Source organism: Variovorax sp. 05T418 (genome assembly GCF_056396385.1).
In genome coordinates, this window is the sequence record NZ_JBFTLJ010000010.1 from 218488 (window position 1) to 274221 (window position 55734).

General features: G+C 64.6%; 59 protein-coding genes and 1 tRNA gene (2 of these 60 cut by a window edge). 18 read left to right on the top strand and 42 right to left on the bottom strand.

The genetic code is table 11. The features are described 5' to 3' along the window. The 6 genes from AC1DMS_RS20985 to AC1DMS_RS21010 all read left to right on the top strand — a co-directional run. On the top strand, positions 1-758 hold the 3' portion of the coding sequence (locus AC1DMS_RS20985; RefSeq protein WP_015867237.1) for an AAA family ATPase. 97 nt of this gene lie to the left of the window's left edge; 758 of the gene's 855 nt are visible here — the last part of the coding sequence; its start codon lies off the left edge, out of view; it ends in the stop codon at positions 756-758. 19 nt (positions 759-777) lie between these two features. Continuing rightward, a complete protein-coding gene (locus tag AC1DMS_RS20990; protein ID WP_027730514.1) occupies positions 778-1374 on the top strand; it encodes a GNAT family N-acetyltransferase in 597 nt (198 codons plus the stop codon). 25 nt (positions 1375-1399) lie between these two features. After that, positions 1400-2587, top strand: coding sequence for a vWA domain-containing protein (locus tag AC1DMS_RS20995; protein ID WP_015867239.1), 1188 nt, complete (start codon positions 1400-1402; stop codon positions 2585-2587). A 71-nt stretch (positions 2588-2658) separates the two neighbouring features. Continuing rightward, positions 2659-4590: an autotransporter assembly complex protein TamA gene (locus AC1DMS_RS21000; RefSeq protein WP_478181729.1), complete on the top strand. Its 1932-nt coding sequence runs from the start codon at positions 2659-2661 to the stop codon at positions 4588-4590. Between the two features lie 14 nt (positions 4591-4604). After that, positions 4605-8690, top strand: coding sequence for a translocation/assembly module TamB domain-containing protein (locus AC1DMS_RS21005; protein ID WP_478181730.1), 4086 nt, complete (start codon positions 4605-4607; stop codon positions 8688-8690). A 109-nt stretch (positions 8691-8799) separates the two neighbouring features. Next, complete coding sequence (locus AC1DMS_RS21010) at positions 8800-9069, top strand: hypothetical protein (RefSeq protein ID WP_244883698.1); 270 nt, start codon at positions 8800-8802, stop codon at positions 9067-9069. On the opposite strand, the gene AC1DMS_RS21015 is transcribed toward AC1DMS_RS21010, so the two are convergent. Next, a complete protein-coding gene (locus AC1DMS_RS21015) occupies positions 9066-9932 on the bottom strand; it encodes a LysR family transcriptional regulator (protein WP_015867243.1) in 867 nt (288 codons plus the stop codon). The two genes, AC1DMS_RS21010 and AC1DMS_RS21015, sit on opposite strands and share 4 nt — an antisense overlap. 114 nt (positions 9933-10046) lie before the next feature. Here AC1DMS_RS21015 and AC1DMS_RS21020 point away from each other — a divergent pair, with 114 nt between their 5' ends. After that, complete coding sequence (locus tag AC1DMS_RS21020; RefSeq protein WP_027730511.1) at positions 10047-10283, top strand: hypothetical protein; 237 nt, start codon at positions 10047-10049, stop codon at positions 10281-10283. Between the two features lie 48 nt (positions 10284-10331). On the opposite strand, the gene oxlT is transcribed toward AC1DMS_RS21020, so the two are convergent. After that, complete coding sequence (gene oxlT / locus AC1DMS_RS21025; protein WP_370880718.1) at positions 10332-11615, bottom strand: oxalate/formate MFS antiporter; 1284 nt, start codon at positions 11613-11615, stop codon at positions 10332-10334. Positions 11616-12130: 515 nt separating this feature from the next. Between oxlT and AC1DMS_RS21030 the strand changes: the two genes are divergently transcribed. After that, entirely contained in the window at positions 12131-12295 is a 165-nt protein-coding gene (locus tag AC1DMS_RS21030; RefSeq protein ID WP_307595826.1) for a hypothetical protein, read from the top strand. A 42-nt stretch (positions 12296-12337) separates the two neighbouring features. Here the strand turns inward: AC1DMS_RS21030 and AC1DMS_RS21035 are convergent, their stop codons facing one another. The 11 genes from AC1DMS_RS21035 to oxc all read right to left on the bottom strand — a co-directional run bounded on the left by AC1DMS_RS21035 (position 12338) and on the right by oxc (position 24565). Next, complete coding sequence (locus AC1DMS_RS21035; protein ID WP_027730510.1) at positions 12338-13285, bottom strand: LysR family transcriptional regulator; 948 nt, start codon at positions 13283-13285, stop codon at positions 12338-12340. A 68-nt stretch (positions 13286-13353) separates the two neighbouring features. Then, complete coding sequence (gene pyk, locus AC1DMS_RS21040) at positions 13354-14769, bottom strand: pyruvate kinase (protein ID WP_478181771.1); 1416 nt, start codon at positions 14767-14769, stop codon at positions 13354-13356. A 79-nt stretch (positions 14770-14848) separates the two neighbouring features. Then, positions 14849-15862: a 2-dehydropantoate 2-reductase gene (locus AC1DMS_RS21045; RefSeq protein WP_478181731.1), complete on the bottom strand. Its 1014-nt coding sequence runs from the start codon at positions 15860-15862 to the stop codon at positions 14849-14851. 42 nt (positions 15863-15904) lie between these two features. Beyond that, positions 15905-16690, bottom strand: coding sequence for a fumarylacetoacetate hydrolase family protein (locus AC1DMS_RS21050; RefSeq protein WP_478181732.1), 786 nt, complete (start codon positions 16688-16690; stop codon positions 15905-15907). 40 nt (positions 16691-16730) lie between these two features. After that, the gene (gene sucD, locus AC1DMS_RS21055; protein WP_478181733.1) at positions 16731-17630 is read right to left on the bottom strand and encodes a succinate--CoA ligase subunit alpha; all 900 of its coding nucleotides are present in this window, start codon (positions 17628-17630) and stop codon (positions 16731-16733) included. Between the two features lie 326 nt (positions 17631-17956). Beyond that, entirely contained in the window at positions 17957-19126 is a 1170-nt protein-coding gene (gene sucC / locus AC1DMS_RS21060; RefSeq protein WP_478181734.1) for an ADP-forming succinate--CoA ligase subunit beta, read from the bottom strand. A gap of 8 nt (positions 19127-19134) precedes the next feature. Then, positions 19135-19521: an HAD family hydrolase gene (locus AC1DMS_RS21065; protein ID WP_478181735.1), complete on the bottom strand. Its 387-nt coding sequence runs from the start codon at positions 19519-19521 to the stop codon at positions 19135-19137. 153 nt (positions 19522-19674) lie between these two features. Beyond that, the gene (gene frc, locus AC1DMS_RS21070; protein WP_015867254.1) at positions 19675-20925 is read right to left on the bottom strand and encodes a formyl-CoA transferase; all 1251 of its coding nucleotides are present in this window, start codon (positions 20923-20925) and stop codon (positions 19675-19677) included. After that, positions 20925-21362: a PAS domain-containing protein gene (locus AC1DMS_RS21075; protein ID WP_478181736.1), complete on the bottom strand. Its 438-nt coding sequence runs from the start codon at positions 21360-21362 to the stop codon at positions 20925-20927. The genes frc (AC1DMS_RS21070) and AC1DMS_RS21075 overlap by 1 nt, the downstream gene beginning before the upstream one ends. Before the next feature lie 75 nt (positions 21363-21437). Beyond that, positions 21438-22709, bottom strand: coding sequence for a formyl-CoA transferase (frc, locus tag AC1DMS_RS21080; RefSeq protein ID WP_478181737.1), 1272 nt, complete (start codon positions 22707-22709; stop codon positions 21438-21440). Positions 22710-22735: 26 nt separating this feature from the next. Then, the gene (gene oxc / locus AC1DMS_RS21085) at positions 22736-24565 is read right to left on the bottom strand and encodes an oxalyl-CoA decarboxylase (protein WP_478181738.1); all 1830 of its coding nucleotides are present in this window, start codon (positions 24563-24565) and stop codon (positions 22736-22738) included. Between the two features lie 156 nt (positions 24566-24721). Here oxc and AC1DMS_RS21090 point away from each other — a divergent pair, with 156 nt between their 5' ends. Next, on the top strand, positions 24722-25330 hold the full coding sequence (locus AC1DMS_RS21090) for a Crp/Fnr family transcriptional regulator (protein WP_015867259.1): 609 nt from the start codon (positions 24722-24724) through the stop codon (positions 25328-25330). Positions 25331-25345: 15 nt separating this feature from the next. On the opposite strand, the gene AC1DMS_RS21095 is transcribed toward AC1DMS_RS21090, so the two are convergent. The 4 genes from AC1DMS_RS21095 to AC1DMS_RS21110 form a co-directional block, all read right to left on the bottom strand. Beyond that, positions 25346-26182, bottom strand: coding sequence for a cytidylate kinase family protein (locus tag AC1DMS_RS21095; protein ID WP_478181739.1), 837 nt, complete (start codon positions 26180-26182; stop codon positions 25346-25348). A 15-nt stretch (positions 26183-26197) separates the two neighbouring features. Continuing rightward, a complete protein-coding gene (locus tag AC1DMS_RS21100) occupies positions 26198-27727 on the bottom strand; it encodes a tripartite tricarboxylate transporter permease (protein ID WP_436300822.1) in 1530 nt (509 codons plus the stop codon). A gap of 21 nt (positions 27728-27748) precedes the next feature. After that, positions 27749-28273, bottom strand: a complete 525-nt coding sequence (locus tag AC1DMS_RS21105; RefSeq protein ID WP_027729803.1) for a tripartite tricarboxylate transporter TctB family protein — start codon at positions 28271-28273, stop codon at positions 27749-27751. A 115-nt stretch (positions 28274-28388) separates the two neighbouring features. Continuing rightward, a complete protein-coding gene (locus tag AC1DMS_RS21110; protein WP_478181740.1) occupies positions 28389-29414 on the bottom strand; it encodes a Bug family tripartite tricarboxylate transporter substrate binding protein in 1026 nt (341 codons plus the stop codon). Positions 29415-29744: 330 nt separating this feature from the next. Between AC1DMS_RS21110 and AC1DMS_RS21115 the strand changes: the two genes are divergently transcribed. From AC1DMS_RS21115 to AC1DMS_RS21135, 5 genes are all read left to right on the top strand, one after another. Then, positions 29745-29981, top strand: coding sequence for a hypothetical protein (locus AC1DMS_RS21115; protein ID WP_018906867.1), 237 nt, complete (start codon positions 29745-29747; stop codon positions 29979-29981). 55 nt (positions 29982-30036) lie between these two features. Then, positions 30037-30111, top strand: a tRNA-Arg gene (locus tag AC1DMS_RS21120). A 175-nt stretch (positions 30112-30286) separates the two neighbouring features. Next, entirely contained in the window at positions 30287-31516 is a 1230-nt protein-coding gene (locus AC1DMS_RS21125) for a tyrosine-type recombinase/integrase (protein ID WP_478181741.1), read from the top strand. Between the two features lie 259 nt (positions 31517-31775). Beyond that, the gene (locus tag AC1DMS_RS21130) at positions 31776-32057 is read left to right on the top strand and encodes a YlcI/YnfO family protein (RefSeq protein ID WP_436044666.1); all 282 of its coding nucleotides are present in this window, start codon (positions 31776-31778) and stop codon (positions 32055-32057) included. Continuing rightward, positions 32054-32380: a type II toxin-antitoxin system RelE/ParE family toxin gene (locus AC1DMS_RS21135; RefSeq protein WP_436287980.1), complete on the top strand. Its 327-nt coding sequence runs from the start codon at positions 32054-32056 to the stop codon at positions 32378-32380. Before AC1DMS_RS21130 ends, AC1DMS_RS21135 begins: the two co-directional genes overlap by 4 nt. A gap of 504 nt (positions 32381-32884) precedes the next feature. Here AC1DMS_RS21135 and AC1DMS_RS21140 read toward each other — a convergent pair. The 12 genes from AC1DMS_RS21140 to AC1DMS_RS21195 all read right to left on the bottom strand — a co-directional run bounded on the left by AC1DMS_RS21140 (position 32885) and on the right by AC1DMS_RS21195 (position 40723). Then, positions 32885-33304, bottom strand: coding sequence for a hypothetical protein (locus AC1DMS_RS21140; RefSeq protein ID WP_478181742.1), 420 nt, complete (start codon positions 33302-33304; stop codon positions 32885-32887). A 67-nt stretch (positions 33305-33371) separates the two neighbouring features. Next, positions 33372-33764, bottom strand: coding sequence for a VOC family protein (locus AC1DMS_RS21145; RefSeq protein WP_319428592.1), 393 nt, complete (start codon positions 33762-33764; stop codon positions 33372-33374). A 64-nt stretch (positions 33765-33828) separates the two neighbouring features. Continuing rightward, positions 33829-34623, bottom strand: a complete 795-nt coding sequence (locus AC1DMS_RS21150; RefSeq protein ID WP_319428590.1) for an ornithine carbamoyltransferase — start codon at positions 34621-34623, stop codon at positions 33829-33831. 128 nt (positions 34624-34751) lie between these two features. Next, on the bottom strand, positions 34752-35237 hold the full coding sequence (locus AC1DMS_RS21155) for an SMI1/KNR4 family protein (RefSeq protein ID WP_478181743.1): 486 nt from the start codon (positions 35235-35237) through the stop codon (positions 34752-34754). A 241-nt stretch (positions 35238-35478) separates the two neighbouring features. Then, positions 35479-35958 carry a hypothetical protein gene (locus AC1DMS_RS21160; protein WP_478181744.1) on the bottom strand — a complete coding sequence of 160 codons (480 nt, stop codon included), beginning with the start codon at positions 35956-35958 and terminating at the stop codon, positions 35479-35481. Positions 35959-36140: 182 nt separating this feature from the next. Continuing rightward, the gene (locus tag AC1DMS_RS21165) at positions 36141-36656 is read right to left on the bottom strand and encodes a low molecular weight protein tyrosine phosphatase family protein (RefSeq protein WP_478181745.1); all 516 of its coding nucleotides are present in this window, start codon (positions 36654-36656) and stop codon (positions 36141-36143) included. A 104-nt stretch (positions 36657-36760) separates the two neighbouring features. Beyond that, complete coding sequence (locus AC1DMS_RS21170; protein ID WP_478181746.1) at positions 36761-37084, bottom strand: hypothetical protein; 324 nt, start codon at positions 37082-37084, stop codon at positions 36761-36763. Between the two features lie 113 nt (positions 37085-37197). Next, positions 37198-37590: a GNAT family N-acetyltransferase gene (locus tag AC1DMS_RS21175; RefSeq protein ID WP_478181747.1), complete on the bottom strand. Its 393-nt coding sequence runs from the start codon at positions 37588-37590 to the stop codon at positions 37198-37200. Positions 37591-38705: 1115 nt separating this feature from the next. Continuing rightward, positions 38706-39104: a hypothetical protein gene (locus tag AC1DMS_RS21180; RefSeq protein WP_478181748.1), complete on the bottom strand. Its 399-nt coding sequence runs from the start codon at positions 39102-39104 to the stop codon at positions 38706-38708. Between the two features lie 101 nt (positions 39105-39205). Continuing rightward, the gene (locus AC1DMS_RS21185; RefSeq protein WP_478181749.1) at positions 39206-39643 is read right to left on the bottom strand and encodes a hypothetical protein; all 438 of its coding nucleotides are present in this window, start codon (positions 39641-39643) and stop codon (positions 39206-39208) included. Positions 39644-39801: 158 nt separating this feature from the next. Further along, a complete protein-coding gene (locus tag AC1DMS_RS21190; protein WP_478181750.1) occupies positions 39802-40395 on the bottom strand; it encodes a hypothetical protein in 594 nt (197 codons plus the stop codon). Between the two features lie 25 nt (positions 40396-40420). Beyond that, entirely contained in the window at positions 40421-40723 is a 303-nt protein-coding gene (locus tag AC1DMS_RS21195; protein WP_478181751.1) for a DUF6429 family protein, read from the bottom strand. A 190-nt stretch (positions 40724-40913) separates the two neighbouring features. Here AC1DMS_RS21195 and AC1DMS_RS21200 point away from each other — a divergent pair, with 190 nt between their 5' ends. Further along, on the top strand, positions 40914-41465 hold the full coding sequence (locus AC1DMS_RS21200; RefSeq protein WP_478181752.1) for a hypothetical protein: 552 nt from the start codon (positions 40914-40916) through the stop codon (positions 41463-41465). A 38-nt stretch (positions 41466-41503) separates the two neighbouring features. On the opposite strand, the gene AC1DMS_RS21205 is transcribed toward AC1DMS_RS21200, so the two are convergent. The 8 genes from AC1DMS_RS21205 to AC1DMS_RS21240 all read right to left on the bottom strand — a co-directional run bounded on the left by AC1DMS_RS21205 (position 41504) and on the right by AC1DMS_RS21240 (position 47723). Next, positions 41504-41953 (bottom strand): hypothetical protein, encoded by a 450-nt coding sequence (locus tag AC1DMS_RS21205; RefSeq protein WP_436298537.1) that lies wholly within the window; start codon positions 41951-41953, stop codon positions 41504-41506. Between the two features lie 107 nt (positions 41954-42060). Then, entirely contained in the window at positions 42061-42396 is a 336-nt protein-coding gene (locus tag AC1DMS_RS21210) for a hypothetical protein (RefSeq protein ID WP_478181753.1), read from the bottom strand. Positions 42397-42490: 94 nt separating this feature from the next. After that, the gene (locus AC1DMS_RS21215; protein ID WP_478181754.1) at positions 42491-42982 is read right to left on the bottom strand and encodes an N-acetyltransferase family protein; all 492 of its coding nucleotides are present in this window, start codon (positions 42980-42982) and stop codon (positions 42491-42493) included. A 145-nt stretch (positions 42983-43127) separates the two neighbouring features. Continuing rightward, positions 43128-43478, bottom strand: a complete 351-nt coding sequence (locus AC1DMS_RS21220; protein WP_478181755.1) for a nuclear transport factor 2 family protein — start codon at positions 43476-43478, stop codon at positions 43128-43130. A 407-nt stretch (positions 43479-43885) separates the two neighbouring features. Continuing rightward, positions 43886-44137 (bottom strand): helix-turn-helix transcriptional regulator, encoded by a 252-nt coding sequence (locus tag AC1DMS_RS21225; protein WP_478181756.1) that lies wholly within the window; start codon positions 44135-44137, stop codon positions 43886-43888. Between the two features lie 377 nt (positions 44138-44514). Next, positions 44515-45606 carry a relaxase/mobilization nuclease domain-containing protein gene (locus AC1DMS_RS21230; RefSeq protein WP_478181772.1) on the bottom strand — a complete coding sequence of 364 codons (1092 nt, stop codon included), beginning with the start codon at positions 45604-45606 and terminating at the stop codon, positions 44515-44517. Positions 45607-45613: 7 nt separating this feature from the next. Beyond that, positions 45614-46165, bottom strand: coding sequence for a hypothetical protein (locus AC1DMS_RS21235; protein WP_478181757.1), 552 nt, complete (start codon positions 46163-46165; stop codon positions 45614-45616). A gap of 985 nt (positions 46166-47150) precedes the next feature. After that, positions 47151-47723: a helix-turn-helix domain-containing protein gene (locus AC1DMS_RS21240; RefSeq protein WP_418148857.1), complete on the bottom strand. Its 573-nt coding sequence runs from the start codon at positions 47721-47723 to the stop codon at positions 47151-47153. A 277-nt stretch (positions 47724-48000) separates the two neighbouring features. Here AC1DMS_RS21240 and AC1DMS_RS21245 point away from each other — a divergent pair, with 277 nt between their 5' ends. Then, positions 48001-48363 carry a helix-turn-helix domain-containing protein gene (locus AC1DMS_RS21245; RefSeq protein WP_026284333.1) on the top strand — a complete coding sequence of 121 codons (363 nt, stop codon included), beginning with the start codon at positions 48001-48003 and terminating at the stop codon, positions 48361-48363. Between the two features lie 97 nt (positions 48364-48460). Here the strand turns inward: AC1DMS_RS21245 and AC1DMS_RS21250 are convergent, their stop codons facing one another. Then, the gene (locus AC1DMS_RS21250) at positions 48461-48979 is read right to left on the bottom strand and encodes a hypothetical protein (RefSeq protein WP_478181758.1); all 519 of its coding nucleotides are present in this window, start codon (positions 48977-48979) and stop codon (positions 48461-48463) included. A 178-nt stretch (positions 48980-49157) separates the two neighbouring features. Then, positions 49158-50027: a restriction endonuclease gene (locus tag AC1DMS_RS21255; protein ID WP_478181759.1), complete on the bottom strand. Its 870-nt coding sequence runs from the start codon at positions 50025-50027 to the stop codon at positions 49158-49160. 331 nt (positions 50028-50358) lie between these two features. On the opposite strand from AC1DMS_RS21255, the gene AC1DMS_RS21260 reads away from it, so the two are divergent. Beyond that, positions 50359-51330 carry a putative phage abortive infection protein gene (locus AC1DMS_RS21260; RefSeq protein ID WP_478181760.1) on the top strand — a complete coding sequence of 324 codons (972 nt, stop codon included), beginning with the start codon at positions 50359-50361 and terminating at the stop codon, positions 51328-51330. A gap of 477 nt (positions 51331-51807) precedes the next feature. On the opposite strand, the gene AC1DMS_RS21265 is transcribed toward AC1DMS_RS21260, so the two are convergent. Continuing rightward, positions 51808-52380: a helix-turn-helix domain-containing protein gene (locus tag AC1DMS_RS21265; protein ID WP_028256447.1), complete on the bottom strand. Its 573-nt coding sequence runs from the start codon at positions 52378-52380 to the stop codon at positions 51808-51810. A gap of 239 nt (positions 52381-52619) precedes the next feature. On the opposite strand from AC1DMS_RS21265, the gene AC1DMS_RS21270 reads away from it, so the two are divergent. Next, complete coding sequence (locus AC1DMS_RS21270) at positions 52620-52811, top strand: helix-turn-helix domain-containing protein (protein ID WP_150106816.1); 192 nt, start codon at positions 52620-52622, stop codon at positions 52809-52811. A 124-nt stretch (positions 52812-52935) separates the two neighbouring features. Here AC1DMS_RS21270 and AC1DMS_RS21275 read toward each other — a convergent pair whose 3' ends face one another. Further along, entirely contained in the window at positions 52936-53274 is a 339-nt protein-coding gene (locus AC1DMS_RS21275; RefSeq protein ID WP_028256448.1) for a thiamine pyrophosphate-binding protein, read from the bottom strand. Between the two features lie 167 nt (positions 53275-53441). Beyond that, positions 53442-55734, bottom strand: partial view of an error-prone DNA polymerase gene (locus tag AC1DMS_RS21280; protein ID WP_478181761.1) — the 3' portion only. The gene runs 830 nt beyond the window's last position; 2293 of the gene's 3123 nt are visible here — the last part of the coding sequence; the start codon falls outside the window, past its right edge; the stop codon is at positions 53442-53444.

The following is a 55734-nucleotide window of genomic DNA, read 5'->3' on the forward strand; positions in this document are numbered from 1 at the left end:
GCGAGCCCGGCACCGGCAAGACCATGCTGGCCGAGGAAGTGGCGCAATCGCTCGGGCTGCCGCTTTTGCAGTGGCACATCAAGTCGACCACCAAGGCGCAGCAGGGCCTCTATGAATACGACGCCGTGAGCCGCCTGCGCGACTCGCAGCTGGCGGACGTGGACGGCGGCGAGCGCGTCAAGGACATCCAGAACTACATCGTCAAGGGCGTGCTCTGGCAGGCCTTCACGGCCGACCAGCCGGTGGCGCTGCTCATCGACGAGATCGACAAGGCCGACATCGAATTCCCGAACGACCTGCTGCGCGAGATCGACCGCATGGAGTTCTACTGCTACGAGACGCGCGAGCTCATCCGCGCCAAGCACCGGCCGGTGGTGTTCATCACCTCCAACAACGAGAAGGAGCTGCCCGACGCCTTCCTGCGCCGCTGCTTCTTCCACTACATCAAGTTCCCCGACGCGGAAACGATGAAGAGCATCGTGGCGGTGCACTTCCCCGGCCTCAAGCAGGAGCTGCTCACCTCCGCGATGAAGACCTTCTACGACGTGCGCAACCTGCCCGGCCTCAAGAAGAAGCCCTCCACCTCCGAGCTGCTCGACTGGCTCAAGCTGCTGGTGGCCGAGGACATTCCGCTCGAGGCCCTGCAGAGCAAGGACGACAAGGTCGCCGTGCCGCCGCTGGTGGGCGCGCTGCTCAAGAACGAGCAGGACGTGACCCTGTTCGAGAAGCTCGTCTTCATGCAGCGCAATAACCGGTAACTGCTCCGGGGCCCGCGAAATGGCGTTCGTCGAACCTGTCACGCTGAAGGCCCGCGACCTCGCGCTGGTGCCGCTCTCGCTCGATCATGAAGAGGGCTTGCGCGCCGCCGCGGCCGATGGCGAGCTCTGGAAGCTGCGCGTCACCTCGGTGCCCGAGCCGCACGAAACCCGCGCCTACATCGAAACCGCGCTGCAGGGGCGCGAAGCCGGCCACCGCTTCGCATTTGCCGTCACCGAGGCCGAAACCGGCACCGTGCTCGGCAGCACCAGCTTCCATGACATCCTGCCGGCCGTGAAGCGCGTGGAGATCGGCTACACCTGGTACGCCAGGCGCTGCCAGCGCACCCACGTCAACACCACCTGCAAGCTGCTCATGCTCACGCATGCCTTCGATACCCTCGGCTGCAACGTGGTGGGCTGGCGCACCGACAATTTCAACTTTGCTTCGCAGCGCGCCATCGAGCGGCTCGGCGCCAAGAAGGACGGCGTGATCCGCGGCCACGCGATGCGCCGCGACGGCACCATCCGCGACACCGTGATGTACAGCCTTGCCGCGGGCGAGTGGCCCGAGGTGAAGGCCCAGCTGCTCTACCTGCTCGACAAGCCGCGAAGCTGAAGAGAAGCCCAAGGAAAGCCCGACCATGCTGATCGATTTCTTCTACACGCTGCGCTCGGCCAAGCTGCCGGTCTCGGTCAAGGAATACCTCACGCTGCTCGAGGCGCTGCAGGCCGACGTGGTGGGCCCCAACTCCGACGGCGCCTTCGGCCTGGACGACTTCTACTATCTCTCGCGCACCGCGCTGGTCAAGGACGAGAAGCACTACGACAAGTTCGACCGCGCCTTTGCCGCCTACTTCAAGGGCGTGGAGATGCTGGCCGACTTCACCAAGGAAGTGCCGCTCGACTGGCTGCGCAAGACGCTGGAGCGCGAGTTCACGGCCGAGGAAAAGGCCAAGATCGAGAAGATGGGCTGGGACGAGCTCATGGAAACGCTCAAGAAGCGCTTCGAGGAGCAGAAGGAGCGCCACGAGGGCGGCAACAAGTGGATCGGCACCGGCGGCACCTCGCCCTTCGGCCACGGCGGCTACAACCCGCAGGGCGTGCGCATCGGCGGCGCGGGCAAGAACAAGAGCGCCGTGAAGGTGTGGGACCAGCGCGCCTATAAAGACTACGACGACAGCCAGGAGCTCGGCACGCGCAACATCAAGGTGGCGCTGCGGCGGCTGCGCAAGTTCGCGCGCGAGGGCCACGAGGAAGAGCTGGACCTGGACGACACCATCCACTCGACCGCGGCCAATGCGGGCTACCTCGACATCAAGATGCGGCCCGAGCGCCACAACAACGTCAAGGTGCTGCTGCTGATGGACGTGGGCGGCACCATGGACGAGCACATCCAGCGCGTGGAAGAGCTGTTCTCGGCCGTGAAGACCGAATTCAAGCACCTGGAGTTCTTCTACTTCCACAACTGCGTCTACGACTTCATGTGGAAGAACAACAAGCGCCGCTTCTCCGAGAAATTCGCGACCTGGGACATCCTGCGCAAGTACAACAAGGACTACAAGCTCATCTTCGTCGGCGACGCGACCATGAGCCCCTACGAGATCCTGCAGCCCGGCGGCAGCGTCGAATACAACAACGAGGAAGCCGGCGCCGAATGGATCCAGCGCCTCACGCACACCTTCCCCAAGTTCGCCTGGATCAACCCCGAGCCGCAGGGCGTGTGGCAGTACCGCCAGAGCATCGCGGTGATGCAGCAGCTCATGTCCAACCGCATGTACCCGCTCACGCTGCGCGGCCTCGAAGAAGCAATGCGAATGCTTTCTAAGTAAGGCCGGTGCGAAGCCCGGAACTGTTTCCGGATGCTTACGGAACCGGCCCGCCTTGCTGTCAAAATCCGCCCATGCTCAGGGTGGTTCCAGTCATTGCGCCGGCGTGGTTGCCGGCCTTGCTTTTTTGCGGCGTCCTGCTCTTGCAGGGATGCAGCCTGCTGCCGAAGAAGGACAGCGCGCAGGACACGGCCACCCCCGCGCTGGTGCGCAGCGACGGCGCGGCCGCCGATGCGGACCGCAAGGACGGCGAGCGAAGCGGGCCGCGGCGCGACGCTTTCACCGTCGAGGTGCGCGGGCCCGACACGGTGCGCGAGTACCTCACGCTGCACCTGGACATCCAGCGCTACCGCACGCTCGACGACCTGGGCGCCACCGAGATCTCGCGGCTCATGGTGGCGGCCGAAGGCAATGCGCGCGAGCTGCTCGGCACGCTGGGCTATTTCACGCCCACGCTGACGCTGGAGCTCAACGAGACGCCGGCCAGCGACAAGGCGCCGCGCGAGATCGTCATCACGGTGGAGCCGGGCGAACTCACGCGCGTGAGCAACGTGCAGATCAGCTACGGCGGCGCCATTGCAAACGACCCCACGGCCGAGGCCCAGCGCGATTCGATCCGCACCGGCTGGACGCTGCGCCCGGGCCAGCCCTTCACGCAGCAGGGCTGGGACAACGCCAAGACCATTGCATTGCGCAGCCTCACGGCCAGGCGCTTTCCCACCGGCAGCGTCGAAGTGAGCCGCGCCGAGGTCGATGCCGACCGGCACGAGGCCCGCCTCAGCGTCACCTACCAGTCGGGCCCGGCCTACCGCTTCGGCCCGCTCGTGCTGCGCGGCACCGAGCGCTACGACGCCGACGGCGCGCGCCGCATCGCGCAGCTTCCCACCGGCACCGACTACGACCAGCAGAAGCTGCTCGACGCGCAGCAGCGCCTGGCCAGCAGCGGTTACTACGACTCGGTGTTCCTCACGCTCGACACCGAAAGCGGCACGCCGCTGGCCGCCCCCGTGATTGCGCAGCTGCGCGAAGCGCCGATGCAGAAGGTGGTGCTGGGCGCCGGCTTCACCACCGACAACGGCCCGCGGCTGTCGGTGGACCACATCCACAACCGGCTGCCGCTGCTCGGCTGGCGTGCCGTGTCGCGGCTGTCGGTGGACCGCGACATCAAGTCGCTGGGCACCGAGTGGAACGCCATTCCCGATGACCGCGGATGGCGCTGGTTCGCGGGCGCCGGGCTCAAGAGCGAAACCTCCGGCAGCTACGTGGTCGACAGCGGCCGGCTGCGCAGCGGGCGCAGCAAGTCCAGCGGCCACATCGACCGCAGCTACTTCCTGCAGTACGACTATGCGCAGAACCGCGGCACCAACGCCCCGCCCTCGGCCTCGGCCGTGACCGCCAACTGGGGCTGGACCGGCCGCTATTTCGACGACAACGCCGCGCCCACGCGCGGCTTCGGCCTGGCGCTCGAGCTGGGCGCCGGCTACACGCTGACCGGCGAGCGCCTGCCCTTCACGCGCACCTATGCGCGCTGGCTCGGCGTGCTGCCGCTGGGCTTCGCCGAAGACCGCGACGCCGCCACGCTGGCGCGCCGCAGCCGGCTGCAGCTGCGCGCCGAGGCCGGTGCGGTGTCCGCCAAGGACAGCGCGCAGATTCCCTCCACGCTGATGTTCCTCACCGGCGGCGACACCACCGTGCGCGGCTACAGCTACCGCCAGATCGGCACCGTGCGCAGCGACGGCCAGATCGTGGCAGGCCGCTACCTGGGCGTGGTGAGCGTCGAATGGCAGCGGCCCTTCGTCTACAAGGACAAGCTCACCGAATGGGAGAGCGTGGTGTTCGCCGACGCCGGCGCCGTGGCCGACAAGCCCGGCGAGCTCAAGCCGAAGGTCGGCGTGGGCGTGGGCGCGCGCTGGCGCAGCCCGGTCGGGCCGGTACAGGCCGACCTTGCCTACGGCGTGGACACGCGCAAGTTCCGCCTGCACTTTCGCCTGGGCTTCACTTTCTGAACGCGCACGCATCGATGCAGACCGACGCCGAACCCCAGTCCACGCTACCGGCACGCGCACGGCGCTCGCGCACGCGGCGCGCGCTGCGTGCGCTGGGCTGGATGTTCGCGGGCCTGCTTGCGCTGGTGCTCGTGGTCGGCGCGGCCGCGTGGTGGTGGATCGGCTCCAACCAGTCGCTGGCCTTCGCGCTCGCCAAGGCCGCGCGCTATTTGCCCGCCGGCCAGACGCTCGAAAGCCGCGAGGTCACGGGCTCGCTGCGCACCGGCGGGCGCATCGGCTGGCTGCGCTGGCAAAGCGACAAGCTGGCAGTCGAGGTGCAGGAGGCAAGCGTCGGCTGGCAGCTCGCGCCGCTGTTCCAGCGCAAGCTGCAGCTCGGCGAAGTGCATGCGGCGCGCCTGCTCATCGAACGCCGCGGTCCGCCGAGCGACACGCCCACCGAGCCGCTCGAACAGCTCGCGCTGCCGATCGAGGTCGAGCTGCCGTTCCGCATCGACGAGCTGCGCTGGACCGGCCCGCCCGCGCTCCAGGCCAATGGGCTCGCGGGCAGCTACCGCTACACCGGCGCGGAGCATCGGCTGGAGGTCAAGGGCGTCGACATTGCCGACGGCCACTACAGCGCGCGCGTCAAGCTGCAAGGGCCCGCGCCGATGGCGCTCGACGCCACGCTGGACGGCCGCGTGAAGGCACCGCTGGCCGAAGACCGCAGCATCGAGGTGCTGGCCCAAGCCGCCATCAAGGGCACGCTCGCCGGCACCGGCGCGCGGCTGCAGGTGGGTGCCGAACTGAAGCCGGCAGAGCCCGATGCCGAAGCCCCCATGGAAGCGAAGCTGCAAGCAAACGTCGCGCCCTGGCTGCCGCAGCCCGTCATCGATGCCAAGGCCGACCTGCGCAACGTCGATGCGGCCAGCCTCTGGCCCGGCGCACCGCGCACCCGCCTGACCGGCACGGTCGAACTGCGGCCCGACGCGGCCACCGGCCCCGCTGCCTGGCAGGCCTCGGCCAGCATCCGCAATGCGCTGCCCGGGCCCTGGGACAAGGGCGCGCTGCCGCTCGAACAGGTCGAGGCGCGCGTGGGCTTCGACGGCACCAGCTGGACGATTCCCGAAGCCACGCTGCGCGCCGGCGGCGGCCGCATCGACGCCGAAGGCCGCTGGAGCCCCGCGCCCGCGCCGTGGCAGGCGCGCGCCACCGTGCGCGGCGTGCGGCCCAGCCTGCTGCACAGCGAGCTGTCGGGCGCGCCGATCAACGGCACGGCCACGGCGCAGCAGCGCGAGGACACCATCGGCTTCGACCTTGCGCTGCGGGCCCAGGGCGGTGCCGGCAGCGCGGCCATGCCGGGCTTGGGCCTCGACCGCGTGCTCGCCCAAGGGCAGTGGAAGAACCAGGTGCTGGACCTGCGCACGCTGCGCGTCGAAGCCGAGCGCGCCAGCATCGGAGGCCGGTTGCAGGTGCGCGTGGCCGAGCAGGCCGCGAGCGGCAAGCTCGACCTCACGCTGCCGGGCGGTGGCGCGCAGCTCGAAGGCCGCATCGCGCCGGCGCAGGGGGCCGGCGAGATCAAGGCGCGCATCGACGACGCCGAGGCCGTGCAGCGCTGGATCGAAGGCCTGCCCCAGATGTCGAAGCTGTTCGCGGGCAAGTCCGCCAAGGGCTCCGCGCAGCTCGACGCCAGCTGGCAGGGCGGCTGGCAGACGATCCAGCGCCGGCTCGAGAACCCCAATGCGCCGGCCCAGCGCGGCATTGCGGAGCCCAGCCTCAAGGCCGTGCTCGGCGTGCCGCGCCTGGAGCTGCGCATGCCGGCTGCCGAGGGCAATGGCAACGCAGCGGCCTCCACCGTCCAGCTCAAGGGCCTGCAAGCGGAGCTTGCCGGCAGCCTGGCGCAGGCCACGCTCGCGCTGCAGAGCGAAGCCAGCACCGGCACGCAGAAGCTCACGCTCGATGCGCGCGCGAGCGGCGGCCTTGCAGGGCCCAACCAATGGCGCGCAGCGCTCGCCAGCCTGCGCCTGCAGGCCCAGGACAGCGCGAAGCCCGCCACCGCCAGCGCGCCCTGGACGCTGGAGCTCGGCCGCGAGCTCACCGCCACCCTCAAGACCAGCGGAAGCGGCAGCAGCAGCCGGCTCGATCTCGAAGCCTCGGCCGCTGCCGCCACCTTGCGCGGCCCCGCACCCGGCACCGTGCGCATCGAGTGGCAGCCGCTGCGCTTCACCCGGAGCGGCGCGGCGCCCGACCAGGCCTTCCGCCTGCAGTCCAAGGGCAAGCTGCAGGGCCTTCCGATGGCCTGGGCCGAGGCCTTCGGCGCCAGCGCCACCTTCAACGAGATCGGCGTGAGCGGCGACCTCGTGTTCGACGGCGACTGGGACATCGATGCCGGCGACACCCTGCGCGCCCATGCGCGGATCGCACGCCAGAGCGGCGACATCCGCGTGCAGGCGGGCGAGGCCGCGCTGGTCACGCGCATCACGAGCCGCGGCACCGGCACGGCCAGCGAGCGCACGATGAATTCCGCCACCGCGCAGGGCACCGCGCCCAGCACGCCGGCCGGCCTGCGCCAGGCCGAACTGCGGCTCGATGCGCAGGGCGAGGCCGTGCGCGCCACGCTGGCCTGGGACAGCGAACGCGCGGGCAAGATCGGTGCAGAGCTCAACACGCGCATGCAGCAGCGCGCGGGCGGCTGGCAATGGGCGCCCGATGCGCCGCTGGCCGGCAACATCAAGGCCACGCTGCCCAACCTTGGCGTGTGGTCGATGCTCGCGCCGCCCGGCTGGCGCGTGGCGGGCACGCTGGACGCCGATGCCGCGCTCTCGGGCAACCGCGCAGCGCCGCGCTGGAACGGCACGCTGGGCGCCGACAAGCTCGCGCTGCGCGCGCCGGTCGAAGGGCTCGACCTGCGCGACGGCCGGCTGCGCGCCACGCTCACCGGAGAGCGCATCGAGATCACCGAATTCACGCTCAAGGGCGGCGCCGGCAGCACGGTGCGCATCAGCGGCCAGAGCGGCAACCGCAGCACCGCGGCCAGCCAGGCCACGAGCGACGGCGGCTCGCTCTCGGCGCGCGGCGACATGGCCTGGGGCGCGGCCGGCGCCTCGGGCACGGGTATCCGCATGGCGCTGCAGGCCGACCTGCGCGCGCTGCGCGTGCTGGTGCGCACCGACCGGCAGCTCACGCTCTCGGGCAACCTGCAGGCACGGCTCGACAGCGGCCAGTTCAGCGTGCGCGGCAAGCTCAGGACCGACCGCGCGGTGATCATCCTGCCCGACGAGACCGCGCCGAGCCTGGGCACCGACGTGGTGGTGCGCTCCGCCGCCAAGGACCGCGAGCTGGCCGAGCAGGCCCAGCGCGACGCCGCGCGCAACGAGGCGCAGGCCGCCAGGCCGCAGACCGCGAAGCCGCCCGACATCGTGGTGAACTTCGACCTGGGCGACGACTTCGCGGTGCAGGGACGCGGCATCACCACGCGGCTCGAGGGCGACCTGGAGATCCGCAGCACCCGCCTCGATGCGCCGCCGCGCATCACCGGCGAGGTGAAGACCGTGAAGGGCCAGTACCGCGCCTACGGCCAGCAGCTCGACGTGGAAACCGGCGTGGCCCGCTTCAACGGGCCCTTCGACAATCCCGCGCTCGACATCCTGGCGATCCGGCCCAACATCTCGCAGCGCGCCGGCGTGCAGATCACGGGCACCGCGCAGTCGCCGCGCGTCAAGCTCTATTCGGAGCCCGCGCTGTCCGATGCGGAGACGCTCTCGTGGGTGGTGCTCGGCCGCGCCTCGGCCACCAGCGGCGGCGAATCGGCGCTGCTGCAGCAGGCGGCGCTGGCACTGATCGGCCACGTCAGCAAGGGCACGAGCGGCGGCAGCCTGGCCAGCCGCTTCGGCCTGGACGAACTCGGCTTCAAGGGCCCGGGCAGCGGCGGCGACCTGCGCGAATCGGCGGTCACGCTCGGCAAGCGGCTGTCGAAGGATTTCTATCTCACCTACGAACGCAGCCTGGGCGGCACCTTCGGCACCATCTTCATCTTCTACGACCTGACGCAGCGCCTCACGCTGCGCGGACAGGCCGGCCAGACCAGCGGGCTCGACCTGATCTACACGCTCAAGTACGACTGAGCTGCGGGTCTGCCGCCTTGACCGCGGTAATTCGCAGGGTTAAAAATCGTTAACGCCCTTCTAACAAGGAACGACGATGCACGGTGAAGGAGACAAGGGCGAGTGTTCCATGCTGGACCGTCAGAAGTACGACCCGCCGGGCTACTCGCGAACCACGTTCTTGCGCCACGCGCTGCAGTGCGTGATTGCAGTCATTGCAGCTGGCGCCGCGGTGGCGTCCCTTCCCTACTGGGGAGGCGACGACTTTCCGCTGATGGGCCTGATCGTCTACGTGGCGGGCATGGTGTTCGTTGCCATGCCGCTGTGCCTGTACTACGAGTCGCTGCTGCAGTCGCATGAAGAGCGCGTGGAGCGCGCGCGGCACATGCTGGCCGGCTAGGCCTCCGCCTGGACCTCCGGCTTCGCCTTGACCACCTGCCTGAGGCCCGCAAGCGCGGGATCGACGATGGCCGCGTCCGCTCCCACCGCATACACCGCATAGGCCGGATAAAGAAACTCCGGCGTGCCTGGCACGCGGCGCAGCCGGCCCGACTCAAGGTGGCTGCGCACCACGTCGTGCCGGAAGTAGCCGGTGCCGCCCGCGGCCAACAGATACTCGCGCCCGAGCGGCCCGAGCCCCGCGCTCACCGCGGCGTTGGAGAGCTCGGGAAACGCGAGGCCGTGCTGCGCCGCGAACTCCGGGCCCCAGTCCACATACACATAGTCCGCGGGCCGCGGCACGCGCGGATGCTGCGCGGTCGTGACCATGACCAGCTTCTCCTCGATGAGCAGTTCCACGCGCAGGCCGGGCCGCTGCTGCGGTGCGTAGGCAATGGCCATGTCGAGCACGCCCGCGGCCACCTTGTCGAGCAGGTCGTGCGGAAAGCCGACCTCGGTGCGGATGGCCAGCTGCGGCGCGGCCGTGCGCATCCACAGCAGCCATTGCAGCAGCAGCGGATCCCACAGGCTGATCTCGCATCCGATGGCAAGCACCGCGCGGCTGCCGACGGGCACCGCCACCTGGTGGCGCGCGCGCTCCCACACCTGCACCAGCATGGTGGCGTGCGGCAGGAACTGCTCGCCGGCCGCGGTGAGCACCGCGCCCGCCTTGTTGCGCACGAAGAGCGGTCGGCCCAGCAGCTCCTCGAGCGTTCGCACGCGCGCGCTCACCGAAGTCTGCGTGACGTGCAGCCGCTCGGCGGCGCGCTGGAAGCTGCGCGTGTCCACGATCTCGAGGAAAGTCCGGGCCAGGTTGATGTCCATGCCGCATCCGGTTTGAGTGCATAAATTTTGCACTCAACTGGCAATTAATATCGTTTTACTTGATGTGAACGCGGGCCCAAGATGAAGGCATCCCAAGCAACCAGGAGTTGATCGATGTCCACCGTTCGCGAACCATTCCATGCCGGTGCCGCCGAAAGCCTTGCCGACGCCTTCAAGGGGCTGCTCGACGAAACCCTGATGCTGGTCGAGGCCCTGCTGAGCCCGAACAAGATCATCGGCGAGGTGGAGCAGATGCGCGCGCTGCAGGTTGCGGCGGACGACATCGAGCCGACGGATCCGGCGCAGGCCGAGCTGCTGCGCTCGCGCGCCTCGCGCATCGGCTTGCGCTGAGGCGGCGTGCGGCGCGCCTGCCGGCCTGCCGCGCGAACCATGAACAGACTACGAAGAAAGCCGGCTCTGTTCGATGTGCTTGCGCCGCATCGGCCGCAACACGAACCAGGCCAGCAGCGCCGCAGCCGCATTGACCGCGCTCGCGGCAATGAAGACGGCCTGCCAGCTGCCGGTGGCTGCCGCAAGCACGCTGGACAGCGGCACCAGCAGCGAGGCCGTGCCCTTGGCGGTGTAGAGCATGCCGGCGTTGGACGCCGCGTACCTGGAGCCGAAGGTGTCGGCGCAGGTCGAAGGAAAGAGGCTGTAGATCTCGCCCCAGGCAAAGAACACGATGCCGGTGAGCACCACGAAGAGGATCGGGTTGTGGCCGTAGTGATAGAGCATCAGGATGCCCACCGACTCGAGCGCGAACGCAATGAACATCGTCTGCTCGCGCCCGATCTTGTCGGACACCCAGCCGAAGAAGGGCCGCGTGAGTCCGTTGAGCACGCGGTCGATCGCCAGCGCGAAGGTCAGCGCGGGCAGCACCAGGCCCATGATGTTGACGGGCACGTCCATGATCTTGAAGTCCTGCGCGATCGGCGCGAGCTGGGCGGTGGCCATGAGGCCGCCCGCGGCCACCATCACGAACATCGCGTACATCACCCAGAAGACGGGCGAACGCAGCACCTCGGAGGGCGCGTAGTCGCGGCCCGCCTGCTGCACGTTGCGGCTGTTCGATGCCTTCGCGTGGTGGGGCGCGCGGGTCAGCATCCATGCGAGCAGGAACACGATGAGTCCCTGCCCGATCCCAAAATACAGGAACGCCGCCTCGTAGCCGCTGGTGCGGATCATCGCGGAGATAGGGATGATGGTGAGCGCCGAGCCCGCGCCGAAGCCCGCGGCCGTCATGCCGGCCGCAAGGCCGCGCCGGTCGGGAAACCACTTGAGCGCATTGCCCACGCAGGTGCCGTACACCGCGCCCGCGCCGATGCCTCCGATGGCCGCCGCAATGTAGAGCAGCGGCAGCGTGGAAGCCACCGAGTTGATCACCCAGCCAAGGCCGCACAGGATGCCGCCCACCAGCACCACCGGCCGCGGGCCGAAGCGGTCGACGAGGTAGCCTTCGATCGGCACGAGCCATGTTTCCGTGAGCACGAAGATGGTGAAGGCCACCTGGATGGCGGCGCGGCTCCAGCCGTGCTTCTCCGCGATCGGATTGACGAACAGCGTCCAGCCGTATTGCAGGTTGGCGATCATCGCCATGCAGACGATGCCGATCAGCAGCTGGCCCCATCGGTAGGCCTCGGAACGGGTCGCGCCGGTGCCGTAGGTTTCGGATGGGGAATACATCGCAGGATTGGAACCTGCGATCGTGGAGGTGGGCCGGGTCATGGAGTTGTCCTAAGTGTTTTCGTTGAATTCCGACAGGCTGCGAATACGGAGCAATCAGTCGAGCGATCGATGCGCATCGACAGGCGACGAGGCTTTTTTTGACATCGCTACACGGCAGTGGGATCGCCAGTTTCTGCGCGTGAATGACTGTCGGACCGAGCGACCCAAAAACTCTTGACCGCAGTCAAGTTCATACGAATCGCGCTCTCGCGAGACCCCCGTGGTATCCCTAGCGGGTTCGAAGTTTCGATGGTTCGCGAAGGGGTGTTGGGTGCGTGCCGATGCGCGTTGCGCGCCTGCCGGAAGGCCCCGCGAGGCGCTGCAGGAGCCCGCGCATGCAAGACCCGTTTGCGTTCGAAAAAATTGACCTAGGTCAAGAAACGCGAAAATCGCGTTTGCGCTCGTCTAGGGTAAACCCTAAAATCAAGGGTAATCCCTTCAGTCTTTTCGATTCAATCTTCCTGGAGCCTCTCATGAGCCACACCACCCTGAATTCCAGCGCCTTCCGCACACCCGCCTCGTCGTCGACCGCCAACAATGCGATGCGCGAGCTGTTCGCCGCCATGCCCATCGTGATCTTCTACAAGGCCGCACGCGCCGCGCTGATGCAGCGCCGTTCGGCGGCCGTGCAGCGTTGAGCCGCAGCAGCCCATTCACTCTCATCGAAGAGCGCGCGCGAGTTATTCGCCGCGCTCTTTTTCGTTGGGGCTTCCGAACGGCACGATCTGCGAAATGAGCGCGGGTCCGTCGGCCAGCAGGAAGTCCTTGAAGGCCTGCGCCACCGGCGGCAGCCGCTTGCTGCGCCGGTGCACCACGTACCAGTTGAGCATCAGCGGAAAGCCCTCGACGTCGAGCACGCGCAGGCTGCCGGCGCGCAGCTCCTGGCTGATGGTGTGGGCCGACACGAAGCTCACGCCCATGCCCGCGATCACGGCCTGCTTGATGGTCTCGGTGCTGCGGATCTCCATCGCGATGTTGATGCCGCGCAGGTCGCCGCCGAAGCCCTCCTCCATCGAATGCCAGGTGTCGGAGGCCTTCTCGCGCACCACGAAGGGCTCGCGCATGAGCCGCGCGAGCGGGATGCGCGGCACGCCCACCAGCGGATGGCTGGGTGCCGCGACGATCACGTAGGGATGCGGCGCGAACGGCTGGTTGACGGTGTCCAGGTCGGTCGGCGGGCGCACCATGATCGCCAGGTCGGTGAGGTTCTCGGCGATGTGGGTCATGAGCCCTTCGCGGTTGTGCACCGTGAAGTTCAGCGTGACGCCGCGGTGCCGGCTCGCAAACTCCACCAGGAGGCGCGGAAAGAAGTAGTCGCCCGCGCTGATCACGCCCACGTTGAGCTTGCCGCCCGAGACGCCGTTGAACTGGAGCATCGCGTTCTCGGCCGCCTCGAACTGCTGGATGATCGCGCGGCTGATCTGCAGCAGCTCGGTGCCGGCCGGCGTCAGGTAGATCTTCTTGCCGAACTGCTCGAACAGTGCATTGCCCGCGTGTTCCTCGAGCTTGCGCACCTGCGTGGAAACGGCCGGCTGCGTCAGGTGAAGCTCCTCCGCCGCGCGCGAAAAGCTCAGCAGCCGCGCCACCGCCTCGAAGACTTTCAACTGGCGCAGGGTCGCGTGCTTCATTCGGAAAAAGGTGGCTGCTGCAATCGAGCGGGCATCGTACTGCGCCTGAGTCCGCTCGCGTGAACCGCCTAGGGTATGCGCGCGACGTGCAGCAGGTTGGTGGTTCCCGAAAGCCCGAACGGCAGGCCCGCAACCACCACCACGTCGCGGCCGCTGCTCGCGAAGCCCTCGGTGCAGGCGTTGCGGCAGGCGCACTCGATCATCTCGGCCACGTCGTGCACGTCGTCGACCAGCACCGCGTGCACGCCCCACACCATCGCCATGCGGCGCGCCGTGGCCACGTCGGGCGTGAGGCTGATGATGGGCACGGCCGGCCGCTCGCGCGCGGCGCGCAGGCTGGTGAAGCCCGACGAGGTGTAGGTGACGGTGGCGGCGGGCGCCAGCAGCGCGGCCACCTGGCGCATCGACGCGCACACCGCATCAGCCGTGGTCGAGAGCGAGGCCTCGTGCGTGGCGTCGATGCCGATGCGGTAGGACGCATCGGCCTCCACGCGCGAGATGATGCGGTCCATCATGGCCACGGCCTCCAGCGGATATTTTCCGGAGGCCGATTCGGCCGACAGCATCACCGCGTCCACGCCGTCGTACACGGCGGTGGCCACGTCGGACACCTCGGCGCGCGTGGGCACCGGCGCGGCAATCATCGATTCGAGCATCTGCGTGGCCACCACCACCGGCTTGCCGCGCTTGCGGCAGGCGCGCACGATCAGGCGCTGCAGCTCGGGCACGCGCTCGGGCGGCAGCTCCACGCCGAGGTCGCCGCGCGCCACCATGACGCCGTCGCACAGGTCGACGATCGCGTCCAGGTGGTCGATGGCCGCGGGCTTCTCGAGCTTGGCCATGATCCAGGCGCGCTTGCCGATGATGGCGCGCGCCTCCTCGATGTCCTCGGGACGCTGCACGAAGGACAGCGCCACCCAGTCCACGCCCATGGCAAGGCCGCAGGCCAGGTCGTCCAGGTCCTTGGGCGTGAGCGGCGAGATCGGCAGCACCACGCTCGGCACGTTGACGCCCTTGCGGTCGGAGATCGGGCCGCCGACCAGCACCGTGGTCTCGGCAAAGTCGGGGCCGAAGCTGTCCACGCGCAGCCGCAGCTTGCCGTCGTCGAGCAGCAGATCGGTGCCCACCTGCAGCGCCGCGAAGATCTCCGGATGCAGCAGCGGCGCGCGGCGCGCATTGCCGCTCGCGGCGTCCATGTCGAGCCGAAAGCGCGAACCCGCGTCGAGCTGCGCGCGGCCGCCTTCGAAGGTGCCCAGCCGCAGCTTCGGCCCCTGCAGGTCGAGCAGCACGCCGATCGGCCGGCCGAACTCTTTCTCGAGCCGCCGGATGGTGTCGAGGCGGCGCGCATGGTCTTGCTGCGTGCCATGGCTGAAGTTGAGCCGGAACACGTCCACGCCGCGCTCGAACAGGGCACGAATGGCCGGTTCGTCGCTGGTGGCTGGCCCCAGCGTGGCCACGATCTTCGCGCTGCGTGTACGTCGCATCATTCGTTCCATTTCATTGATTGGTCACAGCGCACGACCAGTGCACCCTCGCCGCCAAGATTGCGCAGCCTGAGTGGAGCTAGCCCGCCATCTCGTGAAGGCAAACCCGGCCGCGCTGTTCTTCCATCGTACGCGCCAGCAGCTTGACGAGCGAATACACGGTGTCGATGTGCGGCGTTGGCGTGTCGGTGAGCCGGGCCAACTCGACCACGGCGCCCACCAGCGCATCGATCTCGGGCGCGCGCCCGGCTTCCACGTCCTGCAGCATCGAGGTCTTGTGCTTGCCGACTTTCTCGGCACCCGCAATGCGCTTGTCGAGCGTCACGCGGAACTCGATGCCCAGCTTGTGCGCCACCGCCTGCGCTTCGCGCATCATCGCGGCGGCCAGCTCGCGCGATGGCGGGTATTGGCAGATGTCGACCAGCGTCGAATGCGAAAGGCTGCTGATCGGATTGAAGGTCAGGTTGCCCCAGAGCTTGAGCCAGATCTCGGCGCGGATGTTGTCGAGCACCGGCGCCTTGAAGCCGGCCGCGCCCAGGCAGGCCGCGACGCGGTTCACGCGCTCGCTCGAGGAGCCGTCGAGTTCCCCCACCGGGAAGCGGTCGCCTTCGATGTGCTTCACCACGCCCGGCGCCGTGAGCTCGGAGGCGGGATACACCACGCAGCCGATGACGCGCTCGGCCGGGATCTTCGCGGCCACCAGGCCGCTCGGGTCGACGCTGCGCACCGGCGTGCCCGCGAGCGCGCCGCCGTGGTTGTGGAAGTACCAGAACGGGATGCCGTTCTGCATCGTCACCACCACCGTCTTGGGCCCGAACAGCTTGGGCACGTCGCTGGCCACGGCCTCGACCTGGTGCGCCTTCATCGCGAGGATCACGATGTCCTGCGGTCCTGCCCGGTCGTAGCGGTCGGTGGCCTTGACGTTGCGCGCCACCTGTTCCACGCCATCGGCGCCGATGAGCTTGAAGCCGTTGGTGGCGATGGCGTCGAGATTCTTCCCGCGCACGATGAACGTCACGTCCTCGCCGGCCAGGGCGAGCTTTGCGCCCACCAGGCCGCCGATGGCACCCGCTCCGATGACTGCTATCTTCATGTCGATCCCCAAGGTTGTTGATTCTTCCGGCGCAAGTCGGCCTCAGCCGAAGCGGTTGCCGAGCCTGCCGATGCCGCCGATCTCCACTTCGACCAGGCTGCCGGGCTTCATCGAGCCGACGCCGATGGAGGTGCCGCACAGGATCACGTCACCGGGGTACAGGGTCATGTCCTGGGAGATCAGGCTCACGAGTTGCTGGACCGAAAAGCGCATGTCGCTGATCGGGTAGTTCTGGCGCACCTCGCCGTCGAGCAGCGTGGTGACGGTGAGCGTGGCGGGATCGAGGCCTGTGGCCACCACCGGCCCCATCGGGCAGAAGGTGTCGAAGCCCTTGGCCCGCACCCATTGGGCGAACGAGGCGTCGCGGTTCAGTATGTCGGCCACCGTCACGTCGTTGGCGCAGGTGTAGCCGAACACATGGCCGAGCGCATCCGCCTCGGCGACGGCCGTGCAGGCCTTGCCGATGACGATGCCGAGCTCGCCCTCGAACACCACCTTGCCGTCGCACAGGGGCTTGCGGATGGCCGCGCCGGGCGCAAGGTAGGAGTTGGGTGCCTTCAGCAGGTAGAGCGGCTCGGCCGGTACCGCCAGCTTGAGCTTCTCGCCGAGCGCGTGGAAGTTGTTCCACAGCGCGATGACCTTGCTCGGCTCGGTGGGCGTGAGCAGCCGCACGCCCGAGAGCAGGAACACGCGGCCGGTCGGCTCCGGGCGCTCGAACATGTTGCCGCGGTGCTCGTGCACGGCATCGCCTTCGAGCGTGCCGAAGCCCGCTTCGCCGCCGTGTTCGAAACGGACCCATCGTTGCTGTTGTTGCTGTTGCTGCTGCATGTCGCGCCTTCCTTTGGTTTCTGTTGGAGTGGTTCTGTGTTCAGTCGAAGGGCAGGTAGTCGGGGATCACCAGCGAGGCGAGCAGCTTTCCCATCTCGGCCGGGTTGTCGGTCACGTGGATGCCGCACTCCTTCATAACCGCCAGCTTTTCCTGCGCGGTTCCCTTGCCGCCGGAGACGATGGCGCCCGCGTGGCCCATGCGCTTGCCCGGCGGCGCGCTGGCACCGGCGATGAAGCCGACCACGGGCTTTCGCATGTGCTCGCTGATCCAGCGCGCGCAGACTTCCTCGTCGTTGCCGCCGATCTCGCCGACCATGATCACAGCGTCGGTGCGCGGGTCGTCGTTGAACATCTTCATCACGTCGATGTGCCGCAGCCCGCCCACAGGATCGCCGCCGATGCCCACCACGGTCGACTGCCCGATGCCGAAGCTCGCGAGTTGGCTCGCGGCCTCGTAGGTCAGGGTACCCGAGCGCGACACCACGCCGATGCGGCCCTTCTGGTGGATGTGGCCGGGCATGATCCCGATCTTGATTTCCTCGGGCGTGATGAGGCCCGGGCAGTTGGGGCCGAGCAGCAGGGTCTTGCTGCCTTCCATGCGGTGCCGCGTGCGGATCATGTCGCGCACCGGAATGCCTTCGGTGATGCACACGACAAGGTCGAGCCCCGCATCCACTGCTTCGTCGATGGCCGCGGCCGCGAAGGGCGGCGGCACGTAGATCACCGATACCGTGGCGCCGGTCTCGGCCTTGGCTTCCTTGACGGTGCCGAACACCGGAATGCCGTCGAAGGACTTGCCCGCCTTGTTGGGGTTCACGCCGGCGACGAAGCACTTCTGGCCGTTGGCGTAGTCGCGGCACATGGCGGTGTGGAACTGGCCGGTCTTTCCCGTGATGCCCTGGGTGATGACGCGGGTGTTCTTGTTGATGAGGATCGACATTTCAGCCTCGCTTTTCTTGGCGCCGTTGTTCTTGTTCGGGACGCGTGCACAGGCCACCGGGTACTCCCCTCCGCGAATGTCCCCCGGCTTCGCCTCCTCCTTTATTTCGCTGCGGGGAGCACCCGATGCCCTGTGCACGAGGGCACGCTCGTCGCGTACCGCTGATCAACGACCGCTGCGCATAACGATCACGTCGATGGGGTGCCTTGCGCAGCGAAATCAAGGGGGAGGCCGAAGGCCGGAGGACATTCGCGGAGCAAGGTACCCCGTCGGCGGGGGCGCGCCCCGGACAAGGTAGGTCAAACACAAAGCGGTGCTTCATGGTCCTAGCCTCCCCGCCGCGCAGCAGCCACCACCAGCCCCGCCGCCTCCGCCATGTCGTCCGCACTGATGATCCGAAGGCCCGACTGCCCGAGGATGGTCTTGCCCAGGCTCTCGTTGGTGCCCTTCATGCGCACCACCAGCGGCACCGCCAGCTGGACCTCGCGCGCCGCGGCCACCACGCCGCGCGCGATCACGTCGCATTTCATGATGCCGCCGAAGATGTTGACCAGGATCGCGCGCAGGTTCGGGTTGCGCAGCATCAGCTTGAAGGCTTCGGTCACCTTCTCCGCCGTCGCGCCGCCGCCCACGTCCAGGAAATTGGCCGGCGATCCGCCATAGAGCTTGATCGCGTCCATCGTGGCCATCGCCAGGCCCGCGCCGTTCACCAGGCAGCCGATGTCGCCTTCCAGCGCAATGTAGGAAAGATCGAACTTCGAGGCCTCGACCTCGGCCGGGTCCTCCTCGTCGAGATCGCGCATCGCGGCGATCTCGGGCTGGCGGAACAGCGCATTCGGATCGAAGTTGAACTTGGCATCCAGCGCCAGCACGCGGCCGTCGCGCGTGAGCGCCAGCGGATTGATCTCGGCCAGCGATGCGTCGCAGGCGTCGAAGGCCTGGTAGAGGTTCTGCACCAGCGTGCGCACCTGCGGCAGCAGCTTTCCCGAAAAGCCGATGTCGCGCGCCAGGCCGTCGGCCTCGGCCGCCTTCACGCCGGTGGACGGATCGACGAAGAGCTTGCGGATCTTTTCCGGCGTGCGCGACGCCACGTCCTCGATGTCCATGCCGCCTTCGCTCGAGGCCATCAGGGCCACGCGGCGCGATTCGCGGTCGACCGCCATGCCGAGGTAGAACTCCTTTTCGATCTCGACGCTCTCCTCCACCAGCAGCCGCTGCACCAGCCGGCCTTGCGGGCCCGTCTGGTGGGTTCGCAGCGTCATGCCGAGCAGCTCATCGGCATGGCGCCGCACTTCGGCCGCCGACCAGGCCAGCCGCACGCCGCCGCCCTTGCCGCGGCCGCCCGCATGGATCTGCGCCTTGACCACCCAGGCCCTGCCGCCGAGCCGCGCGGCGGCATCGGCCGCCTCGTCAGGCGAAAAGCACGCATATCCACGCGGCGTGGGGACGCCGTATTTGCGCAATACGTCCTTGCCCTGGTATTCGTGGATATTCATGGCGACTTTCAGGCGCCGAGTTCGGCGCCGCGGGTTTCGGCCCAGTTGAAATAGCGCCTTTTTTTCATGGCGCCGGCATCGAGCTCGCGCTTTTGATGCTCTTCCTTTTTCTGTTCGATCACCTCGGCCAGGAATTTGGCGTCGTAGGCACGCAGAAGATGCGGCTGGTGGGTGCGCAGGTAATGGCAGATCCGCTCGGCGCCGTCCTGGCTCTCGCGCAGCAGCTGGCAATAGACTTCGCGGTCCCAGTGCCAGCGGAATCCCAATTCGTAGAACGCCGCGTTGTAGGCGTTGCGCTCGGTTTCGCTGCTCCAGTATTGAATCGGCAAATCATCGATCATGAAATTTCTCCTAGAAATTGAATGCCGGGCGTCAAATGGTTTGCGGATCGGCATGATCAAAATGTAGATTCGATGATCGATAAATAATAGTTAAACTATTTTATTGAATGCATTCACGATAAGTTATACATAATTGGCCGTGAATTCCCGCCGCGGATGGCATTGCCACCCGCGTTTTCCTCAGCCTTCTAAAAACCGGCGCTCAGTTCAGATGACGCCGTCAGCGCGCAGCGCGGCCACGTCGCTGGCCGTGTAACCGAGCTGCATCAGCACCTCGTCGGTGTGCTCGCCGAGCAGCGGCGAGCGCGTGACCTCGGTCGGGCTGTCGGACATCTTGATGGGGTTGCCCACCGTCAGGTACTTGCCGCGCGTCGGATGGTCGACCTCGACGATGGTGCCGGTCTCGCGCAGCGACGGATCGGCGGCGATTTCCTTCATCGAAAGAATCGGCCCGCACGGAATGTCGTACTGGTTGAGGATGTCCATGGCCTCGAACTTGTCCTTGGTCATGGTCCATTGCTCGATGCGCGCGAAGATCGGCTTCAGGTGCAGCAGGCGTGCGGCCGGCGTGGCGTAGGCCTCGTCGGTGATCCAGCCTTCCTCGCCGATGACCTTGCACACCGCGGGCCACACCGCCCCTTGCGTGATGAAGTAGATGTAGGCGTTGGGGTCGGTCTCCCAGCCCTTGCACTTGAGGATCGAGCCCGGCTGTCCGCCGCCCGAGGCATTGCCCGCGCGCGGCACCGCGTCGCCGAACTTGCCGTCGGGGTACTGCGGGTACTCGTGCATGGTGCCGGTGCGCTCCAGCCGCTGCTGGTCGCGCATCTTCACGCGGCACAGGTTGAGCACCGCATCCTGCATGGGCGCGAGCACCTGCTGGCCGCGGCCCGTGCTGTTGCGCTGGTAGAGCGCCGCCACGATGCCCAGCGCCAGGTGCAGGCCGGTGCCGCTGTCGCCGATCTGCGCACCGGTGACGACCGGCGGGCCGTCCTCGAAGCCGGTGGTCGAGGCCGCGCCGCCGGCGCACTGGGCCACGTTCTCGTACACCTTGCAGTGCTCGTACTTGCCGGGGCCGAAGCCCTTGACCGACGCCACGATCATGCGCGGGTTGAGCTCCTGGATGTGGGCCCAGGTGATGCCCATGCGGTCGAGCGCGCCAGGCGCGAAGTTCTCCACCAGCACGTCGCAGGTCTTGATCAGCGAATCGAGCACCTTCTTGCCCTTGGGCTTCTTGGTGTCGAGCGTGATCGAGCGCTTGTTGTGGTTGAGCATCGTGAAGTAGAGGCTGTCCACGCCGGGAATGTCGCGCAGCTGGCCGCGCGTGGCGTCGCCTTCGCCGGCGCGCTCCACCTTGATCACGTCGGCGCCGAACCACGCCAGCAGCTGGGTGCAGGTGGGACCGGATTGCACATGGGTGAAATCGAGGATGCGAACGCCCTCAAGTGCCTTGCTGCTCATCAGCTGTCTCCTTTGATCGTGGCCTCTGCTTCTTGCAGACGAGCGCGCAATTTACGCTCTTCGGCGAAGCGGGTGGTTTCGTCGCGCACGATGGCGACGATGCCCGTGACTTCACGACTCTGCGAGAACAGCATCGACACCGTGAAGGCGATCGACAGCGTGTGCCCGTCCTTGTGCAGCGCCGGCACGCGCAGCAGGTCGGCACCGTACTTGGTGATGCCGGTTTCCATGGTCTTGTGGTAGCCGTCCCAGTGCCGCTGGCGCTGCCGCTGGGGAATGATCATGTCGAGCGACTGGCCCAGCGCCTCGGCTTCGGTGAAGCCGAAGATGCGCTCGGCGGCGCGGTTCCAGAGCGTGATCGCCCCTTGCGAATCGCACACCATGATCGCGTCGCCGGCGCCTTCGACGAGCTGCTTGAAATCAACGTTCGCTTGCATGTTTTCCTCTGGCGCTTCATGTCGATTTCCCGGCGCCGCGCCCGCGTCTTCGAACGGGCGGCGCCGGGGGAGCCGCTACACGGCTTTTGCTTCCTTGAGATTGTCGATCTGCTGCTTGGTGTAGCCCAGTTCCGCCAGCACCTCGTCGGTGTGCTCGCCCAGCAGCGGCGAGGCGGTGACCTCGGGCTTGAGGTCCGAGAACTTGATCGGGCTGCCGATGGTCCAGTAGCTGCCGCGCTCCTTGTGCGGCACTTCGACGATGGAGCCGCTCTTGCGCAGCGACTCGTCGTGCAGCAGTTCCTTCATCGACAGCACCGGGGCGCAGGGAATGTCGTGCTTGCGGAAGATGTCCACCGCTTCGAACTTGGTCTTGTCCTTGATGAAGTCCTCGATGGTGGCGAAGATCTGGTCGATGTGCGGCTGGCGGGCCTTGGGGGTCATGTAGTCGGGATCGGTCTTCCACTCGGGCTTGCCGAGCGCGTCGCAGATCGGGTCCCAGGCGTGGCCCTGCACCGTGAAGTAGATGTAGGCGTTGGGGTCGGTCTGCCAGCCCTTGCACTTCAGGATCCAGCCCGGCTGGCCGCCGCCGCCGGCGTTGCCGCCGCGCGGCACCACCTTGTCCTTGAAGGCGTCCATCTCGTGCGGGTACTGCGGGTATTCCTCCAGGTAGCCCACGCTGTCCAGGCGCTGCTGGTCGCGCATCTTCACGCGGCACAGGTTGAGCACGGCGTCCTGCATCGAGCAGGCCACCTTCTGGCCCTTGCCGGTCTGCTGGCGGCCGATGATGGCCGTCAGGATGCCGATGGCCAGGTGCATGCCGGTGTTGGAGTCGCCCAGCGCGGCGGCCGAGATCGTCGGCACCGAGTTCTCGCCCTTCCACCAGCCGGTGGTGGAGGCGGCGCCGCCGGCGCACTGCGCCACGTTCTCGTAGACCTTCAGGTCCTCGTAGTGGTGGCCGTCGCTGAAGCCCTTGACCGAGGCGACGATCATCTTGGGGTTCAGTTCCTGGATGCGCGCCCAGGTGAAGCCCATGCGGTCGAGCGCGCCGGGGCCGAAGTTCTCGACCAGCACGTCGGATTCGCGGATCAGCTTTTCCAGCACGGCCTTGCCCTCGGGCTTCTTCGTGTCCAGCGTGATCGAGCGCTTGTTGCTGTTGAGCATGGTGAAGTACAGCGCGTCGACGTTCGGGATGTCGCGCAGCTGGCTGCGGGTGACGTCGCCGGCGCCCGGGCGCTCGACCTTGATCACGTCGGCGCCGAACCAGGCCAGCATCTGGGTACAGGCCGGACCGGCTTGCACGTGCGTGAAGTCGATGATCTTGATGCCGTTGAGGGGTTTGTTGCTCATTTGAGGTTCTCCTTGAGGGTGCTGGGTTACTTCTTCTTCGCCGTGCTGGGGTTCAGACTGGTGATGCGGCCGCTTTCGGTGCCGGCGGTCTCGTCGATCACGGCATTGATCAGGGTCGGACGGCGCGAAGCCACGGCTTCGGCCAGCGCCTTCTGCAATTCGTCCGCGGTGGTGGCATTGATGCCCACGCCGCCAAAGGCTTCCATCAGCTTGTCGTAGCGCGCGTTCTTCACGAACACGGTGGGCGCCACGTCGGGCGTGCCGCTCGCGTTCACGTCGGTGCCGCGGTAGACGCCGTTGTTGTTGAACACGACGATGCAAATGGGCAGGTTGTAGCGGCAGATGGTCTCCACCTCCATGCCGCTGAAGCCGAAGGCGCTGTCGCCTTCGATGGCGATCACCGGCTTGTCGGTGACCACCGCGGCGGCCACGGCAAAGCCCATTCCGATGCCCATGATTCCCCAGGTGCCCACGTCCAGGCGTTTGCGCGGCTCGTACATGTCGACGATGCTGCGCGCGAAGTCCAGCGTGTTGGCGCCTTCGTTCACCACGATGGCATCGGGCCGCGCCTTCACCTGGTCGCGGATCACGCTGAGCGCGCTGTGGAAGTTCATCGGCGAAGGCCGTGCAGCCAGCGTGACGGCCATCTTCGAGAGGTTCTTGTCCTTGCGCTCGGCGATGGCGCCGGTCCATTCGGCCGGCGGCTTGGCCCACTTGGCATCCACGCCCGCGAGCAGCGCCGCCACGCAGGAGCCGATGTCGCCGATCACCGGCGCGGCAATGGCCACGTTGCTGTCGATCTCGGTCGGCGCAATGTCGATCTGGATGAACTGCTTGGCGCCCTTGTCCTGGCCCCAGGTCTTGCCCTTGCCGTGCGACAGCAGCCAGTTCAGGCGCGCGCCCACCAGCATCACGACGTCGGCTTCCTGCAGCACGTAGGAGCGCGCGGCCGCGGCCGACTGCGCATGCGTGTCGGGCAAAAGGCCCTTGGCCATCGACATCGGCAGGTAGGGAATGCCGGTCTTCTCGACCAGCGCGCGGATGTCGGCATCGGCCTGCGCGTAGGCCGCGCCCTTGCCCAGCAGGATCAGCGGCTTCTTGGCGCCCTTGAGCAGGTCGAGCGCACGCTGGACCGCGTCGGGTGCCGGAATCTGGCGCGGCGCGGGATCGACCACCTTGATCAGCGAGCGGCGGCCGGCTTCGGCCTCCATGGTCTGCGCGAACAGCTTGGCCGGCAGGTCCAGGTACACGCCGCCCGGGCGGCCCGACAGCGCCGCGCGAATGGCGCGTGCGATGCCCACGCCGATATCCTGCGCATGCAGCACGCGGAAGGCCGCCTTGCACAGCGGCTTGGCGATCGCGAGCTGGTCCATCTCCTCATAGTCGCCCTGCTGCAGGTCGACGATCTCGCGCTCGCTCGAACCGCTGATGAGAATCATCGGGAAGCAGTTGGTGGTGGCATTGGCCAGCGCCGTGAGGCCGTTCAGGAAGCCGGGGGCCGACACCGTCAGGCAGATGCCGGGCTTCTGCGTGAGGAAGCCGGCCGCTGCGGCGGCGTTGCCCGCATGCTGCTCGTGGCGGAACGAGATGACCCGCAGGCCCTCGGCCTGCGCCATGCGCGTGAGATCGGTGATGGGAATGCCCGGCAGGCCGAAGATGGTGTCGATGTCGTTCAGCTTGAGCGCATCGATGACCAGGTGGAAGCCGTCGATGGTCGTTTCGTGCGCCGCCGATGCCTCGTCGGCAGGGTGCTTGAGGGCCACCACGACCGCATCGCCGTCGTTGGCCCTGTTCTTGGGCTTGAGGGCGTCGTCCAGGGTGGTGGATGCCTCTTTGTCCGTTCTTACTGAAGACATGTCTCTCCTTCTTGCTTGGTTGAATGGCCGAGGCCCGAGCCGGGACTATGATTCGGGGGCATGCTTTCGGGCGTTGACCTCGGTCAACTTTCCGGAAAACGGCACCGGCCAGATGAACCAGAAGTTGTTGTTGCGCATTCGAGCAAGACGGGACCCATGACGCTGTTGGAAAACCACCCGGAGAAGAACATCATTCGTGCGCAGCTCCGGCAGAACATCCTTCTCAAGGACCTGAGCGAGAGCGAGCGCGCCGAGCTGGAAACCCATCTCGTCATCGTGGACGGCAACAAGGGCGATTTCCTGCTGCACCAGGGCGTGCGCGAGATGGAGCAGTACTTCATCCTCGATGGCATCCTCAAGCGGGTGGTGAGCAACCCCGAGGGCAAGGAAATGATCCTGCGCTTTGCCGATGCGCACGACATGGAAACCAGCTACGCGGCGCTGCGGCTGGGCACGCCCACGCCCTACGGCATCGTCTGCGTCACCAAGGCCCGGGTGGCCAGCCTGCCGCTGAAGGAGTGGATCGCGTTCCTGGACCGCCACCCCGAGACCAAGGAACTGTTCGAATACTGCGTGATGCGCGGCATGAGCGAGATCATGGCGCACACCATCACGCTGCATCTGCTCGACGCCCCCGGCCGCGTGCACCGCTTCATGCGCAAGCACCCCGAGCTGGAAGACCGCATTCCCAGCAAGGAGCTGGCGTCGTATCTCAATCTCTCCGCAGAAACCCTGAGCCGGCTCCGAAAGCGCGGAAAAATTTAGCTCGCGCGCCCTTTTTCAGGTCTGCTTGGCCGACGCGAAGCGGCGCGGAACGGTCATCAGGCGCAGCGCGTTGTCGACGCCGCTCACGCCGTCGACCCTGGACGCCACATCCTCCGTGAGCAAGCGCTCCTGCGCATCGAGCACGATGCCGCTCAGCTTCACCCTTCCCTGGTCGGCCTCGACGGTCACGCGGATGTCGGCGGTCGCCTCCTCGTCCTTGAGGGCCGACTTCACCCGCGCCGCGAGCACCATGTTGGCCAGCAATGCGCGCGAGGCCAGTGTCTCGGCGAACTCCGGGCGCTCCACCAGCGCGCGGATCTGCGCCACGCAGCTGTCCACCGAAAGGCGGTCCGTGTTGAGCACCAGGTCGTAGAGCACCGGGTCGCCCCAGGTCACGCCGAACTGCGCGTGCATGCGCGCCGCGTGCGCGTCGTCGCTGCGCCGGATCTCGGCTTCGGCAAACTCGGCGTCGTCGGTTTCGAGATGCGCCATCAGCCATTCGACCCGCTTCTTCATCGAGCGCGTGATGCGCACGCACACCACGTGCGGCACCGGCCGCAGCAGGCAGGTGGCGCCCCAGCCGCGCAGCACCACGTTGCCGCGGTCGGCCAGCGCGAAGAGCTCCTCGGCCGTGTAGAGCGCAAGGCTGCGCCGGTCGGCCGTGAGCCGCTCGACAAAGCCGGCCTTGCCGTCGCGCAGGCGGCCGATGAAGCTGGTCGGCACCTGCATGCGGTCGGCCACGCGCTCGATCGTCTCGTGGCGCATGACCTCGAGGCCGAGCGTCTCGGCAAGCCGAAGCGACACGTCCTTGGCAAGGGAACCCATCTCCTGGGTGAGTGCGATCACTGGCATGTCGTTGTTCTCCGTTCAGTCCACCGGGCGCTCGACGGCGAACTCGTCGGGCTTCTTGGGCTTGACGAAAGCCAGCACCTTGGAAATGAGCGGCCAGAACAGCAGCACGAGCGCCAGGGTGGTGATGCCGCCGACCAGCGGGTTCGAGAACATGATCGTCACGTCGCCCTGCGAGACCAGCATGGCCTGGCGGAACGAGTCTTCCGCCTTGTCGCCGAGCACCAGCGCCAGCACCAGCGGCGCCAGCGGGAAGTCGAGCTTCTTGAACAGGTAGCCCACCACGCCGAAGCCGAGCATGAACCAGATGTCGAGCATCGCGTTGTGCACCGTGTAGGCGCCGATGGCGCAGATCACGATGATCACCGGCGCAATGATCGAGAACGGAATGCGCAGAATAGAGGCGAACAGCGGCACCGTGCTCAGCACCACGATCAGGCCCACGATGTTGCCCAGGTACATGCTGGCGATCAGGCCCCAGACGAAGTCCTTCTGCTCGACGAACAGCAGCGGCCCGGGCTGCAGGCCCCAGATCAGCAGGCCGCCCAGCAGCACCGCGGCGGTGGGCGAACCCGGAATGCCCAGCGCCAGCATCGGCAGCAGCGCGCTGGTGCCCGCGGCGTGCGCGGCGGTCTCCGGGGCCACCACGCCTTCCATCTGGCCGGTGCCGAACTTGGAGCCGCGCTTGGACATCTTCTTGGCCAGGCCGTAGGCCATGAACGAAGCCGGTGTCGCACCGCCGGGCGTGATGCCCATCCAGATGCCGATCAGCGAGCTGCGCAGCGAAGTCACCCAGTACTGCGGCAGCTGCTTCCAGGTCTGCAGCACCACCTTGGGATCGATCTTCGCGCTCTTGCCCGAGAACTTCAGGCCCTCTTCCATCGACAGCAGGATCTCGCCGATGCCGAACAGACCGATCACCGCAATCAGGAAGTCGAAGCCGCGCATCAGCTCGGGCTGGCCGAAGGTGAGCCGCAGCTGGCCCGTGACCGTGTCCATGCCCACGCTGGCCAGCGCGAAGCCGAGCGCCATCGACGCCAGGATCTTGAACGGCGAGCCCTTGCCCATGCCCACGAAGCTGCAGAAGGTCAGCAGGTACACCGCAAAGAATTCGGGCGAGCCGAACTTGAGCGCGAACTTGGCCACCAGCGGCGCCAGGAAGGTGATCATGACCACCGCCAGCAGCGCACCCACGAACGACGAGGTGAAGGCGGTGGTCAGCGCGGCGCCCGCATTGCCCTGCTGCGCCATCGGATAGCCGTCGAAGGTGGTGGCCACCGACCACGGCTCGCCCGGGATGTTGAACAGGATGGAGGTGATGGCCCCGCCGAACAGCGCACCCCAGTAGATGCACGACAGCATGATGATTGCCGAGGTCGGCGACATCGTGAACGTGAGGGGCAGCAGGATCGCCACCCCGTTGGCGCCGCCCAGGCCCGGGAGCACGCCGATCAGCACGCCCAGGATGATGCCGACGAACATCAGGCCGATGTTCATCGGCGTGAGGATTACCGAGAAGCCCTGCATCAGGGCACTGATTTCATCCATTTCGCATTTGCTCCGTGAGATTCAGTAGCCGAGAAACCGGAGAGGATCGAGTGCGCCCTTGAACAGCGGCACCTTGAACCACACCTCGAACATGCAGAAGAACACCGTATTGACGACCAGCGCCGCAATGGCGCTCTTCACCCACGAGTACTTGCCCAGGAACACCATGAACAGCGCGATGTAGATCGCCGACGCCACGTAGATGCCGAGCAGCGAGATCGCCCCCACGTACACCGTGGCCGGCAGCAGCACCGACAGCACGCGCTTGAGCTGCACCGAATCGACGAAGACCTCGGTCTTCCTGTTCTTGCCCAGCAATGCCTGGTACAGGATGCCGGCGCCGGAGATCGTGATGATCACGCCGATGTAGAAGGGGAAGTACCCCGCGCCCGGACCGTCGCTGGTCCAGCCCGAGCCCAGCCTCTGGCTCTCGTAGATCACCACCAGGCCGATGGCCACCAGGACCAGTGCGACCACGGCCTCGACCACGTGGGTCGCTACGCCGGTGCGCACCGGCCCGTCTGCTGAATTCTCGTCGTGCTCCATGGAGTCCCCATCGTTCATGTGTATGCCGTGAAACCCGAAGTGCAGCGCTCCGCCCGCCGCCCTGCCGGCGGCCGTCTCATCAGGGCAAGGAGCGCCGCGCGACGCTCGGTGATTGCTACTTGCTGCTGGCCAGGAAGCCGGCTTCCGTCATCAGCGTGCGGTGCGTTGCTTCCGCTTCCGTGAGCCATTTGGTGAACGCGTCGCCGGTCATGAAGGTCGGGTTGAAGGCACCCTTCTCCATGTACTCCTTCCAGTCCGGCGTGGCGGCGATCTTGGTCAGCAGGTCCACATAGAAGGCGAGCTGCTCGGGCGTCACGCCGGCGGGCATGAAGATGCCGCGCAGCATCGTGTACTTGGTGGGAACGCCCGCTTCCTTGCAGGTGGGGACATCGTTCCACGACTGCGTCTCCGTCACCTTGGCCTTGAACGGCATGCGCTGGTCGTCGAACACGCACAGCGCGCGCAGCTTGCCCGCACGCCACTGGGCCACCGCCTCGATCGGGTTGTTGACCGTCGATTGCACGTGCCCGCCCACCAGCTGCACCGCCACCTCGCCGCCGCCCTTGAACGGCACGTAGATGAACTTGGTGCCGGTGGCCTTCTCCAGCGCCACCGTGATGATCTGGTCTTCCTGCTTGGAGCCGGTGCCGGCCATCTTGAACTTGCTCGGGCCCGCCGCCTTGGCCGCCGCAATGAACTCGGAAGCGTTCTTGTACGGCTGCTCGGCGTTGGTCCACAGCACGAACTGGTCGAGCGCCATCATCGCGACGGGCGTCATGTCCTTCCAGTTGAAGGGCACGCCGGTGGCCATGGGCGTGGTGAACAGGTTGGACAGCGAGATGATGATCTTGTGCGGATCGCCCTTGGCTTCCTTCACCGCAAGAAAGCCCTCGGCCCCCGCGCCGCCCGACTTGTTGACGACGATCAGCGGCTCCTTCATCAGCTTGTACTTGATGACGATGCCCTGCAGCAGCCGGCCCATCTGGTCGGCGCCGCCGCCGGTGCCCGCCGGGATCACGAACTCCACCGGCTTGGTGGGCTCCCATGCGGAAGCTGGCGTGGCAACCGCCAGCGCCAGCATGGCCGCAGTGAAGACTGAGGCCCGGCAAGCGCGGGTGCGCGAAAAGAAGTTCTTCATCATGTTGTCTCCTGTTCTCCGGTGTAAGTGCGCTCTTTTTTTTATGGGATCTGAGCCGATGCGAACAGGGGCGATGGTGCGCGCAGGAATAACTCGGCCTGCTTGACCATGGTCAACTTTTCAAAGATTTTGTCTTGGGGTTAGCCCGCGCCAAACGGCGGGCAAGCAGGTCCTGGCGCTCGGGCCATCGAGGGGAACGGCACGCACGCCGAACGCATGCGGCAGCACCGATGGCGGGTGCTTTTTCCTCGGATCCGGGGGGATCCCGGGGGGATTCGGGTAAACCCTAAAATGGCGATCATTTCCCGACCAACGAATCCCAGGAGTTCCCGTATGTCTACCCTTGACCGATCGTCCGGCACGAGCGCATCTGGTGGCTTGGCTGGCGCGCTCAAGGCGCTCGCCGAAGAGGCCAGCGTGCTCGTTCAGGCCTTGCTCAGCCCGGGCAAGGTGATCGAGGAAGTCGAGCAGATGCGCGCGCTGCAGGTGCGCGCCAACCGCATCGAGGCCTCCGACCCGCTGCGCGCCGACGTGCTGCGCTGGCACGCCTCGCGCATCGGCCTGCGCTGAACCGGCCTCTGCGCGGCGGCACGGCGCCAAACTGGTAAAGTCCGGGCCGCCCTCCGTCTTCGTAGTTCAATGGATAGAACGGGGTCCTCCTAAGACTCAGATACAGGTTCGATTCCTGTCGAAGGCACCAAAGACCCGAATCACGGCGTCTCACCCCACATCAGAAACCCGCACGCTCCCTAGGCGTAGCGGGTTTTTCTTTGCCTCGCGACGACACGCGGCGTAGCATCCCTTCCCACAGAAATACCGTCATTTTTGCCGGTACCTCGGAAATCCCCGTGACGAGATACCGTTAAGGAGTGGAGATGGCACTGACAGACACGTTTGTTAGGCAGGTGAAGCCCACCGGGAAGGCCAACGGCGACAAATATGCCGACGGCGCCGGCATGTACCTGCTGGTGAAGACTGCCGGGAAATACTGGCGAATGGATTACACCTTCGCCGGCAAGCGGAAAACGCTGGCGCTGGGAACCTACCCCGAGGTCTCGCTGGCCAAAGCCCGGGATCGCCGCGCCGCCGCCCGCGAGCTGCTGGCAGACGGGACCGACCCGAGCGCGGCCAAGCGCGAAGAAAAGAGAGCCCGAGCCGACGCGGCGGCGAATACGTTCGAGGCGGTTGCGCGCGAGTGGCTGGGAAAGACTGCCGCCAAACGAGCGAGCGGAACGCAGCGCAAGGTCAAGACGTGGCTCGAGAAGGACGTGTTCCCCTTCATCGGCAAGATGCCCATGTCCTCCATCGGTCCGCGCGACATTCTGGAGCGGGTTGTCCGCAAGCTGGAAGCACGCGGCGCCATCGATACCGCCCATCGCGTCAAGCAGCTTTGCGGGCAGGTGTTTCGCTTCGCAGTGGTGTCAGGGCTGGCAGAGCGGGACGTCACCGCCGATCTGAGCGAAGCTCTGGCCTCGAAAGCGACCAGGCACTTCGCTGCCATTACCGAGCCCAAGCGAGTCGGAGACCTGATGCGCTCGATCCATGCCTACAGCGGGCACCCCACGACCGTGGCCGCGCTGAAGCTTTCCCCTCTGCTGTTTGTCCGCCCTGGCGAGTTGCGCACCGCGGAATGGGCCGAGATCGACCTGGACGCGGCCGAGTGGCGCATCGCCGGCCCGAAGATGAAAATGAAGGTCGATCACGTCGTGCCGCTGGCAAGCCAGGCGGTAGAGATCCTGCGGAACCTCCACCCGATCACGGGACATGGACGGTTTGTGTTTCCCAGCATACGGACGGGCGAACGCCCCATGAGCGAGAACACGATCAATGCCGCCCTGCGCGGGATGGGCTACAGCGCCGAAGTCCACACGGCCCACGGCTTCAGGGCAACCGCGCGGACGATCATGGACGAGGTGCTTGGCGAGCGTGTGGACTTCATCGAGCACCAGCTCTCCCACATGGTCCGGGATACCAACGGTCGTGCGTACAACCGCACCGCGCATCTCCCCGCGCGCCGGGAAATGATGCAGCGCTGGGCGGACTACCTGGACAAGCTGCGCATCGGTGCCGACGTGATTCCCTTGAAGCCGCACCAGATGACATAGCGCCAAGTCCGCGCGCTCCTTCCAAGCCAGCTGGATGAGTGCCTCGACATCGCGCGCGCAGGTGCGCCGCAATCTGGGGCAGACCGCTTCGGACGCCTGCCGCGAACTACTGTGCTGCTCGCAGTGCGCCGCGCGCCCGTTCCGACGCCGCGCGTTGACTACAGTCGGCTCAGCCAGGACCAGACACTCGAAGTCATCTTCCAATGTCAGCGTCGGGACAAAGTGGCAAACGCATTACAAATGTGCTACGCTTACGGCCATGAAATCGTGCACCTTACCTGCCGTTCGCGTTGAGCCGGAACTGCGTGCCGAGCTCGAAGCGGTCCTCGGTGAAGAGGAAACCATCAGCACCTTTGTGGCCGATGCCGTGCGCCGAGCAGTTGACTTCCGTCGCGTCCAGACGGACTTCCATGCGCGCGGCGAGGCCGCTTGGCAGGACTACCTGCGAACCGGTGTTTCACGCCCCGTGGACGAAGTGTTTGACCGCGTCCAGGCCCGCATTGATGCACGACGTCGCGAATTGCAAGGCCCCGGCACGTGACTGCGTTGTTCGGGGTTGAGATGACCCCGCAAGCCGAGGATGACCTTGAGCGGTTGTTTGAGTTCCTCGTCGCACGGTCAGAGACCTTGGAGGAACTGGACCATGCTCAGCATGTACTGCGCCAGCTTCGCACCAGTATCAAGAAGCGGCTGGCCGAGAATCCTTGGGCGTATCGGAAAGCGGGGGACGGCAGGCGTACAACGCGCCGAGAGTTGATCGTGGGCCTTGGTTCCACAGGCTATGTGGCCCTCTACGAAATCCTTCCGGGGCGGGAAGTCAGGGTGTTGGCGATTCGTCATCAGCGCGAAGAGGACTACCACTGAGCCCAATGCGGCCGTAAGTCGCTGTGGTGTGGCGCGACGATCTGGCTGAGAGGCGCGCGACAGTCTCCGCAGTTTGAATGACTTCTTCAGAGATGCTGCTATGTCTCTTGTGGGCCCGAAGCGGCTGTTCATACACGTCCGCATCGAGCCGCCGGAAATCCCAAACTTACAGCTTCAAAACGAACGCGAGACCGTCCCAGGGATACCAGACAAGGTAGCCTGTCGCGACAGCGGCCGCCGCAGCGGAGATTAGACGTCGAGTCGTTGCCCAGTCGATCAGGGACCACGCGAGGCCAGGAAATACAACACACAGCGACCATATCGCCGCCAATTTGATCCTGCGGAGGTCGTCTGGCTCAAGGTGGCCGGCAAGGGGATGGGGAATGATCCAAAGGCAGAGCGGCACGAGCCATGGAGCGACGCACAGCAGGATGTGAACTGGGAACCCTCGCTGACTGGACATGTGATTTTCAGTTTCCACTTCTGGCCGAATTCTGCCTTCGCCTACACATGTCCCAAGTCATCGAGCCGGCGAAGCTCCTCGGCCCCCTCCTCGGACGCCTGGAAGATGTTTCGCAGAATCTGCGGAGTGATTGGCCGACCAGCCTCACTGACAAGAGGCTGATGTCCCGCACACTCCAGAGCCGAAAGCAGCGCAAGCGCTTTTGCACAGACGTCTTCTGTTCGATTGAAGAAAAGCTCCTGGTCGAACACGGGCTTCCCGGCGAGAAGGCGGTCTCGCACATCGAGAACTCCGAGGTTTGTAATGCGCCGAACTTCGCTCACCAACGACACGGGCGGGTCGCATGGCTCTGTAGAAATGATCACGCGGCTCATCTTCGTTGGGAAGCGAAAGGGATGACTGATCCTGGCCGAATTTTGCTGGCCGCTGCGAACAGCTGGTCGTGGCCGGCTGCGGTCCATGCCAAGCCGCCTTCGAAGCTCCCGAGAAGTTTGACACCTCCCACACGTCCGGAGGCGCTTTAGCACTTCATTGCGCTCCCCACGCCGCCTGCTGAAGCACAACGCGGTGGCCATCGGGGTCTGCAAACGTGCGACCGCGGCGTTGCCAATACGGATTGAAGGAGGAGACCTCGGTGAATCCAGCGGTGAGCATGGCTTCGGATGAGCGCTGCCATTCCGTAGGCTCCGGAATATAGAAGACGGCGAGGTCCTCCACTGTGGGAGCCGGGATTACCGGGTAGTCACGGCAGTGTGTGAACGCGAAGTGGTACGGCAAGCCAGGAAACCCGAGGATTGCCGCATCGAACCCTTGGTGGTCTACGAACCGGTCGAGTTCACGCAGACCGAGGCCGTCGCAATACATGGCGGACGAGCGCTTCACGGAACTGACTGGGCGAACAATTCGAAGCTGAATAGTCATGCGCAAAAATCTTCCATGTCTAACGACGTTGTTGCGGTGCCACGAACATGCGCTCCTCGCCGACTCAGGTCGCGAGCAGATGTCGAAGCACCGCTCTTTGCACCGGTAAGAGGAGCTTCTTCTGCTCGTAGCCCGCAAAGCGCGAATAGCAACGGGGATCCACCGAAAGTTCACCACCGACAGCGAACGGTGGAGTTGGCAACAGCACCGGCTGGCCCATCCGAGCCAAATCTTCGATCGACAGCGGACTGCTCAACTGCTCCGTGCCCCGAGGCCAGCCATCGGTGATTACCACGTCTACTGTTTCGTGGGCCGACGATGAAAAGGATACGTTTGGTACGGTCTCGTGGAAACTCTCATGGCATACATGCACAAGCGAAAAGTCCATCACACCGGCCAGCTCGTGCCAAGAACGAAATACGTTTGTCGGCGGCCCCCAAAGGCAGATGCGCACCTTTCGGATCGAACCGATGGTTGTCTCGATGAAATAGGCGTCGGTAAGAACCTCGCATGGATGGCCGGCGTTCGACATCGCATTGACAACTGGCCTCCGGGATGAAGCAGCGAACTCCGTGAGGCGTTCATGGTTCGATTCTCGGATGACGTAGATGTCATAGAAGGGGTCGAGGTAGCCTGCAAGATCGCAAACTCGTTCACCTGTTTTCAAAAGATTCGGCAACTCGATGACGCATAGGTTCAGCTCGTGGAATGCCTTCAGAAACGTCGTGCGCGTGCGAATGCCATTTCCTTCGAACGACCAGGCTACGGTGCCTTGAAGATGCACGGCAGGTGATGCAACTAGGCGCCAGATCGCGCGAACATCCACGGGGGAAAGTGCTGACAAGCTGACTAGGTTCATGGCTTGGGATGCGTCAGAGACTCAACATTGGAGGCCGCGTTTGAACGTCTGGTTCTGGCCGACTGCAGCCGGTTGGGCGGAGGCTTCTTCGGCCGCGCTCCACGCCCGCCGAGCCCGGCGTTTCGCGATCACTGGGTAGACACCGATGAGAGCGCCACGCAGAACTCGTCGAACGATTCTGCTACATGTTCATATGACGGCTCGTCCTCCACGGACTGCTCGTTGCTCCAGAGGACGACATGCGAATCGCTTGAGGCGCAGTCGAAGCAAAGCGCATCGTTGTTTGCCAGCACTGCAAACGGCAGAAGAGCCCCGAGACGACTTTCCAGGGCGGACCAGAAGACATTGGCGTTTAAGAAACCGAGCTGATGGTCTTTTAGGTCATGCCCGGCCGTGTAGTGGAGGAAGCGATCTATCGGCGGAGCCAGCTGACCATCGCGCGTGCGAAAGTATCTCGTTGAGGGCCTGCCACCGTTGAATTCCTCGACGACGTGCACGTAGCTCGGGTCGAACTCGAACGAAGGGAAATCGGCGCGGACCATGTCCTTCATTTCGTCGAGCTCGCGCTTCGAGAAGGGGCCGACCAGAGATGCATCGAAGAATTGAAGTGGCATCGGTACCTTTGGGAAGAGGTGCGAATGACTGCTAACCGGCGAATTGTGGCGTATCGCCGAGCGACCGGTCCTGGCCGAGGCTGTGTGAAAACTCAATCCGGTCGCCATCACTCCGAAAGTCGACCTCTCAGATGGGCCCAGGCTGCGTTTTTTGGATGTGCCAAGGGGTCAAGGACCCCTGAAAAGATGACTCTGCGGAGTTTTCACACAGCCTCGGCCGGTTGCTGGCTCTTCTTGATGCCTAGTTGGCGGGTTGGACCGCGTCCTTCGGCAACCAATAGGCGCGCTTCGGCGACGGGTCCCCAATCCTCATCACGCTGCTGCCGGAACCAGCGTCAAACACAGTGGCTAGCGTGTTCTTCTGCACTCTCGTGCAGTGAGCAATCGCCTCCCCGACAGTCGCTACATTGGCCTTTGCTCGCAGGCGGTCGAGCAACACCTTGTTGTCCCCTGCGAGGTCAGGTTCACCGGTCGCTGGCGAAATGTTAGAGGTGCCTTTGGTGGCAACCAAGATGCCAATCATCAACACAACGAAATTCACGTACTCCGCCTGCGCAGGGGATTCGCACCCATAGTAGATATCGACCGGCCCGCCCTTGGTTACAACACGCGAGCCGCTTGAGCAAGCGACTTTCGAGCAGTTCTCGGCAGCATTCACTTGCAGAGCAAATGCAGCGAGCGCGGCGATACAAATTTTCTTCATGAGCTTCGGTGTTTGCATTTGACCCGTTGCGAAGGAGACAAGCGATCCTTGGAGATTGTTTGCGCAGGTCAGGTTTTTGTGCACGCGCTTCGATGAGTGCAAGCTCAACCTGGTCGGAAGGTGTTGCTCGGACGCTGAGAACGTCCGCTATGCGGCGAATTTGAGGCCGGCTACGAATGACGGGTTCTGGCCGGCTGACGTCAGTCGAGGGGCCTGCCCATTGCGAAATCACATTCCAGCCCAAGGATTGCCGCGACCGATGACTGCAGTTCCTCAACCAGTTCTGGATCCATAAACTTGTAGTTGTCGGGGATGTCCATGACGTGAACCGGTTTTTCAGCGATCACCCGGGTGAACTCGGCGAGCAGTCGTGACTTGTGCTTCTCCTCCATCACCAAGATCACGTCGGCCCAGCGAATGTCCTCTACCGAGACCTTGCGTCGGGCATTCGGACTCGTTCCGGCCGAGCGAACGGACAACTTGGGGTGCTTGCGCCAGACCTGCTCGGCGGTGGGACTGCGCCACTGATTCCTGCTGCAGACGAACAAGACGTTTCGCCCCTCGCCGACGAACTCGCTCGCAGCTTCGCGCAGGAGCTGATTTTCCGAGACCCGCGGATAGTCGAATCCGAGTTGATCGGCCCGAGCCACCTTGTCGGATCGCGTGTAGAGGTCTTTCCACCGCTTTTCCCGCGGCCAGCTATCTTTTCCAGACATGCTTTCTGTTCCAAGAAATAGGAAGGTTCGTCGATGCTAGCGAATGAACATTTCCATGAAATTGAGTACTCGCACCGAATGACCGGTATTGGCCGCAACTAGCCCTAGCCGCCGGCCTCAATAATCTCTGGGCCAAATCGACCGAGCTCGGTGCGCTGATTGTCAGTGAACGTCCTTTTCGCCAGCACCAGCGACTGCAACCCCTGAATGCCTGCCAATGCCGCGAGCGTCGCAACCGAGAGTCGAGAGGCGTCGAGCGCAATTTGCTGCACTCCGCGCAACCCGCAAAGCGCGATGGCCTTGTCGTCCTCTAGGGGTACATCCATCAGCGTGACTGAAAACACCTCGGCGTCCCACACGTAGCCACCACCAAGCGCCTCGACGTGGTCTAGAAGCCCTTGATTGATTCGGCACTCTTCAGCGGTCATTTTCCGGTCCTGTGGTGAACAAGTAGCACTCGTCCGGAGAGCTGGGCGTCCGCGACGAACTTCCGCTATTGGCCGCATTCTGTCTTCTGCGTTGGCCGAACAGTTCATCCACATTAACTTCGCGGGCGCTCCATAGCGGTCGTTGAGGCGATGAAGCCAAGCTTTGCGAAGAACCCGGCAGCGCCTTCTCTTCCGGCTCGAAGCACCCAGGTGATGATCGATTCGGACCCGACAAGGCGCTCGACAAGTGCCTGCCCGATGCCTCGCCTCCGGTGCGACTCAGCAACCACTACCATGGACAAGTACCCGTTTGAAATCCCATCGGTGATCGCGCGAGCGAAACCGACGACTTGGTCGTCCGCCACCGCAACCAACGCTCGCCGCGAAGCCGAGATCAGCCGGCCGAGTTCCTCGACGTTAATGACGCGATGTGCCCACCCGTTGCACATCAGCAAGCGATGGACTGCCCGATCTGAGAGGGCAACTTCCGAGATGACCAGCAGCACAGCACGTTTTCACACAGCCTCGGCCAAAACCGGACCGAGCCAGGATCGACGATCGAAGGGGAAGGAAGGGTTTGAGTACCCCTGAAAACACGCCGATCGCGAGTTTCCACGCAGCCTCGGCCGCATCCAGCCGTCTGAGGTCCGAGCCCTGCTCGCCGGGACGGCTTAGGCCCTTGTAGTCGGGGTCGTCCCACTGCAATTCAAGCCGCATGTAATAGCTCATTGCCGAGTGACTTTCTCTTCCATCTAGGACGAGATCTGCGGACGAATGTCTGTCTATGAACAGATTCTGCCCGACTCCAAGCGACCGCTCCTGCCGACCTCAGACCTGGGAACTGGCATCTCGCGGCGCGAGCGCAGCCCGTACCTTATTCAGGAGCCTTTTCGCTGCGATGGCCCGTTGCATTCCAGTGACGCTGCCGGTGCAGAGGCAAATCGCAACGACGGACACGGCGATGGCCGCAATAGGATGCCTCTCTACGAGGGAGCAGGCTAAGGCACCGCCGAGTATGAGTGCTCCGATGCCACCCATTTCAGACGTGGCGCTCCTGCAAACAATTTCACCTGTCTCATGGTTGACCCACCCAAGCAGGGTCCGCCAGTCGCCAGGTCGCAGAAGAACTGCCGTGACGGTCATCCCGGCCTCAATCCGAGGTGAACCAGGGACCTCGATTGCGTACTTTTTCACGTCCCCCGCTTGAAATCCGAACCCCGTGAAGGGCACACGGTTATACGGTGACCTGCGGACGATGTCGAACACTCGGTCGAACGTGACGGTGACCTCATTCATGAACAAAGGCATTTGCAAAGCGGGTGAGATAGCTTAAACGAGCCCACGTTGAGACCACGGCGCTGCACGTGGGTTTCTGGCTCGCTTGCGGTATATCGCACGAGTGATTCGGTCAGCTCACAGTCCAAGCACTGCCTTGCCTGTCAGCATGCAAGGCAGCGTGCAGCAGCAAGGCGGCCGCGCAGGCAACCAGCGGGGCCAATGCTTTCGAGCGCTGTCGCTTTCAGGAGCGCATGCTCGATGGTGTCGATGCGCAAGTAGACAGAGGGCAAGCAAGCGACGAGGTTGCGCGCGATGGCAGTCTCAGCGAACGAGGCGACCGCGCTCAAATTGCAGAGGTCTGAAGCTGAGGCTCATCCTTGCTCAGAACACTAACGCAATCATTTCCGACTATGAGGAATTCGCGCAGGTCTTCGTACATCCGGCCGCTCACATAATGCGCACGGTGAAGCTCGAACGTTTTCCATCCCCCAGTTGTGACCTCGAAAAGCCAGCCAGTCTTCAGTGAGCACCGAGACCAGAATTCCGTCAGGTCGAGTTCGTCGAGCACTCGGAATCCCCAGACCGAGGAAAACACCACTGTGCTAGCGAGCTTCGACCCTTCCACTCGTATCGTCAGGCAGCCGGCCGTGTACGAGATGGACACGACCTCACAACTAATATCCGGCTGAAACGGACCTGCCAAGACCCTCACCGCAGGCTGCAAATGAATCAAGTCGCTCATGCACTTCCTTGGCTTCGTATGGCTGGACTTGATTCTGACTGACGATGGAACGTCCGGTTGGCCGGATTCTGTCTTCGGCGATCGTCCCCGGCCGGCGCCGTTTAGTCAAAGTCGATGGACCCGACGATTGCGCTCGCCTCTGCGAGCTCGGACGAGGAAATGGGACTCGCGGTCGCCGCTACTACGTAAGTCACAAGGGCCACGTCCTGTCCATTGGTCAGGTACCAGACGCGTACGAGGTCATCGTCTTTGAAAAAAGTTGCACCGACACGTTGGCTGGCGGCTTGATCCCTTTCGAGGTCCGAGGCTGGACCCAGCGCTCTGCTTTCGGCGAACTCAACGAGGAGCGCCTCGAGGTCATCTTGACTGACGTTCGGGCTGGCACCAGCCTGGTATTTCGCCACCGAGAACTGAAGCGCGCCCACCCCGTCTGGTTTCGCCAGCGTGGGCGGCGTTCCTTCGGGCAAGTCGTCGGTGACGTCCGCCCAGCCTTCGAGCAGCGAGATGCGGACGTCTGCGAATGCGAAGAGTTGGCTCATATCAGATGAATAGGAGCATTGGATCGAACGTCTGGGGTTGGCCGACTGTAGCCTGTCGCAGACGGAACAAGAGAGATCCAAAGCCGGCCTTCGGTGCGCTCGAAAACAGTCATTGGGACCTCGTGCAAGCGAATGTCTCACCTTGCCGAACTGAGTAGTTACTCGGCGACCGATTTCTTGGCTATGTGAACCAGCAACTTGTCGTCGAAATCCGGATCGCCGTAGGGCACCAGCACCATGAATTTACCTCTGTCCTTTTCAGCGAAGGCGTCCGTGATAGCGCCTCCTATTGCTCCTCCCAAGGACTGAGAGACGATGGTGCTGCCGCTCACGCGTGCAGCATTATTGGACGACGTGGAGATCGCCGTCAGGGTCCCGGCATCCACTGTGACAGTCTCAGGTTCGAAAGCTATAAAGAGCCGTGGCTTGCCATCGCCCCCCTTGGGCAGCCAGATGCCACCTTTTCGAATGATGTACTTCCCATCGGGGAGCGACCGCTCATAGAGTGGTCTCCCTGAACCAAGGAAAAATGTACCGTGGGCGTTCTCCTTCACAGAGATGTACCGCCCCGGAAAGATCCCGTGCTCAAACTTCTGTCCGCGCCAGCTAGCTTGTGTCACTCGCGCGATTCGGTCGGGCAACGTGATGACTTCGCTGCGTCGAACAGGGCGAAGGTGCTCGTTTTCCTTTGGAGGAGTGACACAGGCGCATGTAAGCAGCGCGACGCACAGCAAACCCAACAGCGTTTTCACGGATATTCCTTGTTTCCGGTCATGGTCACATCATTTCAGGCCGATTGAGAGGCAGTTGGGAATGTCTGGTTCTGCCGGATTCTGCCGCAGCTATTGGCGCACCGACGCCGCCCCGTTGGTTCCGGAGTATTTGGGCCGCGAGCTCCTTGGCACGGCGCATCCCTTCGTCCGTCAGGTAGACCGACTCCCGCCTGCCGTGGGCCTCCGTGATGAGCCCTTTTTCGTGGAGCCCGTCCATGGTTGCGAAGTCATATCGCTTCCATACGCGTCCGTTGTCGAACTCAAAGACGCCGAGCAACGGCAGAACCGCCTCTTCGACCTTGACCATGTCATATCCCATAGCATCGCCCCTTTCCGTTCGGCGATGGACCGTTTGCACGGCGCCGCCTCTGATTAGCCTCGGCGACCGCGAGGCGGCAGTTCGACTTTACGATGGTACTTTGGCAATTTGGCATTCGCCAGCAACATGGTCTCACCCGCCAGGCGTCGTACAGGCTTCAATTCCGACACGCACAGAGATGAAAGCAAGCAAGACCAAGAGATCCACGTCCTGGAGCGACGTCAAGGCCAGACTGGTCCATTTCGACCACGATGGACTGGTCGGCCTGGTGCATGACCTGTACACGGCCGACAAGAGCATCCAGATTTTCCTTCACGCCCGTTTCGGGCTGGGCGAAGATATCCTGGAGACGTACAAGATCACCATCAGCCGCTGCCTTTGGCCCGACATGTTTCGGAACCAGACCGTGTCCGTCGCCGAGGCCAAGAAGGCCATCGCGAATTACAGGAAGGCAATTGGCCAACCGGAGGGCCTCGCAGAGTTGATGGTCTTCTACTGCGAGCGCGGATCAGGCTTCAGCGTTGAAGTTGGCCTGCAGGACGAAGACTTCTTCAACGCGTTGGTGCGAATGTTCGAGCAGGCGTTGAAGGCCATTTCGAAACTGCCGGATGAGCAGCGACCCTTGCTCATGGAACGACTGGAAGCCGTATGTCGCATCAGTCAGAACATCGGCTACGGCGTCGAGGATGCCATGAAGGACCTGCTTGTCGAATACGACATCTACGATTGACGACGATGTTCAAGGTCTGCTCATGGCCGGATCCGCCACTAGCGAGCGGGCGGCGTTGTCGCAACGGGCTTGCCGGTCAACTCTTCGATCTTTGATCTCGCCTGCCGTTCGATCGCTGCATTTTCCTCTGCCGACAGCTGCACTGATCGAGATGGGAGTTCGGTGGGCGGCCTTGAGCCCTGAGCGTTGATGGCAATCACTGCGACCACTGCGAGACCAGCGACAGCGGTCGCGACCCATCCAGGAACGCGGTGAGCACCGCGCCATTTTTCAGGATTAGCTTTTGCAAGATCATGCGCCCATACCCACGCGCTTCCGGAAATCAGCAGGCTCAGAAAACATAGAGGAATGCCGATCCAGATGACGCCGACGGCGGCCCACGGTGTCAGCACACCGCTGATCGCCAGGAGGCCAAGCCAAAGCACAGTCGGGGCTACACCCAAAAGAATCAGTATGTTGGCAACATTGCGTTTGCTGTCGGAGCTCATTTGATTCACCGAAGTCGTAGGGCTTGAATGTCCGCCATCCGCTGATCTTCGCTTGCGGGAACAATGACTGGCTCTGGTCGCATTCTGCCCACCGGCTGGCTCCACGCTCATGAGGAAAACCGGCCGACGAGGCGCGCACATGCGGCGCGAACCTGCTGCCGGTGAAGAGCCTCGATCTCGCGCGCCTCGCGGTCGCACTGTTCTAGCCAGGCCGGCGCACATTGACTGCGGAGCTCGTGCGGCGGAAGGTGGTCCGCTTCACTCGCAACGGCGACGAACAACGTGAAGTCCGGGTCATGGTCAAGCCGTGACACTTCAAAGCTCAGCGCTGCCAATTGCCTGACGCCCTCAATAAAGGGTACCGTGTCATCCGCGAGGCCCCGAGCGGCGTCCACGACCGCTCTGCGCGCCGCCCCGAGTTGGCCGTCGTCAGCCGTGTTCACGTCACTCCTCTGTACATGTTCACTGTCCTTCGGCGCCACCCCTCGAAGGTCCGCAACTCGGCCGACTGTAGTCGGTCGACGCCTTTCTAAGTCCCTACAGGGTTGCCGTCGAGAGTTCGTACCGCGCATACGAAGAGGCCCCGATCCGAACGACGCTATGCAGCGTAAAGCCGAAGCCTTCATAAAGATTCCGCAACCCTTGGCGGTCTGCGACGCAGTCCAGGCGAAGGTGAGCACGTCCAAGCTGCTGAGCCCGAGTTCGGGCATATGACAGCAGTGCGGTCGAGGCGCCCTTCTTCGCCCACGCTCGGCGTACGGCGAGCTTGTGAACAAAAGCCGAGGTGCCCGGCAGGACCTCGGGCCAAAAATAGGCGTCCTCCAACTCGAACTTCATGACGCCAGCCAGTTGCTCGTCTTGACGGGCAATGTGAAAGACACCCTTGCTCACGTCCTGCAGGACGCTTTCGCGGCCAATCTCGACTGCCGACCAAAGCGGCCTACCGTCGCTGGCGAGCCACTCGGCCGCCTCTTGCAGGATGGAGGCAATCATTGGCGCATCGGAGGGGCGCGCTTCCTGGATGTTCATGGATGGCAAGAGTTTATTCGGCGACCGCAGCGAACCTCCCGTTCTCGCCGACTGTAGCCGGCCAGGCCCGCGTTATGAGCAGCGCCTTCGCTGCCATCGTGAATGGACCTACGCCGACAAACGCCTCCTCCAATTCCCGCCGTCTTTACGAGGCAAGGACGACGAAAGCCTGCAGTTCGGCCATCTTGCCATCACGGAATCGCCAGACATCGCAGTACGCATGAGGCTGTGTGTTCCCCTCCTCGTCCGTCAACGTGATCTCGCCGAGTGCGGCAACGAAGTCGCCCTCGCCGATCATGTGGTGAACCTGGAAACGGGGCGGCTCTTTGTACGCGACGGCCATCCACTCGCGAACGGCATGCTTGCCTCGCAGGATCGTGTCACCCACGAAGTTCCAGACGGTGTCTTCGGTGCAGAACTTCAAGAACCCTTCGAAGTCGCCGTCCATGATGACGGCGTTGGCGGTCGCGAGGATTGTCTTGTGATCTTTGGGCATTTCAGCATCTCCATCCATGAATGGCGGTGGGGCCCGCGCGAGTGATCAATGAATCAGGGCCGTGACGCACATTTTGAACCGGTCCGAAATCACATTTTCGGCCAGCCCAAGCGAAGGTCTGCTGCGCGCGAATCGTGATTTCCGTGAGGCTATTTCCGGCCGATTGCGGGCTAGCGTAGCTAGAACCATCGAACCGTGAGTATGTACGCCACCCGGACGGCTGCGTCGCCTCGCGGCCATCGAACTCAAATTCGGCCGCTTCAAGGCTGAGCACAAGGGCCAGATGGAGCTGTAACTGAAGTGGCTGGACAAGCATGAACGGCTGACGGGTGAAGAAGCGCCCATCGGCCTGATCCTGCCCGATGGACGCCAACTCGCCAAGACGTGGCCAGGCTCCAATTTTGAAATCAGCTGGTCCCGGAAGCTTCCGAGTACCCCTCCGGATCTTCGATCCAGCGCTGGAGCGCTGCACGAGGCCATCCACAGGCGTGTCCTCCCAAGTGCACGGGAGGCGGGAACTTGCCTTCGGCAATTCTTCGATACACGGTGGCGCGGCTCAGTGCGGTGATGCGTATCACGTCGGCCATGCGAAAAAACGCGGGGCCTGTCGCGCTCGACAGATCAACATGGCGGTGATCGGCATGGGGTTCGAATTGCATGACAACTCCTTGAACTAGATTCGGCCTTCAAGTGGCGGTGCGTACCAACGGTGAACTGCTGGCCTGAAGAACCCGGACGAGAGCACAACCGGCACCGAAACCAGATCGGCATTGACCTTCGGACTCCGTTCGCCAGTTGCAGTCCAATCCAGCGCCCCCGAAACCTGTCTCCCGCATGGATGCGCGGAGCGTGCAACGACTCGCGAGTTCAGACAACTAGCAACTTTGGCAGGGGCAAAGTGCTGACCGGGGCACAGCAGCCACCACGCTCAGGCGGCGAGACTGCCACTGCAACCCTCCAGTGAAGTCGACAGCGCTCATTGGAAGCGCAGAGCCACCGCCCTGCGTTAGATTTCGTCGGCCCGAGAGTCCTAGGCTCACCGAACAGGTGGCCCAGGTGACTTGGCATCCGAACGCTCCAGCGCTCGAATTCTCTCGGTCTCCCTCCAGCGCTCGGCCATGCGCTGTCCATCCGTCTGTACAGGAGGCATGCGGTCGACAAGGCGATCCACCTCGGCTGCCAGATTGGCCTCGCCGTGTCTTCGAAGCGCATCCGCTGTGGCGCGCCAATCTGCGACCACTGCCCGCCGGGTGTTTCGCATCTGCTCTTGTCCGTCATCCACGGCGCCCCGCCCCGAACCCAGCGCCTGGAGCAGGTTCTCCAGCTTGGCGCGCATGAAGGTCGAGGTCTTCGGCGGCCGATGCCTGGCTCGGTCGTCGGGCGGCAGTTGCCCGAATGCCCGAAGCGCGCGCAGCCGATGATGGATCGCATCCCTGTACGGCTTGCGGGTCTGCCCTCGCACCTGTCGCGGTGTGGCATTGGCCGCCACGCCCTGCTCTCGCATCAGTGCGGCGAACTGCTCGCGCCACTGGCGCAGCGTGTCCTTGCGGATGTGGAGGCGCCGGCCAGGCTCAAACTCGTGCTCGCACTTGACCACCAGGTGCACATGAGGGTGCGGCTGATCGGTGTGCAGCACCATGGCGTAGCGATATTGCAGCGCGAAGTTCTCGCGCGCAAAGACGCGGGCGGCAGCCCGTACCTTGTCCGGCGGCGTGCCGGCGGGCATGGACAGAACGATGTTGTGCACCAGCTTCGCACGCGTGTCCTTCTGCCCCGGAGCGGGTCTCGGCTTGTACTGGCTTCTGCAAAGCTCGAGCTGCCAGTCGGCCGTGATCTCCTTGGGAGCGCCCCGGCCCTGCGGCATCAGCCCCTCGTCGGTTTCGATCGGCAGCTTGCCGTGCCGGCCGATGTAGCGCAGATGGGCCTCGACGCCGCCGATGTCCCGTCCGCCGCCGGAGACCTTCACCATCACCTCGGGCGTGCGCCCCACGGTGCGCTGGATCTGCGCGATCTGGTCGGCGCCGAGGCGGAGCTGGCCGCCCGGTCCTCGCCGACCGTAGCTCACGATGTCCAGGGTCAGGTCGCGCGGCGCGTCGGCCGCGCCGCGGCTGCTTCGGCCCACGCGCATCCTCTGTTCAGGCATGGGCACTCCCGCCGCCGGTCTCCCAGCTGATCAGGTTGCGGCGCACGAGGGCGGCCGTGGCTTCGCGTGCCGCCTCGACGTCCCGCCGGACCGACGCGATCGCCTCGCCCAGGTCCGACGCCACCGGCCCGGGCAGTGTGTTCGGCATGCCGAACATTCGAAGCTGTCGTTGCAGCGCAGCCAGTCGGGCGCCGGTCGCTTTGATGTGATCCAGCTCGTTCGGCGGCAGCACGGCCGCGTCACGCACATGGTTGTGGACCAGCAGAGTGAGGTAGCTGGCTGTCTTCATCCCACGGACCCGGGCTCGTCCGGCCGCGAGCGCGCGATCGCCTTGGCGAAGCCGCAGCGTGATGCGATCCGTGGCGACACCGTCGGCATTCGAATCATGCGTCTCCGGGCTGTTGGACCTCAGCACTTCGTTGACCATTTTGGCGAGCAGCCCCGACTCGCTGAGCTGATGCCGCGCGGCCAGCGCGGCAAACCGAGCCTTCGTTTCGGGCGGCACCCGGGTCCCGATCACGCTGGACAGAGAGGTCTTAGTCATCGCAAAGCCATCGCTGTTAACAATGTCTGACGGCAGTCTATCCTGCCCTCATAGCCGCACAAGGACTTTGCCCTCGGAATTCCAGCGTCGAACTCACCTCGCCGTTTCGCCGCTCCGGAGCCTTGCAGTCGATCGGCAGTTCGGAGCCCTCCATCAATGTTCGGCATGCCGAACATTGATGGAGGTAGACGGAACGATCCCGCCCTCATGGCCGCACAAGGACGTTGCCCTCGGATTCCAGCGTCGAGTTCACCTCGCCGTTTCGGAGCCCCGGAGCGTTGCCGTCGATCGACAGCTCGAAGACCACCATCAATGTTCGGCGTGCCGAACATTACGGAGGTAGACGGAACGATCCCGCCCTCATGGCCGCACAAGGACGTTGCCCTCGGAATTCCAGCGTCGACCTCCCCTCGCCGTTTCGCCGCTCCCGGAGCGTTGCGGTCGATCGGCAGTTCGGAGCCCTCGATCGATGTTCGGCATGCCGAACATTACGGAGGTAGACCGAACGATCCCGTCCTCGTAGCCGCACATGGACTTTGCCCTCGGATTCCAGCGTCGAGTTCACCTCGCCGTTTCGCGGCTCCGGAGCCTTGCCGTCGATCGACAGCTCGAAGACCACCATCAATGTTCGGCGTGCCGAACATTACGGAGGTAGACGGAACGATCCCGCCCTCATGGCCGCGAGAGGACATTGCCCTCGAAGTTTCGACGTCGTCCTGCGACCGCCACCTCCAGGCTACAGAAACCGAAAATTCATTCCGCTCGCGAAGCAAGCCCCCACGACCGCTGCATGGCTTCCTCACGGCCCCATCAAGCAGAAGACTCCGCTGATGCTGCCGTTCGAGACCTTCTAGGTGTTCGGCATGCCGAACACCTAGAAATAGAGCCGGACAGAGAGGTGAATTCGGCACGCAGCGAATTCGCGGGGGAACCATCGATGGGCATCCGCGTCGCCCCGCAGCGCGGCAGGGCCGCCAAGAACAGCCTACTCTCGCAGCGTGAACACCACCGACAGGTAAGAGACCGGCTGGGTCTGAATGGTCTCGATCCCATGCAGTGCGGTCGCATCGAACAGCAGCGAGTCCCCGGCCCTCACCTCCACCATCCTGCCGCCATAGCGGTAGGTGACTTCCCCGGACAGAAAGTACAGGAACTTGAGGCCCGGATGCTGGAAGGTCACATAGGGACCGGCGCCGGGCAGCAATGTGACCAGGTAGGGCTCCACGAACAGGTTGCCCGACAGCAGATGGCCCAGCAGCTCATAGCGGTAGTCCACCACCGCGCCGATGCGATCGACCAAGACACCATGTCCTGCACGCACATGGCAAAAGTCAGTGCGCCGCGCCTGATCACTGAAGAAGCGTGAGGTCGGCACCTGCAGGCCCTGCGCGAGACGCTCCAAGGTCTCCACCGACGGCGAGACCAGCCCGCGCTCGATGCGCGAGAGCATCGAGGCAGAAATCCCCGAGGTCTTGGCCAGTTCGCCGCCAGACACCTCGGCCGCCATGCGCAGCGCCCTCACCTGCGCCCCGATGCGCGCCGCGGACAGGCTGCGCACGACAGGTGCGGGTTTCCTCGATCGGACACGCGTCACCGAGACCGGCAGCCGCAAGGGGCGGACCGTTGGCAAAGGCGAGGCGGCTTCTTTGCGCGTCATACGCCCCCGCTGATCACGCGCAGGCCACCGCCAAGAAATCGCCGGTGGCGTTCAATCTGAAGGTAGCTGCTCTGGTTCCGCATCGTTGCTGCATCGTGTTCTTAAAAACATGCACAGCGGGATTATGTGTCGTTTAAGACGTTTCCTCCACAAGCACATTCAACGAGCCTGCTCGGACATGAATGCAGGCACACGATCCAAGACGCCATCTGGCATTGCGCGGGGCAGGTTGCCCAACGCAGTGACCCTGGCTCTCGGGCGAAACCTGAGGTATTTCCGCGAGCAGGCAGGACTCACGCAGGTCGAACTGGCCTTCGATGCGGAGGTGGAGCGCTCGCGCATCTCCAAGATAGAACGAGGACACATCAACCCTTCGCTGTTGACGCTGGCCACGCTGTGCTATTGCTTGAAGATCACACTCCCCACTCTGTTCGAAGGCATGAAAGAGACGCTGGCGCCCTCATGGAAAGGCGGCGAGTTGCGACGCTCAAACCAAGCAGTTCTTGTCGCGTCGTCGGAGAAGTCGCGTGGTCACCGATAACGCGCAGAAACCGCGACCTCAACAGTTCGGTTTCTGGTTTCCTCGGGCGGGCCTTTGGTAATAGTCCGCTCGAGGCCGTTGTTGACGGCTCGACTGTTTAGGGCGTGACATCTGCGACGTGTTGAAGCAGAGCGAACGCCACGCGCCATGCGCGCCCGTCGCAGTGAACGGTGGCCGTGCGCTGGTTGAGCCGAACGATTTCTCCGACGTGGCGCTTCAGGCTTTGATCGGTGAAGCTCACACGTTGGCCGACGCGGAAGTCCTGCTTGTGATGGATCTCCGGCGGCGGCCTCAGCGGCGCGGCAGTCGTGGGTGAGGGTGACGCGCCTGCCTGCTGATCACCGACAGGCACGACGGCCGCGTACAGCACGCTGAAGCGCTGTTTGCTTTGCTCGTCGATCAGCGTGACCTGCCGGTCCTTCATCGCCGCGATGCGAGCCTCGCGCAGCTTGCCGGTCCCCCAGTCCCAGTACTTCACCAGTTGGCCCATGTGCAGCTGCGAGCGCGCCTGCACGATGCGCCTGGGGTCGGCCATGAGCTGCTCGATGACCCAGCTGAGCTGGTACAGCTCGGCGCTTGTGGCCATGGGGAGATCTTCGATCTGCTTGACACGCATGCTGGCGATTTTGCCAGCGGCGATGTGCTCAGGCCGCGAGCCTGTCGGTCGGCGGTGAGCTCGTCGGCGCCGCCTTGGCAAGCTCACTGGCGGCTTTGCCGAGCCAAGCCTCCCCCTCCTGCGGCGAAGGTTGGACGTTCTCCAGATCGACGAGCAAAGTGGACGCCTGTGCCCATGCTCAAGCGGTGCCGCGGCACCGCGGATAGTCCGAGCACCCCCAGAATTCTTGGCCTGCGTTGGCTCCCTTTCTGGCCGTACGTCGCACCATGGGCTGCGTGCACCTGGGGCAGCTCGGGGCGGCTGTCTTCGCCGCTTGGGGCGCTGCGTTGCTGGCCTGCTCCGTCGCCCTGATGTCGGCGGCGGGCTTGGCCGAAGAGCCGCCTCGGGCCTGCTTCAACAACCGGTGCAACTGCGGGCCGTCGAGCAGGCGAAGGTTGCGACCACTGGCGAACGCTTCGGCCTCCGGCGTAAATCGACCGGAAGTGACAACGAATCCACCGGCGGCCCCTTTGGCCGCCATGACGCCATAGAGCTCGCGCACCACGGGCACGCCGACCTTGAGGGCCCGCCATTGCTTGCATTGCACCAGGTACTTCTCTCCGTTCTTGCGAAGGGTGAGATCGATGCCGTCGTCCGGACCCGGCTCGAAGTTCTCCGCGACCTGGTAGCCCTGCAGGCGGAAACCCTCGCCCACCAGCATCTCGAACTCCCGCCAGCTCATGTCGTCAAGGATGTCGGGAGCGTCTGAGCGGGTGACGTTGTCCATCAACGAACGCCTCGCGTGACGGCGCCAAGCAGAGATGGCTGCGCCGGCGAGGCAGAGGATCGGCACGATGTACTGCCCGCCAGTCGCCAGGCCGCGCCCCACGGCTCCGACCATCGCATTGCCCACCTCACCGGGGCCAAGGGCACTGGGAAGGGGCGCTATCGCGATGCGGTGGAGCAGCAGGTACCCGGCAAGAGCCAGGATGACCCCCACATACCAAGGCAACAAGGCAATCAGGTCGACCACGTCTTCGGCGGGGCTGGTTCTTTTGCGGCGGGCCATCGATGAATTCCTCCTTCTGGCGGATTTTGCCCAAAAGCAGCCGACTTTGATACAGTCCGTTACGCTCGTCACGATGGGATTTCGGCCGGCCACGTGCGTGCGACACGGATCGACACACTGGCCTTTTTTTTAACGCACCCCCCGGTCCGCGCCGAAGCCCAAACTGAGGCGCCGCGCCGATGAATCGCACCATGGGGTGGAAGCAAACGCCGTGATGCTCACGACCGATACCGGTTATGACCATGATTGAATTGCTGAATCGTCGCAGCTGGCGATTTACTACTCCGTTCTTTGAATGACCTCCACCAATGCGCCTGTCCCCAAGACGTCCATGAGCGAGCATTTGCTCATGGCTGCGTATTGGATCGTTGCCATCGTCATCCTCGCCGCACTCGTCGTCCTGTTGGTGTACTTCCATGCTTTTGGCGGGCAAAAAATGTCCCGCGATCCCGGCGATTGGGGAGCGTTTGGAGACTACGTCGGCGGGCTTATCAACCCCCTCGTCGGAATCGCCACAGTCACGTTGATCTTCCTGACGCTCATGCTGCAGCGGAAGGAACTGCAGGCCTCGCTTGAAGAAATACGCAGTGCCCATCGAAGTGCGGTGCTCCAGGGATTCGAGCAGTCGCTGTTCTCATGGCTAGCCAACTATCACTCCCTTCTCTCGGCCACGAAAAGCAAACTCKGCGGCGAGGGACGTCAAGCCTTGACAACCATGTACGAGCAGCGCTTCTCGAGCGTGGTTGCGATGCAGAGGCATCAACGTGCCGAAGGCCTTGGGGCCCTCGATGAAGAGGAAGCGAAGATCTATCTTGGGGAAATACGCAGGGCGTCCGCAACCGGGGACGCCGAAGAAAAGGGCAACCTCTCCAACGTTTTCATGATCGCGCTCTGGGGCTACAAAGAAGTCATCCGTATGCATCGATCGGAGTTGGATGCCGTCTTTCGCACCCTGTACCGTCTGCTGCGGTGGATCGACACCTCTGAACTCGACGATGTTCAAAAGTGGCACTACGTCGCGCTTGTGCGCGCGCAACTTTCCTGGATCGAGTTGGTTTTTATTCTCTACAACTGCCTCACACCGGAAGGCGAGAAGTTTGCTGATCTGGTCAATGACTATGCGCTCTTCGACAATCTGGAGGGGGCACCCGATGAACTGATTGATGCCATCGCCCATGAGTTCACTGTGTCGCCCCCGTCTTCGTTCACGGCGAACCTGCCACCAGAACCATGGCCGTTCAACGAAGCTGCATTCTCATCCGAGGTCGCCAAAGCCAAACGCAAGCTGCCACCGTCGGCATAGCCAGCCCTCATAGCCGCACAAGGACTCTGCCCTTGGAATTCCAGCGTCGAACTCCCCTTGCCGTTTCGCGGCTCCGGAGCGTTGCCGTCGATCGACAGCTCGAAGACCGCCGTCAATGTTCGGCATGCCGAACATGACGGAGGTAGACGGAACGATCCCGCCCTCGTAGCCGCACGAGCACTTTTCCCTCGAAGTTTCGACGTCGTCCTGCGACCGCCGCTCCAGGCTACCGAACCCGAAAATTCATTCCGCTCGCGGAGCAACTCCACGCGGCCGTTGCATAAGTTTCCTCACGGCGCCATCAAGCAGAAGACCTCCGCTGTTGCGACCGTTCGAGACTTTCTCGGTGTTCGGCATGCCGAACACCGAGAAATGGAGCCGGACAGAGAGGTGAATTCGGCACATAGCGAATTCGGGGAGACCATCGAACGGACATCCGCGTCGCCCCGCTGCGCGGCAGTGCCGCCAGGAACAGGCCTACTCTCGCAGCGTAAACACCACTGAAAGGTATGAGACCGGCTGGGTCTGAATGGCCTCGATCCCATGCAGTGCGGTCGCATCGAACAGCAGCGAGTCCCCTGCCCTCACCTCCGCAGTCCTGCCGCCATAGCGGTAGCGGACCTCCCCGGACAGGAAGTACAGGAACTTGAGACCCGGATGCTGGAAGGTCACATAGGGATCGGCCCCGGGCAGCAGCGTGACCAGGTAGGGCTCCACGAACAGGTTGCCCGACAGCAGATGGCCCAGCAGCTCGTAGCGGTAGTCCGCCACCGCGCCGATGCGATCGACCAGGACACCATGTCCTGCGCGCACATGGCAGAAGTCCGTTCGCCGCGCCTGATCACTGAAGAAGCGCGAGGTCGGCACATGCAGGCCCTGCGCGAGGCGCTCCAGGGTCTCCACCGAAGGCGAGACCAGCCCGCGCTCGATGCGAGAAAGCATCGAGGCAGAAATCCCCGAAGTCTTGGCCAGCGCGCCGCCAGACACATCGGCCGCCATGCGCAGCGCCCTCACCTGCGCGCCAATGCGCGCCGCGGACAAACTGCGCACGACGGGCACTGGCTGCCTCGGCCGAACGCGTGTGACCGACGCCGGCAGTTTCGGCAAATGCGCAGTGGGAAATGGCGACGGCACCCAAATGTTTCGCATGACCACAGACCTCTTGTAGAGCCATCAGGCCTTTCGATTGTGACTCAAACGCGGCTGACGTAAAAGCAGCTTTCTCGAAGACTTCCCCTGTGACTAGTCCCAGGAATTCTTCGAAGCAACCCCAAGCCTCGGCGAGGGAGGTGCTTGCTTTGAATTTGATCCGCCAGCGCGGAGCAAAGGGGTGGTCCCAGGAGGCTTTGGCGTTCGAAGCAGGACTGCATCGGACGTTCGTCGCCCACGTTGAGCGTCAGGCTCGCAACATTTCACTCGACAATCTCGAGCGCCTCGCATTGGCACTGAATCTCAGGCCATATCAGCTTCTCGAGGAATAGTCGCCGCCGGATCAACGATCCGAAGCGTCTCGCGCCCTTCTGCGCCCCCATACAGACCTCTCTTGAGTGCGCCGGCCGTTCTATTTGGACTGGTGCCGCGCCTGCGAACAGCACCTGAGGTGCGCTATAGCGACTTTGACTGGAGCCGGAGCCTAGCTACCGCTGATTCGGAAGTCCTCGTCTCAAAAGCGAGACATACCGACGTGCATTGAAGCGGCAGGTTGTTGTTCAAGGCCACGCCAAGACCGGAGGCCATGTTGAGGCCGCCCGGCCCCATCTCGCCCAGCGCCACCGCGATCCGCCCCGGCGCGGCATGGGTTGCGGCCGCCATCATGGCCCCGCGCCCTCGTTGCCGCACCTCGACGAAGCGCAATTGCACCTGCTGCGCGACGGCGTGCAGCAGCGGCCCCAGCTTGCCGCCAACAATGCCGAAGACTTCGCGCACCTGCGCCGCGGGAAGCAAGCGCACCGCGCCTGCGCGCCGTTGATCTGCAGGGCCATGCGTCAGTCCTCCGCCGTGAAGTTGGCCGCCTTGGCGGTTAGCCGGCGTGTCGATGGAAGCGGCCCGCAGCGGCAAGGGCAGTCACCATGTCAGCGGCCGCTGCAGGTAGGCCATCAATACATCGATGGCTACCGGAAATCCCGGCTCACCGTCGCCCCCGCCAACCGCCCCAGCAGCGGCGTCAGATCTTCCAGCCGCGTCGCGACCAGGTTCTTCACCGCCCCCTCGCGCTGCCACCTGCCGTGAACGGCCATGAGCCGAGCGCCCAGCAGTTCCTCGCGCTGCACGTCCCTGAGGCTCTTCCAGACGATCACCTGCACCACGCCCGTCTCGTCTTCCAGCGTCACGAAGATCGTGCCCTTCGCGGTCTCCGGCTGCTGGCGCAACGTCACGATGCCGCAGTGGCTCACCTGCTCGCCGTTTTCGACCCCGTCGAGATCCCGCGCCGTCATGAGCCCGCGCCGCGCGAGGCGCTCGCGCAGCAACGCGAGCGGATGCCGGCGCAAGGTCAAACCCGTCGAGGCATAGTCGAACACGATCTCCTCGCCCTCGGGCGCCGCGTCGAGTTCCAGAAAATCCTCATCCACCGGCACCTCGCGCAGCAACCCAGGCGCTGCGCGCAGCCCCGACGCTTCCCAGACCTGCTGCCGCCGGTGACCCGACAGGCTCGCGAGCGCATCGGCCGCAGCCAGCAACTTCATCTCGTGCAGTTCCAGCCTCGCGCGCAGCGCCAGGTCCTCCGTGCTGTCGAACACCTGCTGCGCGCGGGCCTCGACGATGCGCCCGGCCGAGGCCGACGCGAGCCCGCCGATCATGCGCAGCCCGAGCCGCACGGCCGGTTCGTGCGCCAGGTCTTCCAGGGTGCAGTCCACGTCGCTGTACATCACGTCGACCGGCCGCACCTCGACGCCGTGCCGCCGCGCATCCTGCACCAGCTGCGACGGCGAATAGAACCCGAGCGGCTGCGCGTTCAGCATGGCCGCCAGGAACTCCGCCGGATGGTGGCACTTGATCCAGCAGCTCGCGTAGACCAGCAGCGCGAACGACGCGGCATGGCTTTCCGGGAAGCCGTACTCGCTGAACCCCTTGATCTGCTCGAAGATGGCCTTCGCGAAGCTCTCCTCGTAGCCGCGCGCGGTCATGCCGTCCACGATCTTCGCGTAGTAGTGCTCCAGCCCGCCCTTGCGCTTCCACGCCGCCATCGCCCGCCGCAAGCCGTCGGCCTCGCCCGGCGTGAAGCCCGCCGCCAGGATGGAGATCTGCATCACCTGCTCCTGGAACACCGGCACGCCCAGGGTCCGGCCCAGTGCTTCCTTCAGTGCCTCGCTCGGGTAGACCACCGGCTCCCGGCCCTGGCGCCGGTTCAGGTACGGGTGCACCATGCCGCCCTGGATCGGCCCCGGCCGCACGATCGCGACCTCGATCACCAGATCGTAGAAGCAGCGCGGCTTCAGCCGCGGCAGCATGCTCATCTGCGCACGGCTCTCGATCTGGAACACGCCGATGGTGTCGGCCTTGCAGATCATGTCGTAGGTGGTGCCGTCCTCGGCCGGGATGTCCTGCATGCCGAACACGCAGCCCTTGCGCAGGCCGATGAAGTCCAGCGCCTTGCGGATCGCGGTCAGCATGCCGAGCGCGAGACAGTCCACCTTTAGCAATCCGAGCGCATCGAGGTCGTCCTTGTCCCATTCGATCACCGTGCGGTCGGGCATCGAGGCGTTCTCGATCGGCACCATGCGGCACAGCGGCCCCTTCGTGAGCACGAAGCCGCCCGTGTGCTGGCTCAGGTGCCGCGGAAAGCCGATCAGCTGCTCGGTCAGGTGCAGCAGCTGCTGCACCTGCAGTGAATCCGCAGACAGGCCGAGCTCCTGCAGCCGCTCCGGCCGCACCGCCCCCCCGTCCCACCACTGGTGCCCCTTGGCGAGGGCGTCCACCGTCTCCAGCGACATCCCCAGCGCCTTGCCGACGTCCCGGATCGCGCTCTTCGGCCGGTAGCTGATCACGACCCCGGTGATCGCGGCGCGGTCGCGCCCGTACTTCGCATAGAGGTACTGCAGCACCTCCTCGCGCCGCTCGTGCTCGAAGTCGATGTCGATGTCCGGCGGCTCGTTGCGCTCCTTGGAGATGAAGCGCTCGAACAGGACGCTCATGCGGCCCGGGTCGACCTCGGTGACGCCCGTGCAGTAGCAGACCACGCTGTTCGCGGCGCTGCCGCGCCCCTGGCAGAGGATGTGGCGCGAGCGCGCGAACATCACGATGTCGGCGACCGTGAGGAAGTAGTGCTCGTACTTCAGCTCGGCGATGAGCGCGAGCTCGTGCGCGATCTGCGCCTGGACCTTGGCGGGGATGCCATCGGGCCAGCGGCGCCCGGCCCCCTCGTAGGTGAGGCGGCGCAGATAGCCGGCCGGCGTCTCGCCCGCG

Coding starts and splice junctions, on each gene's coding strand:
- AC1DMS_RS20990 (WP_027730514.1), top strand. CDS start 778: ATGGCGTTCGTCGAACCTGTCACGCTGAAGGCCCGCGACCTCGCGCTG.
- AC1DMS_RS20995 (WP_015867239.1), top strand. CDS start 1,400: ATGCTGATCGATTTCTTCTACACGCTGCGCTCGGCCAAGCTGCCGGTC.
- AC1DMS_RS21000 (WP_478181729.1), top strand. CDS start 2,659: ATGCTCAGGGTGGTTCCAGTCATTGCGCCGGCGTGGTTGCCGGCCTTG.
- AC1DMS_RS21005 (WP_478181730.1), top strand. CDS start 4,605: ATGCAGACCGACGCCGAACCCCAGTCCACGCTACCGGCACGCGCACGG.
- AC1DMS_RS21010 (WP_244883698.1), top strand. CDS start 8,800: ATGCTGGACCGTCAGAAGTACGACCCGCCGGGCTACTCGCGAACCACG.
- AC1DMS_RS21015 (WP_015867243.1), bottom strand. CDS start 9,932: ATGGACATCAACCTGGCCCGGACTTTCCTCGAGATCGTGGACACGCGC.
- AC1DMS_RS21020 (WP_027730511.1), top strand. CDS start 10,047: ATGTCCACCGTTCGCGAACCATTCCATGCCGGTGCCGCCGAAAGCCTT.
- oxlT (WP_370880718.1), bottom strand. CDS start 11,615: ATGTATTCCCCATCCGAAACCTACGGCACCGGCGCGACCCGTTCCGAG.
- AC1DMS_RS21030 (WP_307595826.1), top strand. CDS start 12,131: ATGAGCCACACCACCCTGAATTCCAGCGCCTTCCGCACACCCGCCTCG.
- AC1DMS_RS21035 (WP_027730510.1), bottom strand. CDS start 13,285: ATGAAGCACGCGACCCTGCGCCAGTTGAAAGTCTTCGAGGCGGTGGCG.
- pyk (WP_478181771.1), bottom strand. CDS start 14,769: ATGCGACGTACACGCAGCGCGAAGATCGTGGCCACGCTGGGGCCAGCC.
- AC1DMS_RS21045 (WP_478181731.1), bottom strand. CDS start 15,862: ATGAAGATAGCAGTCATCGGAGCGGGTGCCATCGGCGGCCTGGTGGGC.
- AC1DMS_RS21050 (WP_478181732.1), bottom strand. CDS start 16,690: ATGCAGCAGCAACAGCAACAACAGCAACGATGGGTCCGTTTCGAACAC.
- sucD (WP_478181733.1), bottom strand. CDS start 17,630: ATGTCGATCCTCATCAACAAGAACACCCGCGTCATCACCCAGGGCATC.
- sucC (WP_478181734.1), bottom strand. CDS start 19,126: ATGAATATCCACGAATACCAGGGCAAGGACGTATTGCGCAAATACGGC.
- AC1DMS_RS21065 (WP_478181735.1), bottom strand. CDS start 19,521: ATGCCGATCCGCAAACCATTTGACGCCCGGCATTCAATTTCTAGGAGA.
- frc (WP_015867254.1), bottom strand. CDS start 20,925: ATGAGCAGCAAGGCACTTGAGGGCGTTCGCATCCTCGATTTCACCCAT.
- AC1DMS_RS21075 (WP_478181736.1), bottom strand. CDS start 21,362: ATGCAAGCGAACGTTGATTTCAAGCAGCTCGTCGAAGGCGCCGGCGAC.
- frc (WP_478181737.1), bottom strand. CDS start 22,709: ATGAGCAACAAACCCCTCAACGGCATCAAGATCATCGACTTCACGCAC.
- oxc (WP_478181738.1), bottom strand. CDS start 24,565: ATGTCTTCAGTAAGAACGGACAAAGAGGCATCCACCACCCTGGACGAC.
- AC1DMS_RS21090 (WP_015867259.1), top strand. CDS start 24,722: ATGACGCTGTTGGAAAACCACCCGGAGAAGAACATCATTCGTGCGCAG.
- AC1DMS_RS21095 (WP_478181739.1), bottom strand. CDS start 26,182: ATGCCAGTGATCGCACTCACCCAGGAGATGGGTTCCCTTGCCAAGGAC.
- AC1DMS_RS21100 (WP_436300822.1), bottom strand. CDS start 27,727: ATGGATGAAATCAGTGCCCTGATGCAGGGCTTCTCGGTAATCCTCACG.
- AC1DMS_RS21105 (WP_027729803.1), bottom strand. CDS start 28,273: ATGGAGCACGACGAGAATTCAGCAGACGGGCCGGTGCGCACCGGCGTA.
- AC1DMS_RS21110 (WP_478181740.1), bottom strand. CDS start 29,414: ATGATGAAGAACTTCTTTTCGCGCACCCGCGCTTGCCGGGCCTCAGTC.
- AC1DMS_RS21115 (WP_018906867.1), top strand. CDS start 29,745: ATGTCTACCCTTGACCGATCGTCCGGCACGAGCGCATCTGGTGGCTTG.
- AC1DMS_RS21125 (WP_478181741.1), top strand. CDS start 30,287: ATGGCACTGACAGACACGTTTGTTAGGCAGGTGAAGCCCACCGGGAAG.
- AC1DMS_RS21130 (WP_436044666.1), top strand. CDS start 31,776: ATGAAATCGTGCACCTTACCTGCCGTTCGCGTTGAGCCGGAACTGCGT.
- AC1DMS_RS21140 (WP_478181742.1), bottom strand. CDS start 33,304: ATGGACCGCAGCCGGCCACGACCAGCTGTTCGCAGCGGCCAGCAAAAT.
- AC1DMS_RS21145 (WP_319428592.1), bottom strand. CDS start 33,764: ATGACTATTCAGCTTCGAATTGTTCGCCCAGTCAGTTCCGTGAAGCGC.
- AC1DMS_RS21150 (WP_319428590.1), bottom strand. CDS start 34,623: ATGAACCTAGTCAGCTTGTCAGCACTTTCCCCCGTGGATGTTCGCGCG.
- AC1DMS_RS21155 (WP_478181743.1), bottom strand. CDS start 35,237: ATGCCACTTCAATTCTTCGATGCATCTCTGGTCGGCCCCTTCTCGAAG.
- AC1DMS_RS21160 (WP_478181744.1), bottom strand. CDS start 35,958: ATGCAAACACCGAAGCTCATGAAGAAAATTTGTATCGCCGCGCTCGCT.
- AC1DMS_RS21165 (WP_478181745.1), bottom strand. CDS start 36,656: ATGTCTGGAAAAGATAGCTGGCCGCGGGAAAAGCGGTGGAAAGACCTC.
- AC1DMS_RS21170 (WP_478181746.1), bottom strand. CDS start 37,084: ATGACCGCTGAAGAGTGCCGAATCAATCAAGGGCTTCTAGACCACGTC.
- AC1DMS_RS21180 (WP_478181748.1), bottom strand. CDS start 39,104: ATGAGCGACTTGATTCATTTGCAGCCTGCGGTGAGGGTCTTGGCAGGT.
- AC1DMS_RS21185 (WP_478181749.1), bottom strand. CDS start 39,643: ATGAGCCAACTCTTCGCATTCGCAGACGTCCGCATCTCGCTGCTCGAA.
- AC1DMS_RS21195 (WP_478181751.1), bottom strand. CDS start 40,723: ATGGTCAAGGTCGAAGAGGCGGTTCTGCCGTTGCTCGGCGTCTTTGAG.
- AC1DMS_RS21200 (WP_478181752.1), top strand. CDS start 40,914: ATGAAAGCAAGCAAGACCAAGAGATCCACGTCCTGGAGCGACGTCAAG.
- AC1DMS_RS21205 (WP_436298537.1), bottom strand. CDS start 41,953: ATGAGCTCCGACAGCAAACGCAATGTTGCCAACATACTGATTCTTTTG.
- AC1DMS_RS21215 (WP_478181754.1), bottom strand. CDS start 42,982: ATGAACATCCAGGAAGCGCGCCCCTCCGATGCGCCAATGATTGCCTCC.
- AC1DMS_RS21220 (WP_478181755.1), bottom strand. CDS start 43,478: ATGCCCAAAGATCACAAGACAATCCTCGCGACCGCCAACGCCGTCATC.
- AC1DMS_RS21225 (WP_478181756.1), bottom strand. CDS start 44,137: ATGCAATTCGAACCCCATGCCGATCACCGCCATGTTGATCTGTCGAGC.
- AC1DMS_RS21230 (WP_478181772.1), bottom strand. CDS start 45,606: ATGCGCGTGGGCCGAAGCAGCCGCGGCGCGGCCGACGCGCCGCGCGAC.
- AC1DMS_RS21235 (WP_478181757.1), bottom strand. CDS start 46,165: ATGACTAAGACCTCTCTGTCCAGCGTGATCGGGACCCGGGTGCCGCCC.
- AC1DMS_RS21245 (WP_026284333.1), top strand. CDS start 48,001: ATGAATGCAGGCACACGATCCAAGACGCCATCTGGCATTGCGCGGGGC.
- AC1DMS_RS21250 (WP_478181758.1), bottom strand. CDS start 48,979: ATGCGTGTCAAGCAGATCGAAGATCTCCCCATGGCCACAAGCGCCGAG.
- AC1DMS_RS21255 (WP_478181759.1), bottom strand. CDS start 50,027: ATGGCCCGCCGCAAAAGAACCAGCCCCGCCGAAGACGTGGTCGACCTG.